General features: G+C 69.2%; 52 protein-coding genes (1 of these 52 only partly in view). 19 read left to right on the forward strand and 33 right to left on the reverse strand.

Annotation, left to right across the window (positions count from 1 at the left end):
• Window positions 1-128: 128 nt before the first annotated feature.
• The gene (locus ACQEVO_RS23435) at window positions 129-788 is read left to right on the forward strand and encodes a GAP family protein (protein ID WP_432916885.1); all 660 of its coding nucleotides are present in this window, start codon (window positions 129-131) and stop codon (window positions 786-788) included.
• A gap of 166 nt (window positions 789-954) precedes the next feature.
• On the opposite strand, the gene ACQEVO_RS23440 is transcribed toward ACQEVO_RS23435, so the two are convergent.
• The 11 genes from ACQEVO_RS23440 to ACQEVO_RS23490 form a co-directional block, all read right to left on the reverse strand.
• On the reverse strand, window positions 955-2,589 hold the full coding sequence (locus ACQEVO_RS23440; RefSeq protein ID WP_432916888.1) for a ComEC/Rec2 family competence protein: 1,635 nt from the start codon (window positions 2,587-2,589) through the stop codon (window positions 955-957).
• Between the two features lie 112 nt (window positions 2,590-2,701).
• Window positions 2,702-3,589, reverse strand: a complete 888-nt coding sequence (locus ACQEVO_RS23445; RefSeq protein WP_432916890.1) for a helix-hairpin-helix domain-containing protein — start codon at window positions 3,587-3,589, stop codon at window positions 2,702-2,704.
• Between the two features lie 185 nt (window positions 3,590-3,774).
• A complete protein-coding gene (locus ACQEVO_RS23450; RefSeq protein WP_432916893.1) occupies window positions 3,775-4,617 on the reverse strand; it encodes a DegV family protein in 843 nt (280 codons plus the stop codon).
• 3 nt (window positions 4,618-4,620) lie between these two features.
• A complete protein-coding gene (gene octT / locus ACQEVO_RS23455) occupies window positions 4,621-5,313 on the reverse strand; it encodes a diglucosylglycerate octanoyltransferase (protein WP_432922953.1) in 693 nt (230 codons plus the stop codon).
• Window positions 5,314-5,494: 181 nt separating this feature from the next.
• Window positions 5,495-5,662 carry a hypothetical protein gene (locus ACQEVO_RS23460; protein ID WP_432916895.1) on the reverse strand — a complete coding sequence of 56 codons (168 nt, stop codon included), beginning with the start codon at window positions 5,660-5,662 and terminating at the stop codon, window positions 5,495-5,497.
• Window positions 5,652-6,311 carry a histidine phosphatase family protein gene (locus ACQEVO_RS23465; RefSeq protein ID WP_432916898.1) on the reverse strand — a complete coding sequence of 220 codons (660 nt, stop codon included), beginning with the start codon at window positions 6,309-6,311 and terminating at the stop codon, window positions 5,652-5,654. Before ACQEVO_RS23465 ends, ACQEVO_RS23460 begins: the two co-directional genes overlap by 11 nt.
• Window positions 6,308-6,712: a ribosome silencing factor gene (rsfS, locus tag ACQEVO_RS23470; RefSeq protein WP_432916901.1), complete on the reverse strand. Its 405-nt coding sequence runs from the start codon at window positions 6,710-6,712 to the stop codon at window positions 6,308-6,310. Before rsfS ends, ACQEVO_RS23465 begins: the two co-directional genes overlap by 4 nt.
• A complete protein-coding gene (gene nadD / locus ACQEVO_RS23475) occupies window positions 6,709-7,383 on the reverse strand; it encodes a nicotinate-nucleotide adenylyltransferase (protein ID WP_432916904.1) in 675 nt (224 codons plus the stop codon). The genes rsfS and nadD overlap by 4 nt, the downstream gene beginning before the upstream one ends.
• A 39-nt stretch (window positions 7,384-7,422) precedes the next feature.
• Window positions 7,423-8,829, reverse strand: coding sequence for a vWA domain-containing protein (locus ACQEVO_RS23480; protein WP_432916907.1), 1,407 nt, complete (start codon window positions 8,827-8,829; stop codon window positions 7,423-7,425).
• A 2-nt stretch (window positions 8,830-8,831) separates the two neighbouring features.
• Window positions 8,832-9,725, reverse strand: coding sequence for an AAA family ATPase (locus ACQEVO_RS23485; RefSeq protein ID WP_432916910.1), 894 nt, complete (start codon window positions 9,723-9,725; stop codon window positions 8,832-8,834).
• Between the two features lie 188 nt (window positions 9,726-9,913).
• Entirely contained in the window at window positions 9,914-11,179 is a 1,266-nt protein-coding gene (locus tag ACQEVO_RS23490) for a glutamate-5-semialdehyde dehydrogenase (RefSeq protein ID WP_432916913.1), read from the reverse strand.
• A gap of 64 nt (window positions 11,180-11,243) precedes the next feature.
• Here ACQEVO_RS23490 and ACQEVO_RS23495 point away from each other — a divergent pair, with 64 nt between their 5' ends.
• The 3 genes from ACQEVO_RS23495 to ACQEVO_RS23505 all read left to right on the forward strand — a co-directional run bounded on the left by ACQEVO_RS23495 (window position 11,244) and on the right by ACQEVO_RS23505 (window position 13,983).
• Entirely contained in the window at window positions 11,244-12,107 is an 864-nt protein-coding gene (locus tag ACQEVO_RS23495; RefSeq protein WP_432916916.1) for a ribokinase, read from the forward strand.
• A gap of 54 nt (window positions 12,108-12,161) precedes the next feature.
• Complete coding sequence (locus tag ACQEVO_RS23500; RefSeq protein WP_432916919.1) at window positions 12,162-12,602, forward strand: DMP19 family protein; 441 nt, start codon at window positions 12,162-12,164, stop codon at window positions 12,600-12,602.
• A 163-nt stretch (window positions 12,603-12,765) separates the two neighbouring features.
• The gene (locus ACQEVO_RS23505) at window positions 12,766-13,983 is read left to right on the forward strand and encodes an RtcB family protein (RefSeq protein ID WP_432916922.1); all 1,218 of its coding nucleotides are present in this window, start codon (window positions 12,766-12,768) and stop codon (window positions 13,981-13,983) included.
• Window positions 13,984-14,023: 40 nt separating this feature from the next.
• Here the strand turns inward: ACQEVO_RS23505 and ACQEVO_RS23510 are convergent, their stop codons facing one another.
• Entirely contained in the window at window positions 14,024-14,857 is an 834-nt protein-coding gene (locus tag ACQEVO_RS23510; protein WP_432916925.1) for a hypothetical protein, read from the reverse strand.
• Window positions 14,858-15,214: 357 nt separating this feature from the next.
• On the opposite strand from ACQEVO_RS23510, the gene ACQEVO_RS23515 reads away from it, so the two are divergent.
• A complete protein-coding gene (locus ACQEVO_RS23515) occupies window positions 15,215-15,733 on the forward strand; it encodes a DUF4189 domain-containing protein (protein ID WP_432916927.1) in 519 nt (172 codons plus the stop codon).
• On the opposite strand, the gene ACQEVO_RS23520 is transcribed toward ACQEVO_RS23515, so the two are convergent.
• Window positions 15,730-16,227, reverse strand: coding sequence for a hypothetical protein (locus ACQEVO_RS23520; protein ID WP_432916929.1), 498 nt, complete (start codon window positions 16,225-16,227; stop codon window positions 15,730-15,732). The two genes, ACQEVO_RS23515 and ACQEVO_RS23520, sit on opposite strands and share 4 nt — an antisense overlap.
• Window positions 16,228-16,583: 356 nt before the next feature.
• Here ACQEVO_RS23520 and ACQEVO_RS23525 point away from each other — a divergent pair, with 356 nt between their 5' ends.
• On the forward strand, window positions 16,584-17,132 hold the full coding sequence (locus ACQEVO_RS23525; RefSeq protein ID WP_432916931.1) for a DoxX family protein: 549 nt from the start codon (window positions 16,584-16,586) through the stop codon (window positions 17,130-17,132).
• A 133-nt stretch (window positions 17,133-17,265) separates the two neighbouring features.
• Here the strand turns inward: ACQEVO_RS23525 and ACQEVO_RS23530 are convergent, their stop codons facing one another.
• A complete protein-coding gene (locus ACQEVO_RS23530; protein ID WP_432916933.1) occupies window positions 17,266-18,021 on the reverse strand; it encodes an SDR family oxidoreductase in 756 nt (251 codons plus the stop codon).
• Window positions 18,022-18,122: 101 nt separating this feature from the next.
• On the opposite strand from ACQEVO_RS23530, the gene ACQEVO_RS23535 reads away from it, so the two are divergent.
• Window positions 18,123-18,992, forward strand: a complete 870-nt coding sequence (locus tag ACQEVO_RS23535; RefSeq protein ID WP_432916936.1) for a helix-turn-helix transcriptional regulator — start codon at window positions 18,123-18,125, stop codon at window positions 18,990-18,992.
• Between the two features lie 162 nt (window positions 18,993-19,154).
• Here ACQEVO_RS23535 and ACQEVO_RS23540 read toward each other — a convergent pair whose 3' ends face one another.
• A complete protein-coding gene (locus tag ACQEVO_RS23540) occupies window positions 19,155-19,595 on the reverse strand; it encodes a YdeI/OmpD-associated family protein (protein WP_432916939.1) in 441 nt (146 codons plus the stop codon).
• Between the two features lie 66 nt (window positions 19,596-19,661).
• Between ACQEVO_RS23540 and ligD the strand changes: the two genes are divergently transcribed.
• Window positions 19,662-20,621 (forward strand): non-homologous end-joining DNA ligase, encoded by a 960-nt coding sequence (ligD, locus tag ACQEVO_RS23545; RefSeq protein WP_432916942.1) that lies wholly within the window; start codon window positions 19,662-19,664, stop codon window positions 20,619-20,621.
• Between the two features lie 154 nt (window positions 20,622-20,775).
• Here the strand turns inward: ligD and ACQEVO_RS23550 are convergent, their stop codons facing one another.
• From ACQEVO_RS23550 to ACQEVO_RS23565, 4 genes are all read right to left on the reverse strand, one after another.
• Window positions 20,776-22,905: a RecQ family ATP-dependent DNA helicase gene (locus ACQEVO_RS23550; RefSeq protein WP_432916945.1), complete on the reverse strand. Its 2,130-nt coding sequence runs from the start codon at window positions 22,903-22,905 to the stop codon at window positions 20,776-20,778.
• A 467-nt stretch (window positions 22,906-23,372) separates the two neighbouring features.
• On the reverse strand, window positions 23,373-25,232 hold the full coding sequence (locus tag ACQEVO_RS23555; protein ID WP_432916948.1) for a Na+/H+ antiporter: 1,860 nt from the start codon (window positions 25,230-25,232) through the stop codon (window positions 23,373-23,375).
• Between the two features lie 155 nt (window positions 25,233-25,387).
• The gene (locus ACQEVO_RS23560) at window positions 25,388-25,759 is read right to left on the reverse strand and encodes a hypothetical protein (RefSeq protein ID WP_432916951.1); all 372 of its coding nucleotides are present in this window, start codon (window positions 25,757-25,759) and stop codon (window positions 25,388-25,390) included.
• Window positions 25,756-28,545, reverse strand: a complete 2,790-nt coding sequence (locus ACQEVO_RS23565; protein WP_432922956.1) for a PEP/pyruvate-binding domain-containing protein — start codon at window positions 28,543-28,545, stop codon at window positions 25,756-25,758. The genes ACQEVO_RS23560 and ACQEVO_RS23565 overlap by 4 nt, the downstream gene beginning before the upstream one ends.
• Before the next feature lie 461 nt (window positions 28,546-29,006).
• On the opposite strand from ACQEVO_RS23565, the gene ACQEVO_RS23570 reads away from it, so the two are divergent.
• From ACQEVO_RS23570 to ACQEVO_RS23580, 3 genes are all read left to right on the forward strand, one after another.
• Entirely contained in the window at window positions 29,007-29,714 is a 708-nt protein-coding gene (locus tag ACQEVO_RS23570) for an ESX secretion-associated protein EspG (protein WP_432916953.1), read from the forward strand.
• 74 nt (window positions 29,715-29,788) lie between these two features.
• Complete coding sequence (locus ACQEVO_RS23575) at window positions 29,789-30,163, forward strand: hypothetical protein (protein WP_432916956.1); 375 nt, start codon at window positions 29,789-29,791, stop codon at window positions 30,161-30,163.
• Between the two features lie 13 nt (window positions 30,164-30,176).
• Window positions 30,177-31,169 carry a hypothetical protein gene (locus ACQEVO_RS23580; protein WP_432916959.1) on the forward strand — a complete coding sequence of 331 codons (993 nt, stop codon included), beginning with the start codon at window positions 30,177-30,179 and terminating at the stop codon, window positions 31,167-31,169.
• Between the two features lie 581 nt (window positions 31,170-31,750).
• Here ACQEVO_RS23580 and ACQEVO_RS23585 read toward each other — a convergent pair.
• Window positions 31,751-31,885 carry a hypothetical protein gene (locus ACQEVO_RS23585; RefSeq protein WP_432916962.1) on the reverse strand — a complete coding sequence of 45 codons (135 nt, stop codon included), beginning with the start codon at window positions 31,883-31,885 and terminating at the stop codon, window positions 31,751-31,753.
• A gap of 22 nt (window positions 31,886-31,907) precedes the next feature.
• On the opposite strand from ACQEVO_RS23585, the gene ACQEVO_RS23590 reads away from it, so the two are divergent.
• Window positions 31,908-32,693, forward strand: a complete 786-nt coding sequence (locus tag ACQEVO_RS23590; RefSeq protein WP_432916964.1) for an aminoglycoside adenylyltransferase family protein — start codon at window positions 31,908-31,910, stop codon at window positions 32,691-32,693.
• 138 nt (window positions 32,694-32,831) lie between these two features.
• Here ACQEVO_RS23590 and ACQEVO_RS23595 read toward each other — a convergent pair whose 3' ends face one another.
• A complete protein-coding gene (locus ACQEVO_RS23595; protein ID WP_432916967.1) occupies window positions 32,832-33,569 on the reverse strand; it encodes an SDR family NAD(P)-dependent oxidoreductase in 738 nt (245 codons plus the stop codon).
• Between the two features lie 383 nt (window positions 33,570-33,952).
• On the opposite strand from ACQEVO_RS23595, the gene ACQEVO_RS23600 reads away from it, so the two are divergent.
• The 3 genes from ACQEVO_RS23600 to ACQEVO_RS23610 all read left to right on the forward strand — a co-directional run bounded on the left by ACQEVO_RS23600 (window position 33,953) and on the right by ACQEVO_RS23610 (window position 36,874).
• Window positions 33,953-34,981 (forward strand): ABC transporter substrate-binding protein, encoded by a 1,029-nt coding sequence (locus ACQEVO_RS23600; protein ID WP_432916970.1) that lies wholly within the window; start codon window positions 33,953-33,955, stop codon window positions 34,979-34,981.
• A gap of 98 nt (window positions 34,982-35,079) precedes the next feature.
• On the forward strand, window positions 35,080-36,036 hold the full coding sequence (locus ACQEVO_RS23605) for a FecCD family ABC transporter permease (RefSeq protein WP_432922959.1): 957 nt from the start codon (window positions 35,080-35,082) through the stop codon (window positions 36,034-36,036).
• Between the two features lie 55 nt (window positions 36,037-36,091).
• Window positions 36,092-36,874, forward strand: a complete 783-nt coding sequence (locus tag ACQEVO_RS23610; protein WP_432916973.1) for an ABC transporter ATP-binding protein — start codon at window positions 36,092-36,094, stop codon at window positions 36,872-36,874.
• A gap of 105 nt (window positions 36,875-36,979) precedes the next feature.
• Here ACQEVO_RS23610 and ACQEVO_RS23615 read toward each other — a convergent pair whose 3' ends face one another.
• Window positions 36,980-37,618 carry a TetR/AcrR family transcriptional regulator gene (locus ACQEVO_RS23615; RefSeq protein WP_432916976.1) on the reverse strand — a complete coding sequence of 213 codons (639 nt, stop codon included), beginning with the start codon at window positions 37,616-37,618 and terminating at the stop codon, window positions 36,980-36,982.
• Between the two features lie 250 nt (window positions 37,619-37,868).
• Here ACQEVO_RS23615 and ACQEVO_RS23620 point away from each other — a divergent pair, with 250 nt between their 5' ends.
• From ACQEVO_RS23620 to nfi, 3 genes are all read left to right on the forward strand, one after another.
• Window positions 37,869-39,965, forward strand: coding sequence for an ABC transporter permease (locus ACQEVO_RS23620; protein WP_432916979.1), 2,097 nt, complete (start codon window positions 37,869-37,871; stop codon window positions 39,963-39,965).
• A gap of 186 nt (window positions 39,966-40,151) precedes the next feature.
• Window positions 40,152-41,033, forward strand: a complete 882-nt coding sequence (locus ACQEVO_RS23625) for a hypothetical protein (RefSeq protein WP_432916982.1) — start codon at window positions 40,152-40,154, stop codon at window positions 41,031-41,033.
• Between the two features lie 156 nt (window positions 41,034-41,189).
• Window positions 41,190-41,849 (forward strand): deoxyribonuclease V, encoded by a 660-nt coding sequence (gene nfi, locus ACQEVO_RS23630; RefSeq protein WP_432916985.1) that lies wholly within the window; start codon window positions 41,190-41,192, stop codon window positions 41,847-41,849.
• Window positions 41,850-41,957: 108 nt separating this feature from the next.
• On the opposite strand, the gene proB is transcribed toward nfi, so the two are convergent.
• The 10 genes from proB to ACQEVO_RS23680 all read right to left on the reverse strand — a co-directional run bounded on the left by proB (window position 41,958) and on the right by ACQEVO_RS23680 (window position 55,718).
• Window positions 41,958-43,079 carry a glutamate 5-kinase gene (gene proB, locus ACQEVO_RS23635; protein WP_432916988.1) on the reverse strand — a complete coding sequence of 374 codons (1,122 nt, stop codon included), beginning with the start codon at window positions 43,077-43,079 and terminating at the stop codon, window positions 41,958-41,960.
• A 39-nt stretch (window positions 43,080-43,118) separates the two neighbouring features.
• Window positions 43,119-44,579 (reverse strand): GTPase ObgE, encoded by a 1,461-nt coding sequence (gene obgE, locus ACQEVO_RS23640; protein ID WP_432916991.1) that lies wholly within the window; start codon window positions 44,577-44,579, stop codon window positions 43,119-43,121.
• Window positions 44,580-44,728: 149 nt separating this feature from the next.
• Complete coding sequence (rpmA, locus tag ACQEVO_RS23645) at window positions 44,729-44,995, reverse strand: 50S ribosomal protein L27 (protein ID WP_432916994.1); 267 nt, start codon at window positions 44,993-44,995, stop codon at window positions 44,729-44,731.
• 43 nt (window positions 44,996-45,038) lie between these two features.
• Window positions 45,039-45,350, reverse strand: coding sequence for a 50S ribosomal protein L21 (gene rplU / locus ACQEVO_RS23650; protein ID WP_432916997.1), 312 nt, complete (start codon window positions 45,348-45,350; stop codon window positions 45,039-45,041).
• A gap of 355 nt (window positions 45,351-45,705) precedes the next feature.
• Window positions 45,706-46,059: a hypothetical protein gene (locus tag ACQEVO_RS23655; protein WP_432917000.1), complete on the reverse strand. Its 354-nt coding sequence runs from the start codon at window positions 46,057-46,059 to the stop codon at window positions 45,706-45,708.
• A 126-nt stretch (window positions 46,060-46,185) separates the two neighbouring features.
• Window positions 46,186-50,208 (reverse strand): translation initiation factor IF-2 N-terminal domain-containing protein, encoded by a 4,023-nt coding sequence (locus ACQEVO_RS23660; RefSeq protein WP_432917003.1) that lies wholly within the window; start codon window positions 50,206-50,208, stop codon window positions 46,186-46,188.
• Window positions 50,209-50,615: 407 nt separating this feature from the next.
• Window positions 50,616-51,032, reverse strand: a complete 417-nt coding sequence (gene ndk / locus ACQEVO_RS23665; RefSeq protein WP_432917005.1) for a nucleoside-diphosphate kinase — start codon at window positions 51,030-51,032, stop codon at window positions 50,616-50,618.
• 121 nt (window positions 51,033-51,153) lie between these two features.
• Window positions 51,154-51,570 (reverse strand): DUF4233 domain-containing protein, encoded by a 417-nt coding sequence (locus ACQEVO_RS23670; protein WP_432922962.1) that lies wholly within the window; start codon window positions 51,568-51,570, stop codon window positions 51,154-51,156.
• Between the two features lie 12 nt (window positions 51,571-51,582).
• A complete protein-coding gene (folC, locus tag ACQEVO_RS23675) occupies window positions 51,583-52,968 on the reverse strand; it encodes a bifunctional tetrahydrofolate synthase/dihydrofolate synthase (RefSeq protein WP_432922965.1) in 1,386 nt (461 codons plus the stop codon).
• Between the two features lie 71 nt (window positions 52,969-53,039).
• Window positions 53,040-55,718, reverse strand: coding sequence for a valine--tRNA ligase (locus tag ACQEVO_RS23680; RefSeq protein ID WP_432917008.1), 2,679 nt, complete (start codon window positions 55,716-55,718; stop codon window positions 53,040-53,042).
• 469 nt (window positions 55,719-56,187) lie between these two features.
• Here ACQEVO_RS23680 and ACQEVO_RS23685 point away from each other — a divergent pair, with 469 nt between their 5' ends.
• Entirely contained in the window at window positions 56,188-56,877 is a 690-nt protein-coding gene (locus ACQEVO_RS23685; protein WP_432917011.1) for an AAA family ATPase, read from the forward strand.
• 45 nt (window positions 56,878-56,922) lie between these two features.
• Here ACQEVO_RS23685 and ACQEVO_RS23690 read toward each other — a convergent pair whose 3' ends face one another.
• Window positions 56,923-57,671, reverse strand: partial view of a diacylglycerol/lipid kinase family protein gene (locus tag ACQEVO_RS23690; protein ID WP_432917014.1) — the 3' portion only. Its footprint extends 187 nt past the window's final position; only the last 749 of its 936 coding nucleotides appear in the window; the start codon falls outside the window, past its right edge; it ends in the stop codon at window positions 56,923-56,925.

Below are 57,671 nucleotides of genomic sequence, written 5' to 3' on the forward strand. Positions count from 1 at the left end.
GGCCTCACCCGGCCCCGGATGTCACACCGGGTCTCTCCAGGCACGGGGCGGTCACAATGGCGCTACGACACAGGGCCGCGGCCGGTGAACAGGGCGGCGGCCGGGGTTTCTGCTCTACGGTCCAGGGCATGGGCGATGTCCTGGGCGATCTGCTTCCGCTCGCGGTGGGTGTGGCGATCTCCCCCATCCCGATCGTGGCGGCGATTCTGATGATCCTGTCGGCCGAGGCGGGCAGCGCAAGTCGCGGGTTCGCGGCCGGGTGGGTGGCCGGAATCGCCGCGGTGACGGTCGTCGTGACACTGCTCGCGGGCCCGCTCGGCGGGTCGGCCGATCGGGAACCGTCCGCGGCGGGGGCATGGCTGAAGATTCTGCTCGGGATACTGCTGCTGGCCTTGGCCGTCGTGCAATGGCGGGAGCGCAACGACAAGGAGATACCGGGGTGGATGCGCGCGGTCGACGAGCTCACTGTCGTCCGGGCCGCCGAGCTGGGCGCGGTGCTGTCGGCGGTGAATCCGAAAAACCTGCTGCTGTGCCTCTCGGCGGGTGTGGTGATCGGTTCCAGTGGCACGGCCCTCGGCGGCCAGTTCGTCGCGATTGTGGTGTTCACCCTGCTCGCCGCGTCCACCGTGCTGGCGGTGATCTTCGGGTACACCCTGCGCGCGGACCGGTTGCGCGGCCCACTCCAGCGGCTGCGCACGATGTTGCAGGACAACAACCACATCGTGCTGGCGATCATCCTGGTGCTCATGGGCACGGTGGTACTCGGGAAGGGCATCGGCGGGCTCTGAGCACGCGAACCCGGCGTTATCGCCTGCCCGGACCGACCTCCGCACTGCCGGGATCGGCAGCCGTTCCGCAGAACCGCCGCTGCGCGGAGCAGAGCCCGATCGCTGCACGACGCCGTCGACCCGACGACCGCACGCCCACCGCTCGCGGTGACCGGTCTGCGCGTACTCACCCCGGGAACCACCGGGTCCGAAGCAGATATGCGGCGAGGACACCCAGAGCCACCGCGAGCACCAGTCGCCGGACTCCTGGCAGCCGGAGCGCGGGAATCCCCGCGGCGACGAGCAGAGCGGCGGACAAGCCTCCGGGCGCACCACCCGGAACAGTGATCACCGCACCCGGTACGGCGGCTGCCTCGGTGGCGACGGTGAGCAGCCACCACAGCGGTGGCCCGGTGGCGCGCAGGATCAGCTCCGCGAGCGGGTACCAGCAGGTGGCCACGACCGCTGCGGTCGCCCCGAGCACGGTGATCGGGGCGATCACCGGAGCCACGAGGATATTCGCGGCGACGGCCACCAGGCTCAGCTGTCCGGACAGTGCGATGGTGATCGGCGTGGTGACGACGAATGCTGCCGCGGCCACCGCGACCAGTTCGGCCGGCAGCCGCCACCAGCCCCGGTCCCGTAGGTAGTCGGCCCAGCTCGGGGCCAAGAGCAACAGCGCGCCGGTGGCCAGCACCGACAGCGCGAAACCTGCCTGGACCGCGAGTTCGGGCCAGATCAGAAGCAGTCCGATCACCGCCGCGCACAACGCCGGCAGCGCCTGCCTTCGGCGGCCGGTGATCAGGGCGAGCAAGGTCACCGACCCCATGGCCGCGGCCCGCAGCACGCTCGGGTCGGGCCGGGCGATGATCACGAAGAACACCAGTGCGGCACCGGTCACCACGAAGGACATCCGGGGACCGCACGTCAGCATGCGCGTCACGGCCAGAGCAACGGTCATCAAGATCGAAAAGTTTGCGCCGCTGACAACACACAGGTGCTGTAATCCGGAAGCCACGAAATCCTCGTGCAGCTGATCGGATAGTCCCGAGGTGTCCCCCACGACCAGTGCGGGTAGCAGGCCGGCCGCCTCGGGTTCGAGCGCGGCCTCCGCCACCGTGGACAGGTCGGAGCGCACGCCCGCCGCCAGTGCCTGCCACCACGGTAGTGGCCCGGCCGGAGCCGGTGCACCGACCGGGCGCAGGGTGACAACGGTCAGATCGTGTTGCCGTGGTGGTGCGGTCCGGGCCCGGAATTCGATCGACTGCCCGGGAATCAGTTCGCCCCAGCGTGGCCCCGCGGCCAGTACGACCACCGCGCCGCCCGCGCGGAGCACGCTGTCGCGGTATCGGAACTCCCGCAGTTCGGCCCGGACCACCCACAGCCGTCCCCGCCCGGAACCGCTGCCGCGCACCGGTTTCGGATCGTCGCCGGGCGTTATCACGACGTGCACGGACGCTTCGTCGGGCACGCCCCGCAGCGGATGGGTACTCACCTGGTATTCGCGCCAGGCCCCGGCGAGCCCGAACCCCGCACCCAGCACGGCCGCACCGAGAACCGTCGTGACCACCACCCGGTACCGCTCGCCGCGTGCCGCGATCCCCATCCACAGCAGCATCCACGAAACGAGCGCCACCACCGCCAGGCCGATCGCCGCTCCAGCCCCGGCGACCCATCCCGAGCCGACCGCCGCAATCGTCACCAGCCAGCAGACGAGAGCCGCCGGGAGCAACCGCGCGTCCAGTACCTGCTGTTTACCACCGGCATCGTCCGCCGGCCGCTCGCTGCCACCCGGCTCCGCCGCCCCACCCGGCCCCCTCACCGGCGAAGACGGACGGTTGCCGTCCGCACGAACCACCATGGGACCCGTCCGGCGACACCGCCGACCGGCGGCGGAAACCCGATGAGGTCGGCTGCCAACGCTGGCGCACCGTTCACACCGTCACCAGCTCTTTCAGCCGGGCGAGCCGCGCGGGCCCGATCCCGTCGACCTCGGCCAGTTGCTCCACATCGCTGAACCGCCCGTTCGTCTCCCGCCAGGCGATGATCGCCTTCGCGGTGACCGGGCCGACGCCCGGCAAGGCGTCGAGATCGGCCTCGGTGGCCGTGTTCAGGTTCACCGGAGTTCCGGCGGCGGGTGCCGCGCCCTCGGCCTCCGAACCCACCGGCCCGGACCCGCTCACCGTCGCACTGCCGGCCGGCGGGACGGCCGTATCGACGGCGCCGACCCGGACCTGGTCGCCGTCGGCCAGGCGCTGAGCCAGGTTGAGCCCGGTGACGTCGGCGCCCGGCAGCACTCCCCCGGCGGCGTCCAGCGCGTCGGCGACCCGGGCACCGGGCGGTAACCGCACGAGACCGGCCTCGTGCACCAAACCGACCACGCTCACCACCAATTCGGCCGGTGGCGGCGGTGCGGGCGCGGTTCCGGGCGCGGCGGGCGGGCTTCCGGATTCGGATTGCCCCGCGGGCAACGGCGCAGGATAAGCGGCGGGTAGCGGGGGAACCGGTTGTGCGACAGGGCGTTCCCAGAACACCACCACCAGCGTCACCAGGAAGGCGACCACCCCGATCCCCGCCATGATCACCACTCCGCGCCGCCCCGGATCCAGGCGCGCACCCTGGAACCGCGGTGGTAGCAGGCGTTCACGCCATGTCAGCGGAGCCGGCTCGTCGAGCCAACGGGGCGTGCGTACCGAATCGTCGTCGTCGGTGAATGCGGTATCCGGCCGCGGTGTGTCGGTATCGAGTTCCTCGCGTGGTCTGCCGTCGAAGAACCCGCCCAGCTGTCTGCGTACCCGTTCCCGCTCGTCTTGTCGTGCCATGCTCGCGACGCTAAGCGCACGCGAACGTCGATTCACTGCCCTCACCAGGCATTTCAGAAACTCTGTGGAAAACGCGGCCCTGTGGACAACCGTCTGGAGCGGAAAAACAGCGGACCGGCCACACCCGGCCCGGCAGGGGCGCGGTCACGAGGCCGCGCCAGATCAACCGACGGCAGAGCTGTGGTTCAGCCGCACCCGCCGGGCAGTACCAGCACACCGACCGCACCGACGCCGAGGTGCACCGCGAGCGCCGGCCCGAACTCCGCGGTGAGTATTTCCCGGACGTGCGGAAGACGTTCGCGCAGCTGGGTTGTCACCGTTTCGGCGGCGTCGGCCGCCTCCAGATGCTGTACCCCCAGCACCGCGTCCCCCGATCCGGCCGCTGCGACGGCCGCCGCCACCAGCTTCGCCACCGCCTTCGACCGCGTGCGCACCTTTTCCCGCAACTCCAGCCGCCCCTGCACCAGCTGCAGAATCGGTTTGCTCACCAGCTCACTGGCGAAAAAACCCGCCGCCGTGCTGAGCCGGCCGCCGCGGCGGAGCTGTTCGGTGCGGTTGACCACGATGAACGTATGCGAATTCTCCGCCGCGGTGACCGCGGCCCGGTGCACCGCGTCCAGCGGCGCGCCGGTGGACGCGCAGCGTGCGGCGGCCAGCACCGGCAACCCCGTGGCCAGACCCGCGCCGAGCGAATCCACCAGTCGCACCGACTCTTCGGCGCCCATATCCTGTACCGCCTGCCGGCCCGACTCCCAGGTGGCCGACAGTTGGCGGGACAGATGCACCGCGACCACCCCGTCACCGCCACTGCGCGCCAGCGCCTCGGCATAGGCGCTGCGCAGTTCCCCCGGGGACGGTGCCGAGGTGCTGACCGAATCCGCGGCATAGTCGATATCGAGGTCGTCGACCCCTTCGCGCAGCGCCGTATCACCCACCAGCACATGCAAGGGCACCACGGCGACACCCAGCTCGCCGATCAGGTCCGCGGGCAGGCTGGCGGACGAATCGGTGACCACCACGACCGCCACGTCTCATCCCACCTCGCGCAGTGTTTTCACCATCGCTTTGGCAACCTCCGTATGCCCGTCCCAGCCCCAGTGGATACCGTCGGGGTTGGCGTCGCCGGAGTAGATGTTGTCGTGCACGGCCGCCTTCAGATCCACCAGCGGGACCCCGGTGCGCGCCGACCATGCCTCGAGCGCCCGCACCGCCGGCTCCCGGCCACGGTGTACCCGGCCGTAGGCCTCGCAATCGTGCACCGACGGAAGTACCGCCACCATCGGCAGTTCCGGCCGCAATTGGCTCAGCGCGGTACGGCACTGCTCCAGATAGTCGACGCTGACCTCGGGCGGCAGCGCCACCCGGCGGCCGAGTTTCGCCGCCCTGGGCTGGAGCCACTGGTAGGCGGTGCGCACCACCCGCCGCAACCCGGCCGGCCGGACATAGCGGATCAGTTCACGCAGCGCGGTGGGTAGCGGTGAGGGCAGGGAATCCATCCCGCCCACCGCGAAGACCACCGCGCCCGCATGCGGTACGGCCGCCCAGATCCGCGGATCGCCGATCAACGCCCAATATGCGTCCCGGCAGGTCCAGCCGATCCGGGCGACGAGTTCGACCTCCCAGTCGAGCTCGGACCCCACCAGATTCGGCCAGATCCGCGGATGATCGGCGGGGAGACCGCCTTTGGGCCCGAAATAGGACAGCGAATCGGCGATCACCAGCAGTACCGGCCGTCGTGCCGCCGGATCGCCGGACCCCGGCCCGTCGAGTGGGAGGGCTGCGGCGGAGCCGCCGGTGGGATCCGCGGCCGCAACACGCTCCGATCCGGCCGGACCGGCTACCGGCCCGGCCGGATCCGGCTCACTACCCACCGGCTCGGCTGTCACTGCGCAACCCTCCTGATGATCAGACTGCCTTCCGCATCTCGTCGCCGTCGGTGTCCTCGGCGTTCTCGTCCTGCCCCGGCGGGGTCGCGGGGCCGAACAGCGCATCGGGTAGCGCGCGTTCCGGTTTCGCGGAAACCCGCTGGAACAGTTCGTCCGGAATCTGCCGGTTCAGGTCTTCAGATGACATCGGGTGCTACTTTCGCCGCTGCGTTCCACACATCGAGACGCCAGCCGGGCTTCTCGATGCTCGGACCGTGACTGCTCAGCTGCACCCAACTGGCGTTGGCCAGGCCACCGAGGGCAGGCCAGTTCCGGGGCGGCAGGTCGAGCAGCGCGGCCGTGAGCGCGGCGATCAGCCCGCCGTGCGCCACGAGAATCATAGTGGCGCCCGGCCAATCCCGCCGCTCGGCGAACAATTCCTGCACCACGGGCAGCGCCCGGGCACCGACCTCGAGCTTGGATTCGCCGCCGGGCGGGGTGTAGGTGGCGTCCATCCGCCATTCCAGGCGCGCGCCCGGATACTGCGAATCGACCTCGACATCACCCATCCCCTGCCAGTCACCGAGGTGGGTTTCCCGCAACCGCGGCTCCCGGATCACCTCCAGGCCGGAATGCTCCGCCAGCGCCTGCGCGGTTTCGTAGGCACGTTTCAGATCGGAGGAGATGAGGCCGATCGCCTTGTGGGACACCAGTTCCCGCGCGGCCTCCTTGGCCTGCCGCCGGCCCAGATCGGTCAGATCGGTATCGATCTGTCCCTGCATCCGGTCGTTGGCGTTCCATTCGGTTTGCCCGTGGCGCAACAGGATCAGGGTGCGCACACCGGTATTTCGTGTCACTCGGTATCTCCAGCACTTTCCTCATCGGCGGCCGGTGGCGCACCGATCCCCTCGACCGGAACGACGGGGCAGTCTTTCCACAGCCGTTCCAGCGCATAGAAATTACGTTCGTCGTTGTGCTGGATATGCACCACCACATCGACATAGTCCAAGAGCGCCCAGCGGCCCTCGCGGGTTCCTTCCCGGCGAACGGGTTTGTGCCCGGCCGCGCGCAGTTTCTCTTCGACATTATCGACGATGGCGTTCACCTGGCGCTCGTTCGGCGCCGAAGCGATCACGAAGCAGTCGGTGATCACCAACTGCTCGGAGACGTCGAGCACCACCACATCGGCGGCCAGTTTCTCGTCCGCGGCCAACGCGGCGACGGTCGCCATCTGCACAGCCTCCGCTGTCGCAGTCATGTGGTACCCCCTGATGCCTGGTTCACGCTTCCATTACCTTCCGCTTGCGCCGGCACGTACAGGTGCCGTTTCGATATGTATTGCACGACCCCGTCCGGCACCAGGTACCACACGGGGCGGCCCTCGGCCGCGCGCCGGCGGCATTCGCTCGACGAGATGGCCAGCGCGGGGACCTCGATCATCGTCACCGCGTCGTCGGGCATCCCCCGCAGATGCTCGGCGAGATGGTCGATGTTCAGCTCGTATCCCGGCCGGCTGACGCCCACGAATTTCGCCAGCTCGAACAGTTCCGCCCAATCCTGCCAGGTGAGGATGCTGGCCAGCGCGTCCGCCCCGGTGATGAAGTAGAGCTCGGCGCCCGGATGCTGGGCGTGCAGGTCGCGCAGGGTGTCGACCGTGTAGGTCATCTTGCTGCGGTCGACGTCGGCCCGGCTCACCGAGAACCGCGGGTTGGAGGCGGTGGCGATCACCGTCATCAGGTAGCGATCCTCGGCCGGGCTGACCTGCCGGCCGGACTTCTGCCAGGGCTGGCCGGTCGGGACGAAAACGACCTCGTCGAGGTCGAACCGGTGCGCGACCTCGCTGGCCGCGACCAGGTGCCCGTGGTGGATGGGATCGAAGGTGCCACCCATCACCCCCAGCTTGGGTCCGGGCCGGCCTGTTCCACGCATGAGTGTCGAGCTTAACGGGGTGGTCGTGGCGGGGTCCGGTCAGACCGGCAGCAACCGCGAGACCACGGCCGTGAGCTGGGACGCGGACCGGCATTCGTGCATTTCGATGACCTGCTGGTAGCGGTCGGCGGCGGAATCACCGGACCCCCAGTTCTGGCGCGGTTCGGGGTTCAGCCAGTGCGCGTGCTTGGCGACGGTGACCAGGTCGGACAGGGTGGCCAGTTCCGGGTCGCGGTAGTTGGTGCGGGCGTCCCCGAGGATCAGCAGTGCGCTGCGGCTGGTGACCGCGTCCGGGAAGTCCTCGGCGAAGCTGGTGAGCGCGCTGCCGTAGTCGGAGTGGCCGTTGAAGCCGACGATATCGGCCTCGGCGAAGATCCGCTGCATGGCTTCGTCGAGCTGGGTGTGCGGGTCGAAGAATCGCGTCACCTCGTCGGTGTGATCGACGAAGGCGAAGATCCGGACCTTCGAGAACTGCTCCCGCAGCGCGCTCACCAGCAGCAACGTGAAATTGCTGAACCCGGCGACCGATCCGGAGACATCGCACAGCAGCACCAGCTCCGGGCGCCCGGGCCGCGGTTTGCGGTTCACCAGGTCGATCGGGACACCGCCGGTCGACATGGATTTGCGCAGCGTTTTCCGCAGGTCGATCTCGCCGCGTTTGGCGTGCCGCCGGCGCACCGCCAGCCGGGAGGCCAGGATCCGCGCGAGCCGCTGGGTACTGCGTTTCAGTTCGGCCAGCTCGGACTGCGAGGCGCGCAGGAAATCCACGTCTTCGGCCTGCCGCGCGACCCCGTACGAAGCCACCCGCTCCCGGCCGATTTTTTCGGCCACCCGCCGCCGGGTCTCGGCCTCCACGGTCCGGCGGAAGTTCTCGATCCGGCCGCGCGCCGTCCGCCGCGCGATCTCGGTATCGAAATCACTCATCCCCGGCGTCGTCATCCCGGCCAGGATCTGCGCGAGCAGCGTCTGCGGCTGGATCTCCTTGAGCGCCTGATACGACGAGAACGACGCGCCGCGCGCGGACTGGTACTGCCCGAGTTGTTCCACCAGCTGAGCGGCCATCAGCGCCTGCGCGGCGCCGGAGTTCTCGTCGGCGAGCATTTCGGCCAGCATGCGGCGCAACTCGGGGACATCCAGCCGGCCGTCGTCCCGGTACGGCAGTTCGATCTCCGCGGCGGCGTCGCGCTGTCCGATCGCGATCGGGAACCAGAGGTCGAACAGGCCGTCGTAGGTGGCGCGATGGGTGGTGCGCCGCAACAGCGCGCAGGCCAGACCCTCCCGGACGGCTTCCCGGTCCATGAGGTCGAGCACGGACAGCACCCGGCCCGCATCCACCGTTTCCGAGGGACCCACCGGGATCCCGCGCGCCCGCAGCGCCTCCACGAACCCCACCAGATGCCCCGGCAGACCGTGCGGGGCCAAGGGCCGGTCCTCGGTGACCGCCATGATCAGGCCGGTTTCAGCTCGGCCAGCGCGCGCTGGTGGTCACTGCGGTGTTTGAGCACGACCCCGAGGGTTTCGCGCACCGTCGAATCGTCGAGTTCGGTATGGCCCAGCGCGAGCAGCGTGCGCGCCCAGTCGATCGATTCGGCCACCGAGGGCAGTTTCTTCAACTGCATTCCGCGCAGGACGTGCACGACCCGCACCAGCTGCGCCGCCACCGCCTGCGGCAGTTCCGGAACCCGGCTGGCCAGGATGCGCCGCTCCAGGTCTTCGTCCGGGAAATCGAGGTGCAGGTACAGGCAGCGCCGTTTCAGCGCCTCCGACAGTTCCCGGGTCGCGTTGGAGGTGAGGACCACGAACGGTTTGCGGTCGGCGGTGATGGTGCCCAGTTCCGGCACGGTGACCGCGAAATCGCTGAGTACCTCGAGCAGCAGCCCCTCGATCTCCACATCGGCTTTATCGGTTTCGTCGATGAGCAGCACGGTCGGATCGGTCCGCCGGATCGCGGTGAGCAGCGGCCGCGACAGCAGGAACTCCTCGGTGAACACATCGGCCTTGGTATCGGCCCAGTCGTTCTCCCCGGCCGCCTGGATACGCAGAATCTGCTTGGCGTGATTCCACTCGTACAGCGCCCGCGCCTCGTCCACACCCTCGTAGCACTGCAGGCGCACCAGTTCCGCCCCCGAGGTCTGCGCGACCGCCCGCGCCAGCTCGGTTTTACCGACGCCCGCGGGCCCCTCGATGAGCAGCGGCTTGCCGAGCCGATCGGCGAGGAAAACCGAGGTAGCGGTCGCCTTGTCGGCCAGATAGCCGGTTTCGGCGAGGCGGGCCTGCACATCATCGACCGACGCGAAGATCGGCTCCTGAACCGGCGGGATGGGGGAACTCGCGGGCTCCATGGGCGTCCTTCCGTCGAACTCTGCCCATCCCACGCTACCGGGCGCCTGCTCAGCGGGCCTCGTCCCCCGCGGCCAAGAGACCCAGCTCACCACCGTGCGCGCCGGTCCAAAGCCGACCGGCCTGGATTACGACGCGGCGAAGAACCGGAGGCGCGACTCGCTCCCTCGTCGGCCTGGACGGCGCAGCGCTACACGGGCCGGATCTGACCCGAACCGCGGACGACCCACTTCGAGGAGGTGAGTTCCGGCAGCCCCATGGGCCCGCGGGCATGCAGCTTCTGCGTCGAGATACCGATTTCGGCGCCGAATCCGAACTGTTCGCCGTCGGTGAAGGCCGTGGAGGCGTTGACCATGACCGCTGCGGCGTCCACCCGGCGGGAGAATTCGTCGGCCGCGGCCAGTTCGCCGGTGACGATGGCCTCGGTGTGGCCGGTGCCCCAGGTGTTGATGTGGTCGACGGCGGCGTCGAGATCGTCGACGATTTTCACCGCGATATCGAGGGACAGGTACTCCTCGGCCCAATCCTTGTCCGTGGCCGGGACCATACCGTCGAGGTCGCCGTGCAGGGTGACACCCTTGTCGGCCAGCGCTTTGCTCAGGCGCGGCAGGGCGGTATCGGCGATGGCGGCGTCGATCAGCACCGTTTCGGCGGTATTGCACACGCTGGGCCGCCGGGTCTTCGCGTTGATCAGGATCTCTTCCGCCATGTCCAGGTCGGCGCCGGAGTGCACGTAGACGTGGCAGTTGCCGGTGCCGGTTTCGATGGTCGGGACCTGGGCATCGCGCACCACCGCGTTGATCAGGCCGGCGCCACCGCGCGGGATCACCACATCGACCAGGCCGCGGGCCTGGATCAGGTGGGTCACGCTGGAACGGTCCTCGCTGGGCAGCAGCTGGACGGCGTCGGCAGGGAGGCCCACCCCGGTGAGCGCCGACCGCAGCACCGCAACCAGCGCCGCGTTCGACCGCGCCGCCGACGACGACCCGCGCAGCAGCGCCGCGTTCCCCGATTTCAGCGCCAGCCCGAAAGCGTCCACGGTGACGTTCGGCCGGGCCTCGTACACCATGCCGACTACCCCGAGCGGCACCCGGACCTGCCGGATCTCGAGCCCGTTGGGCAGCGTCGACCCGCGTTCCACCACGCCCACCGGGTCGGGCAGGGCGGCCACCTGGCGCAGACCCGACGCGATACCGTCCACCCGGTCCTTGGTGAGCCGCAGCCGGTCCAGCAGCGAATCCTCGGTCCCGGCCGATTTCGCGGCCACCAGGTCCTCGCCGTTGGCCTCCAGCACCGTATCCGCGGCGGCCAGCAGGGCGTCGGCCGCGGCGTGCAGGGCCTCGTTCTTCTGGGCCGTGGTGAGCTGGGCGAGCACCCGGGACGCGACCCGGGCCCGGCGCGCGGCCTCGTGCACAGCCTCGCGCATATCGAACTCAGCGGTGGTCTCTGCGGTCATAGGTATATAGCCTACGCACCGGGAAAACCGGATTTCACGGGCGTTCGCGCGTTACGTTCTCTCTGTGACCACGCCACTGATCGCCGTCCTCGGCAGCATCAATATGGACCTGGTGACCACCACCGCGACCCGCCCCGCACCGGGCGAGACGGTGCTCGGCCGCGGCTTCGCGATGGTGCCCGGCGGGAAGGGCGCAAATCAGGCGATCGCGGCGAGCCGGGCCGGCGGGCAGACGATGTTCCTGGGCGCGATCGGCACCGATGTCTTCGCCCCGCGGCTGCGCGCCGTACTCACCGAATCCCTCGTCGACACCACCGGGCTGCGCACGATCGACGGCCCGAGCGGGATCGCGACGATCGTCGTCGACGACACCGGGGAGAACACGATCATCGTGGTCGGCGGTGCCAACACCGCGATGACCGAGCTGACCGACGCCGACCGCACCGCCATCGCCGCAGCCGATATCCTCGTCTGCCAGCTCGAGATACCACTCGAGACCGTGACGGCCGCCGCCCGCCATGCGCGTGCCCACGACACCACCGTGATCCTCAATCCGTCACCGGTCCAGCATCTTTCCGAGGAGCTGTGGGAGCACGTGGACGTCGCCGTGGTGAACACGGGCGAGGCCGGACAGTTGGGCGGACTGCTCGACCGGGTGCCGCACGTGGTAGTCACGCTCGGCGCGCACGGCGCCCGCCACCGCGGACCCGACGGCGCGGAAACCACCGCCACGGGACCTACGGTCGAGGTCGTCGATACAACCGGCGCGGGCGACACGTTCACCGGAGCACTCGCCGTGCATTGGGGGCAGGGGCCGGCCACCGCATTACGCTTCGCCTGCACCGCGGGTTCGCTGGCCACCACCGCGCTCGGCGCCAGTGCCTCGATCCCGTGGCGCACCGAAATCGACGCTGTCCTCCCCGGCTGAATCCGCTCCACGGCCAGGAAGCCACCCGCCTTCCGATCACTTACGCTGGCCGGAATGAGCGTGTACAACGACCGGCTGCAGACGCTGGCCCAACGGGCACAGCAACTCATGGCCGATTCCGACGAACTGGACGAATCGACATGGGATCTCGCCTACCTCACCGTTCTGGCCGCGCTTTTCGATTACGAGGTGAACAACGGCGGCTTCGGACAGCTGATCTTCAATGTGGGCAATCAGGCGGAAGAAGGGCTGCTGGAACAACTGGACGGCATGCTGCGCACGGTGAATGCGCCGGTTGCGTTGTCCTTCTATGTACGGGCCGCGACGCGCTGCGCCGAGAATCTGGATGATTACCACGATTTTCTGACCGACATCACCGCACCGACCGAGCTCGGCCAGGACCTGACAATGGTCAGTATCGAATACCTCCGCGGTGAGACCGGCTTCGCCGACGAGATCGCCGAGTTCCTCGATTACGCGGAAGCCCGGCTCTGACCATGCTCGTTTCGCGCGCTGCGAGGCGGGACGTGACACCGGCCTCGGCCTGCCGATCCGGGCAGCCCGGCGCCTCGAAAATCGGGTGCCCCGCCTACGGCACACGGCCTACCGTGAAGTAAGGCGACGGACAACGGTCCGTCGCATACGGAAGGACCGAGAAATGTTTCCCGTCGAGCTGTCCGGTACCCGGGCACGGACGTTGATGTGGGCCCACGAGAGCGAGATCGATGCGGCGGCGCTGCAACAGCTGCGCAATATCGCCCGGCTGGAATGGGTGCACGGCGTCCGGGTCATGCCGGATGTGCACCTCGGGAAAGGCGCCACGGTCGGTTCGGTGATCGCCATGCGCGATGCGGTCGCCCCCGCGGCGGTCGGGGTCGATATCGGCTGCGGTATGGAGAGCGTACGCACCGATCTCACCGCGGCCGATCTGCCCGACGACCTGCGGGCGCTGCGGTCGGCGATCGAAGCAGCGGTCCCCGTGGGCTTCGGCGCCCACCAGAATCCCGTGCAGGTGAACAAGCTGGCACCAGGGCGGTCCGGCGTCGCCACCCCGACCTTGCGGACCGGCTGGGACCGGTTCTGGTCGGCGTTCAACGACCTCGATCAGACGGTGGCACCGCGGGAATCCAAGGCGCACAAGCAGATGGGTTCGCTGGGTTCAGGGAACCATTTCATCGAGGTCTGCTTGGACCAGGACGACCAGGTGTGGATCCTGCTGCACTCAGGCAGCCGCAATATCGGCAAGGAGATTGCCGAGCGGCATATGGCGGTGGCCCGCAAACTCCCGCACAACCAGAATCTGGTCGATCGCGATCTGGCGGTGTTCCTGGCGAACACCCCGGAAATGGCGGCCTACCGGCACGACCTGACCTGGGCGCAGGAGTACGCGGCCCGCAACCGCGCGGTCATGCTGGCGCTGGTGTGCGAGGCGGTGCGCAAGCAGTTCCCCACCCGGGAGGTCCGGTTCGATACTCCGGTGTCATGCCACCACAATTACGTGTCGGAGGAAACGATCGACGGCGTCCCGATGCTCGTAACCCGCAAAGGTGCCGTACGAGCCGGAGAAGGCGATATGGCGCTCATCCCGGGTTCGATGGGTACCCGCTCGTATGTGGTACGCGGTAAAGGCAACCCCGAATCCTTCCAGTCCGCGTCGCACGGCGCGGGCCGGCGAATGAGCCGCAACGCCGCCAAGCGGCAGTTCAGCGTTGCGGATCTCGTGGCCCAGACGGAGGGTGTGGAGTCACGCAAGGACGCAGGCGTACTGGATGAGATCCCGGCCGCCTACAAAAATATCGACGAGGTCATTGAAGCCCAGCGGGACCTGGTAGATGTGGTAGCAACCCTGCGCCAAGTGCTGTGTGTGAAGGGCTGACCAAGGGTGGAGCCAATTCATTGGCTCCACCCTTTGGCCTTTAGTCAGCCGAACCAACAACACCGGCAGCATCCGACAAAGTTTCCAACTTCCGCAGACGCCACCGGCGCACGGAAACGCTGGAAATCGTGCGCCCTAATATCTGCGCCGCTTCTGACTGTCTGTGAGTCATGACGATCTGGTCGTCCGCCGCAGTCCATGGGGCCCTAGCGGCGCCGTATCGTCCGGCCTTCTCACTCGGCGGCGCCCAGGCCGCGACCTTCCTGGCCGAGACAAGTTTTCTTTCGATACCCAGCACGTCAGGCGAGTACCATGCCCATTGAGCCAACTGGGCTGCAGCCTGATTCAGCAGAACAATATTGAAAGAGCCATCCCTCTGGTTACGCCCCGGGGTCCTCGTTACGCCACAAACCCTCCGGACCATCTGGCAGTAATAATCAGCGGAGGCTTCACTCACTGTAACGAACCCGACGAACGGCTCCCCCTTCCTTGTGAACCCGACAGACCCATCACCATCCAGCAGACCTCGCACATAGTCTGGCTCAGCGAACGGACAATCGGGCGGCCGAATTGTTTCTGACTTCCGGCCGACCGTGACACCAAAGTTCGCGAACTGGCGTCTTATATCACGATCATAGAGACGCAAAACCGCACTGTGATACTCCTCTGCGAAGTTGGTATTCCGCGTTCTGTATCCAATCGACACATAGCAAGGAAGAGTTTTTGACAAACGCAGCAAGATCTTCTGATCGCGAATCGCAAGTTCCAGCGATATACGCCCCTTACCCTCAACGCTCCCTTCATGAGAGCCATCGGCTTGAAAAAGTCCAATCGCATATGCCACGGCAGGTAGCACAGGATCCAGCACGGACATCAGCAGTTCCTTCGATCCCTGATCGGGCGACGGTTTCTATGCCATTCGGCAGGCAATGAGCAGGCACGCGAACAGCCAGTTAGGACGCGCACCTACTCTCTCCAAAATAGATTGACGCTGGCAAGCCACGGGATTCCACGACACATATACGCCAACTGCGCATATTGGTAAGTGCCACGAGCAGGCGGTCGTCGGCCCTCACCCCGGAAGCCTGGAACCATGACCGCCGGCGCCGACGACCTCCCAGGCCGCAATGCCCAGCAGCGGGTCGGCGAGTGAACCCCTTTATCTCCTGGACACTTCGCGCAGCATCGGCAACAATCGGCCGGAGAACTGATTCTGAACCGGGGAGATTCGATGATTTTGCCGCGGCGTTTGTCGCGCGCGCTGGCCGGGGTGGCCGGCGTAACGTGCGCTACCGCAATCACTTTTGTCATGGCCGGTCCGGCCGGTGCCGCGGCGAGCGGGGTCGCGATCACCCAGGCCACCGGGTATCGGGTCGTCTCGATCGACGGCGACTTCTCGGCGGTCGACGGTAATCTCTATGGGGCGCTGGCCATTTCGCAGAGCACCGCAACGGTCGCATCCGCCGTGAACTACGGAAGCTCGGCAGCTGCCGACAACGCTGCCGTCGCCAAATGCGGAGTCACCGACTGCCAGGTGGTGGTCCATTTCGCCAATGCGTGCGGGGCGGTCGCGCAGGGCGCGGATTACCGCTTCGGATGGGCCTGGGATGCCGGTCGTGCGGGTGCCGAGCGCCGGGCGGTCGACGTGCTCGGGATGAGCGCGCCGCCGTTCCCGGATGTGGGCAGCGCGTCACCGCGTCCGGCCCGGGTCATCCTGTCCGCCTGCACCGATACCGCCGCCGCGGATTAGCTTCTTCCGTCCGGGGCGAGCCGGCGGCGGAGCAGCGCGGCGGTGAGCCCGGCGCCGAACAGCAGCACACCGAACAACAGCACCACCCCGCCCGACAGCCAGCTGTGCAAGGCGCGCACCAGGTCGACGGGCAGGCCGGGCACCGCGGAGAGCATCCGGTAGCTGTCGTCCGGGGCCGCGATGTGGACTACGCCGGGCACGATCCCCCACACCGCTCCCGCGATCATCGCCGCCGCCGGCACGTAGACCGCGAGGGACGCAACCACCAACAGCAGCATCGCCCCGAGCACCGACTGGGCCGGGGCGAGCCAGCGGTCGACGCCGTCCCACCACCGTCCGGCCAGGACGGCGCCGTTCGCGGCGATGCCGACCGCCACCGGCGTGAGCACCAGCGCGACGAGCGAGGCGGCGACCGGCGACCACAGCCCGCGGGTGATACGGCGTGCGGCCTCCGGTGGCGGCCCTGCGGTCTGTTGCTCGACGAGATCGGTCATCCACCACTCCCTCCGGGACGTCCGGCGCGCTCTCACGCAGCCCTTGCCGCTGCCGCAGAAACGGCCGCACCGAACCCTTTCATATCGAGACTCGCGGACTTGCCCTGCCGTGACACGAACGCGCCACCGCACGCCGCGGAATTGTCACCCAACTCGCGGTTCCGGCAGCCCCGTGTCCATCCGTGTGGCGGGCCGGGGGTGAACCGTGCGCCCTCGTGCCCGAGCTCCGGCGCAGCACCCGCCGAACCGGCCTCTTGACTAGTTATCATCGAATGCCTACATTTAGTAATCATTCGATAACCACAACTCTCGTCCATGCTCCGCCCTGACGGACCACCTGCCTCCGAGGAACCGCCATGTTCGACACCCTGATGCTTTTCGTCGTCCCCGCACTCGTCCTGCGCCTGCTCGGTGTTTTCGGCGTCCGCCGGTTCGCCACCTGGCGCGTCGCCGCCGCCCACGGCCTGGCGTTCTTGTTCACCATGACCGGGCTGGCGCATTTCATGCCCGATTCGGTGACCGTTATGCCCAGCCACAGCGATCTGGTCGCGATGGTGCCCACCGCCATCCCGTTCCCGGCGTTCGCCGTGTACGCGACAGGGGTGCTGGAATTGGCAGGCGCCGCCGGCCTGCTCTTCGCCGCGACCCGCCGCTGGGCCGGGATCGGACTCGCCGCGCTGCTGGTCGTGATGGTCCCGGCCAATATCTACGCGGCGCTCGAGGACATCCCGCTCAACGGCGAACCGCCCACACCGCTGTGGTTCCGGATCCCGGAACAGATCGTGTACTTCGCTGTCGCACTGTGGATTGCGCAAGCGCTGCCCGCGATACGCCCCGGCCGCGAAGAGTCCGGCGCGCCCGCAGTCGCCGGCCTGGGCAGCACCGCGCAACCGGGCGGACGCTGAATTCCGCCGCCGCCACGGTGCGGGCGGTCCTGCCTCGGCGCGGCTCGGGCCGGGGCAGGACCGCCCGGCGTCCTCGCCGGCCATGGGTGCGGGCCGGCGCCGGATCGCGGAAAGGCCCGCACCACAACGACTATCAGCCCTGCGGAGTCGGCACGAGAATCAGTTCGGCGATATTGAGCCGCGCCGGCACCGAGGTCGCGAAGGCGATGGCGTCGGCGATATCCCCGGGTTCCAGGATCGTCATCGACTCACGCCACTCGTCCAACTGGGCGCGTTGCGCCGCCCAGCTCATCCCGGCACCGAGTTCGGTTCCCACGAAACCGGGTTCGATATTCTTCACCCGCACGCCCCGCGGCCCGTATTCCGCCCGCATGTTCCGGGTCAGATGCGCGACCGCGGCCTTGGTGGCGCAGTAGACGGCGTATTCGGGGAACACCGTATGCCCGCCGATCGACCCCACCAGCACCAGATCCGCCCGGCGGCCGTCGCTCGCCGCGGCCAGCAGGTCGTCGATGAATGCCCGTGCCGTGTACAGCAGGCCGGTGACATTGGTCCCGACCATCTGCTCCCATTCCCCCACCTCCGCCGATTCGAACGGCGCCCCGAGCATCACGCCCGCATTCGCCACCACCAGGTCCACCGGCCCGAGTGCCGCCCGGATGGTGGCAGCCGCGTCGCGGACGGAATCCCGATCGGCCACATCGGCGACCACCGCGACCGCGTCACCGCCGATCTCGGCCGCCAGTTCTTCGATCCGCTCTTTCCGCCGGCCCAGCAGCGCCACCTTCGCGCCGTCCGCGGCCAAGCGCCGCGCGGTGGCGGCGCCGATCCCGCTGGAAGCTCCGGTGACCACCGCGACCCGGCCGTTCAGATTTTCGTTGTTCGTCATGTCCACAACAGTCGGCTCCGGAACCGGCCGCTACCAGGTCGCGGATTTCCTGGTAGTCACGGGGCCACCCAGGCCTTCCGGCCCGCACCTACGCTGAAAGCATGACTTCGGACAACCGTCTGGGCGCATTCCTCCGGGCCCGCCGCGAACTAGTCCGCCCCGAAGAATTCGGACTGCCGGGCGGCGGCCGGCGCCGGGTCGCCGGTTTACGCCGCGAGGAGATCGCCATGCTCGCGGGCGTGAGCGCCGACTACTACGTGCGGCTCGAACAGGGGCGCGACAAACATCCGTCCGAGCAGGTCGTCACGGCGCTGGCGCGGGTCTTCTCGCTGGACGACGAAGGCACCGCGCACCTGCGGGAACTGGCACGGCCCACAGCGGCGCGCCCGCGCACCCCGCGCCGCCCGGAACGGGTGACGCCCGGCCTGCTGCGGCTGATGGACGCGTGGTCCCATACGCCGGCGCTGGTACTCGGCCGGTATCTGGACGTGCTGGCCGCGAACCCGCTGGCCGCTGCGGTGAACACGTGCTCGGTTCCGGGGGTGAACCAGGTGCGGATGGTTTTCCTCGATCCCCGCGCTCGCGACGTGTACCCGAACTGGTCCGGGATCGCGGCGGATACGGTGGCGAGCCTGCGGGCCACCGCGGGTACCGACCTCGACGACCCCCGGCTGACCGAACTCGTCGGCGAACTCTCCCTCAAGAGCGACGAATTCCGCCGGCTGTGGGCGCGCCACGACGTCCGGGCGAAAACCTCGGGTGTCAAGCAGTTCCACAACGAGCTGGTGGGCGAGCTGACGCTGTCGTACGAGAGTTTCGCGGTGAGCGGGGCGCCGGGGCAGCTGCTCATCGCCTATCACGCCGAACCCGGGTCGTCCTCGGAACGGTCGCTCGCCCTGCTCGGCAGTCTGATCACCGACAACTCCCCGGTGATCGAATCCCGCCCGGCCCGCACCGTCGCCGATCAGTAGAAACGTCCACGTCCGGGCGCCGTACCGGCGGCCGATCACCGGACCTGTCCACACGGCGCCGACCGGTTCGAGCCGTCCCTCGCCGGGACGGGAATGCGGGTAGGAGTGGTCCGCGCAGAATGGCGGCGAGCACACGCATCGCTGCGGCAGCGCCGGGCCCGATCAAACCGAAAGCTCACCGACGACTTTCTCCACCCGGCCGGCCCGGGTTTCCGCGCGTTTGGCGGATTCGACCGCGAGCACATGCGCACGGCGTTTGCTGTAGGACAACGCGTCGAACGCTTCCCGCGCCCCCGGGACAGCGGCCAGCGCGGTGGCGAGATCGCCGGGCACAGTGACAGTGCGTTCCGCCGTATCGAGTTCGACGCCCACCGTCACGGTCTCACCCGCCGACACTCCGGCCGCGTTCCGGTTCTCCGCGTTCAGCGGGATCATGTACTCCCCGCCGTAGACCGCGACCGTACTGCGATAGGTGTGGCCACCGATCTCGACCACCACCTTGGGTTTCTTCCCACTGCCCAGCTCGTCGACCACCCGGGCGGGCACCCGGAAATCGGTGGCGGTCTTACCACCGAGTTCGATCACGGTGTCGAAGGTGAACATCTCCGCCCTCCGTGGCTCGTCGCGTCCCGGCCAGCTTAAACGGGTCGCGGCCGTTAGGGTCGGGGTATGGGCAGCGGCACGGGTGCGGCGGTGGAGCTGACGGTGGGCGACCGCGAGGTACGCATCACCAACCCCGACCGGGTGTACTTCCCCGAAACCGGCGCCACCAAGCTGGATCTGGTGCAGTACTACCTGAGCGTCGGCGACGGGATCGTCAACGCGCTGCGCGACCGGCCGTGCATGTTGCACCGCTTCCCGAAGGGCCTCGCGGGCGACAAAGTGCACCAGAAGCGGCTACCGGCGGGAGCGCCCGAGTGGGTGCCCACGGTGCGGGTGTTCTTTCCGCGCTACAACCGGCACGCCGACGAACTCTGTGTCCGGGAACTCGCCGATGTGGTGTGGGCGGTGCAGATGTCCACGGTGGAATTCCATCCCTGGAATTCGCGCCGGGCCGATACCGAGAGCCCGGACGAATGGCGGATAGACCTGGACCCGATGCCGGACTGCCCGTGGTCGCGGGTGCAGCGGGTGGCCGGGGTCGTGCACGAAGTGCTCGACGAGATCGGCGCGGTGGGGTGGCCGAAAACGTCCGGTGGCAAAGGGTTGCACGTGTATGTCCGGATCGCCCCGGAGCACGGGTTCCAGCAGGTGCGCCGGGCGGCGCTGGCATTCGCGAAGGAAGTGGAACGCCGGGTGCCCGACGAGGTGACCACCACCTGGTGGCGCCGCGACCGTGACCCCGGACTGCTGTTCATCGACTACAACCAGAACGCCCGCGACCACACCATCGCCGCCGCCTATTCGGTGCGCGGTGTTCCCGCCGCCACCGTATCCACACCCGTGACCTGGGACGAGATACCGGATATCCATCCCCGCGATTTCACCATCGCCACCGTCCCCGCCCGCTACCGCGAACTGGGCGATCTGCACGCCGGTATCGACGATGCGGTATTCGACCTCGCGCAGCTGATCGACCGGGCCGACCGCGACGAGGTCGACCTGGACGAGGACAACGAGAACAGCTGACCGCCCGGTGTTCCGGCTCGCCCGGCGCACGCCGTGGGAAGCGGATCGCCTCCCGGACCGGATGCCGAGGACGAACGGGACGACCGTGGTGCGCCACCCCGCCCATCAGGGCGGCGTGGCGGGAGCCGACCGGACGACCGCCGGGCCTCACCCATCAGGTCGGGGTGGCGAGGGCGAACGGTAGGACCGCCGGGGCACCCGCGCGGCGCAGGGTCCACGCTGCGACGGTGAAGGTCCAGCCGGAATCGGTGAGGGTGTCGACGAGCAGGATCGGGCCGTCGGCGGCGGACAGATCGGGGACCTCCCACGAGTCGTACAGGGCGGCGACCCGATGCGCGGAATTCACCGCCGAGACCGGCGGGTGGTCGGGGCGCAGGTGCAGGGTTCCCAGGTTGCGGAGGCGGCCGATGGTGGCGAGGCGGTCGGCCAGGGAGGTGGTGAGTACGGGGTGGTCCGGTGATTCCAGGGCGAGAACGGCGGTGGGCCGGACGGCCCAGTCCCATTCGCGGAGCACCGGGATACAGGCCTGGACCACTTCGTCGGGGACCGGCCCGTCGGGTCCGTCGAGAAGGGGACGCAGCCGCCGGCCCCAGCCGAGGGAGTTGAGCCGGCCCAGGACGCGTCCGGTTTCGGCGCCCTCGGTGATTTTCCCGGCGAGCGAGATGCCGAGTTTGGCCATCCCGGTCGGCCACTGTTTGCGGGGCGCGAGGTCGAATCCGGGGCGGTCCAGCCGAGCCCGGGTCGCGGCGACCGCGCCGGTGTCGACGGTGGTGTCGCGAGGGTTGCCGGTGCAGTTGTCGCAGCGGCCGCAGGCGCCGGTGCCGGGGGCGGCGGCGGTGAGAGCCGGATCGTCGAGCTGACGGCGCAGGAACTCCATCCGGCAGCCGGCCGTGCTCTGGTAGTCGAGCATCGCCTGCTGTTCGGCGGTGCGGGCCGCGTCGAGACGCTCGTAACGATCGGCATCGTAGGTCCAGGGCTGCCCGGTGGACAGCCAGCCGCCGCGCACCCGGCGCACCGCGCCGTCGACATCGAGCACCTTCAGCACCATCTCCAGCCGCGACCGGTTCAGCTCCACCAGGGGTTCGAGGGCGGCAGTGGATTGCGGGCGATCGTGGTCGAGAGCTTCGAGAACCGAGCGGACCACGTGCTCGCGCGGGAACGCGACGGAGGCGAAATAGCTCCAGATCCGGGTGTCCTCGGGACCGGGCAGCAACACCACCTCGGCGCGTTCGGTGGCGCGGCCCGCGCGACCGACCTGCTGGTAGTACGAGATGGGCGAGGAAGGTGCCCCCACGTGCACCACGAACCCGAGATCGGGTTTGTCGAAGCCCATACCCAGAGCCGAGGTGGCGATGAGGGCTTTGACCTCGTTGTCCAGCAGCGCGGTCTCGAGGGCTTCGCGTTCGGCCGGATCGGTCTGGCCGGTGTAGGCCGCGACCTTGTGACCGTGCGAGGTGAGCACATCGGCGAGGTCGTGCGCACCGGCGACGGTGAGGGTGTAGACGATGCCGGAACCGGGCAGCTCGTCGAGCTGCTCGCCGAGCCAGGTGGTGCGTTCCACCGCGTCATCGAACCGGACCACCGACAGATGCAGTGATTCGCGGTCCAGGCTGCCACGCAGCACCAGGGTGTCGGTACCGATCTGGCCGGCGACATCGGTGACCACGCGGTCGTTGGCGGTGGCGGTGGTGGCCAGTACCGGCACCTCGCTGCCCAGATCGGCGATCAGGGTGCGGATCCGCCGGTAATCGGGCCGGAAATCGTGTCCCCAGTCGGAGACGCAATGCGCCTCGTCGATGACGACGAGACCGGCGTCGGCCGCCAGCCGCGGCAGCACCTGATCGCGGAAGTCCGGGTTGTTGAGCCGTTCGGGACTCACCAGCAGCACATCGACCGCCCCGGCCGCCACCTGCTCGTGGATCTCGTCCCATTCGGTGACATTGCCGGAGTTGATGGTGGCCGCCACCACCCCGGCCCGCTGCGCGGCCGCCACCTGGTTACGCATCAACGCCAGCAGCGGCGACACGATCACCGTCGGCCCGCGGCCCTGCGCACGCAGCAGTTTCGCGGAGATGAAATACACCGCCGATTTCCCCCACCCGGTGCGCTGCACCACCAGCGCCCGGCGTTTGTCCACCACCAGCGCCTCGATCGCGACCCACTGGTCCTCCCGCAACCGCGCCCCCGGCCCCGCCAGCTCCCGCAGCAGCGCCTCCGCCCGCTGCCGTAGCCCACCGGCGACTTCGCCGGCCTCGCCCACTGTGCTGCCCGCTGCGGTCGTCATAGGCCCCATCCTGCACCAGCCCACCGACACCGCTACCCCGGCGGGCCCGCGGCCGCTGCCGCGTCACGGACCCACAGGTGCGCAGAGCCGCTACCGGTGGCACCCGCGACCGTCGGACCGGCGCACCACAGTGCCGCCGCCGCGATTCATCGGCCGCCGGTGCACAGCGCCCGGTCTGCCCCCGCCGCCGCACGGTCGGCAGCTTTCACAGGCGGCCCCTGCTACGACCCCGGATCACGAACCGCACCGGCGGATATCTCCCGGCCCGCACGTTCGCAACTGCACCGCAGCTACCCATGGTGAACCGGGAACTGTGCTCGGAGTACGGCCGGACCGGGATCCGGTGAACGACCGAGCCGGGCCGGGCACAACGGCGACGGACCGCCGAGCGGACGCACCGCCGACTTCGGCGGCGGGATCGCTCCGAGCCGAGCATCCTGCGTCCGCTGCGCTGATTGCGCCGCCGGTTATCCGAGCAGATCGTCCACGTAGCACCAGCGCCACGCCTCACCCGGTTCGACGCTGCGGATCACCGGGTGACCGGTCGCCGCGAAATGCCCGGCCGCGTGGTTGCCGGGTGAGGAATCGCAACAGCCGATATGCCCGCAGTCCAGGCACATTCGCAGATGCACCCAGGTCATTCCCGTGGCCACGCATTCGGCGCAGACGTCGGGTCCGGCCGGGTCGCACACCAGGGGGGCGGCGCGCAGATGGGCGCAATCGGCGCCCGTATCGGTGGGTCCGAGCAGCGGTTCGGGTTGCTGTTCGTCCTCGGTCTCGTCGAATCGGTCGATCATCGATTCCTCGAGGTCGAGCCGGGCCAGCACATGCTGCAGGATCTCGTAGTCGGCGTCGCCGGTGTCCCGGACCATCAGCACGGTCTCCCGTTCGGCGCGCAGCATCAGCAGGCGCAGCCGGCGGTACTCCGCGGTCGGGGTCGCCTGTTCGGCCTCGGGGCGGCCCAGCCGTTCCCAGGCGGCGTTGGTCCGCCACGCCACCCGGTCGCGGAGTGACTGCACGACCTCCGGGGGTGTGTCCGGGCCGATCGCGGCGTCGAGGGCGGCCAGGCCCGCCGTGGACGCCCGGCTCAGCAGGGTCGCCTTCTGCAACGCGTCCTCCGCCCGGCTCGGTGCGCGCAACCGCAGCCGCCGCACCAGCCACGGCAGCGATGTGCCCTGCAGCAGCAGCGTGCCCGCCACCACCACGAGGGCCAGCAGTTTCAGTACCGGAAGCTGCGGTGTATCGGCCGGTAGCAGCAGGACAGCGGCCAGGGTCACCACACCGCGCATACCCGCCCAGGAGACCACCGCGGGGTGGGTGAACGGTACCGCCGACCGGCCGGTCACCCGCTCGAGCAGCGCCCACGCGAAAATCCACAGCGGCCGCGACAACATGACCGCCAGCAGCACCGCGACCGCCGCGACCACGACGGTGACATGGTCCAGCCCGCTCTCCCACGCGCCCTCCACGATCCCGCGTACCTGCAGGCCGATCACCAGGAACACCGTGCTCTCCAGGAGGAACTGGACCGTCCGCCAGTTCAGGCGTTCGGCGGTCCGGGAGGCCGCGCTCTGCCAGATCTGGGCATTGTGGCCGAGGATCATTCCGCAGGTCACCACCGCGATCACACCGGAGGCGTGGATCTCCTCTGCGGGCAGGTATGCGAGGAAGGGCGCGAGGAACGACAACGACGTATCGAGGACCGGATCGGTGATACGACGACGCAGCAGGGCCAGCAGATACGCGACGGCGATCCCGACCAGCGCGCCGCCGCCCGCGGCGAGCAGGAAATCGCCGCCCGCTTTCCACAGCGAGACGGTGCCCGCCGACGCGGCGATCGCCGTGCGCAGGGCCACCAGCGCGGTCGCGTCGTTGAACAGCGACTCGTCCTCCAGGATGGTGACGATGCGCCGCGGCATACCGATCCGCCGCGCCACCGCCGTGGCGGCCACCGCGTCCGGCGGCGCGACCACCGCTCCCAGGGCCACGGCCACGGCGAACGGCACCGGTAGCAACCACCACACCACCGCCGCCACCGCGAACGTGCTGAACAGCACCAGCCCCACCGACAGCAGGGCGATGGTGCCGAGATTGGCCCGGAAATCCACCAGCGAGGTGCGGATCGCCGCCGTGTACAGCAGCGGCGGCAGCAACCCGAGCAGCACGATCTCCGGTTCCAGGTGCACCTCCGGAACGAACGGCAGGTACGAAGCGGCCACGCCGGCCAGCGTCAGCGCCAGCGGTTCGGACACCCCGGACCGCCGGGCCAGCGCCGCCACCAGCGCCGCCGACGCCACCAGAACCACAAGGCCGATCGCTACATGCACTCCGGCATTCTCGCAGGACGACCGGCCCGGGCTCGGCGCCGCCGGTCCGAGAGCGGGCGGACCGGAGGAAGGGCACGGCGGCTCGGGCGATCAGGCGGGGCAGTCATCCGTCGGTACCGCACGCTCCGCTACCGACGCCTCCGGACCCCACTCGCTCATGGGCGCGCCTGCCGCCGGTCCGCGGCGGTCACCGGCGGTAATGTCTGCGACCCGGTCCCGGCCCGCATGGGCAGCACCTGGGACCCCAGGACGACCGCCGGCCACGGGTCGATCTCCCGGCCCGCGACCAGCGCCCGGGTGAGCACGGCGGCGCAGGCGGCATCGTCGCCGGGATCGAAATCGGGCGGGACCGGGGCGCCCGCGCCCGAGATCGCGCAGTACCCGATCGGCCGCTGCCACCGACCGGCTCGGCGCCGCCGGGTCGGCGTGGCTGCGGTGATCCCAGCCGCTGTCCTCGTCGGCGAAGTACACGCCGGTATCCGTCGCGGGGCCGGCGAGCCGATCCCGCACCACGGCCACATTCTCATCCGGTTCCATCGCCGTGACCTCCTCCGGGCAGCACCGTCACCGTGCCCGCCGCGCCGTCGACCCGGATCCGCATTCCGGTCCGCAATTTCCTGCTGCTGCCCGGCACCTGCACCACCGTCGGCACGCCGAGTTCGCGGGCGACGATCGCGACATGGGCGAGCAGGCTCCCGCGTTCGATCACCAGTGCCGACGCCGACGACAGCGCCACCACCCAGCCCGGGTCGGTGCGGTAGGCGACGAGGATCCCACCGGCCACATCGCGCGGCTCGTCCACCAGCACCGCCGTCCCCTCGGCCACCCCCGCGGCCGACGGTGTCCCGGCCAGCACATCGCCGGGCACCGCGGCCGGCGTATCGGTCAGCGCAATCCAACCCTGTTCCGCCAGTTCGGCATCCGTGAAACCGGGACCCACCGTGGTGAAACGCGCGGGCGCGACCAGTTCGGCATCGGCGGTCCGCGCGACCTTGCGCGCCGTGATCCGATCCGCCAGATCCGGCATCGGCACCCGGTCGTAGCAGTTCCGCAGTTCGTCGACGGTCAGATAGAAGACGTCGGTGAATTCGCCGATCACCCCGCGCGCCGCGAGATCGCGGCCCATCACCCGGATCATCCGTTTGACCATGCCGAACGCACGGGCCCGGCAGAACCGCAACCGTTCGCGGTGCGCGGCGCAGCGCGCGGTTTTCGCGCGCACCCGGTCGTAGAGCCACCGGCGGATACCGCGGAGGTGTTCGTCGAGGTAGGCCTCGGGGTCGAGCGGCGCCGCGGCGCCCACGGGTTCCGGGGCGGCGACCCGGCCCAGCGCACTGCGCAGCAGCACGAACAGCCCCGCCGGTTCCTCCCGCAGATCCGGGGCCTCCAATTTCAGTTCGTCCACGCTGCGGTAACCGTAGCGGTCGAGGTAGGAGTCGATTTCGGCGCGGAACTCGTGGTAGCCGCCGGCACGCAGGGCCGCGTAGGTGCGTTCCGGGGCGGTCGAGAGCAGCAGGGCGGTCAGTTCCGGGTCGGTGTGCGCGCGGCGGGCAAGCTCGGTCATCGCGCGAGCGGGTTCCGCGGATTCGCTATCGGCGCCCGGACCCACCAGCGCGTACAGCAACGATTCCGGCGCCTGGGGCAGGAACGCCTTCGTCAGCCGGAACATGGCGCCGGTGAGGGTCAGCAGGGCAGCGTCGAGCACCGTCATCGGCCCCCAGCGCAGTACCAGGTCGCGGTCCACCCGCCGGTAGACGGCGTAGGCGTGCTCACCGTGCACGTATTCCATGGCGTCGTAGCGGTCGTACACGCGGTGGAACTCGGCGCAGAACTCACGCATCATCGCATCGATACCGAAGATCCGGCGGAGATAGATGGCAGTGGTCCGGGTCCGCGACCACACCCGCTGCGGCCACGAGTCGAAGGTGAAGGGCCGCAGGGTTTCCGCGATCTCGTCGGATAGCGGTTCGGCCACCCCGAGCGCCGCCTCCAGAACTTTGCGGTTCAGCGGGTAACCGGGCGCGATGCCCGCCGTCCGGTACCAGTGCAGCAGGTTGTAGTACACCCGGCCGTGGAAGATTCCCAGCAGATACGGACTCCACGTATCCGTTTGCCGCACTTGCTTTTCCGGCACACCCAGCGATTTCGCGTAGCCCCGGTACACGCGGCCGTAGATACCGGCGGCCACGGTGAAGGTGAGCGGGGAGGTCGGCCCCGGGAAACTTTCGATGATGTCGGAGTTGTCCCAGATCCGCAGGTCACCGGGCGCCAGCGGCTCCCCGGCGCCGCGCAGCACCGCCGCGCCGGCCACCGGATCGACCCCCGGGAGGAGGCGCAGCCCCCGGTAGCCGTCCGCCGCCGGCCGGTCGGCGCCGGGCAGGGCGTCGCCCGGGCCGGTGATCGGCCGGGCCTGCAGGAACCACAAACCCTCGCCGTCGATCGCCCATTCGAAGTCCTGGGGACCGCCCAGCGCCTCGGCCAGCCCGCGGCCACGGTCGGCGAGCAGGATTACCTCCTCGTCCCCGAGCACGGCCGCGCTGCGACGCTGCCCGTACACCTCCACCACCGCCGGGCCGGTCCCGTCCGCGGGTACATATTCGACATCCTTGTCACCCACCGTGCGCTCGACGACGGTCCCCGATTCGTCCACCACCACCGTATCGGCGTCCACCGCCCCCGAGACCAGCCCTTCCCCCAGCCCGTACACGGCACTCACCACCACCTGCTCGGCCGAACCGGTCGCCGGGTTGCGGATGGACAGCACACCACTGGCGCGCGCCGGGACGAACCTTTGCAGCAGAACAGCGATCTCGGTGACCGGCGGCCTGCCCCGCGCGAACGTGTACCGGACCACCCGGTCGGAGAAGCCGGACAGCCAGCAGTCCCGCACCCGCGCACCCAGTTCGGCCGCACCGATGTTCAAAGACGAATCCAACAGTCCGGCAAAGGAATCCGATCCACCACCCTCGCCCGCCACCGACGACCGCACAGCGAGCGGCGCGGCGCCGAGCCGGTAGTGCGCGGCGGATAGGAGCTCCTGGACCCCACAATCGTCGAACGCGGCCTCCGCGGCCGCGATATCCGCTCGTATCCGGCGCGCCAGATCCAGTGCCGTATCGAGATCGGCGGCGACGGCCAGCTCGCCGATCGGTTCCCGTAGTCCGGCGGCGGCCGCGAATTCCGCGAAGACATCGGTGCCCAGTACCAGCCAGTCCGGGACACGCGCACCCGCGACACCCAGCGCATACAGTCCTCGCGCCTTGTCGCCGCCGAAGGCCGCGATATCCGCTTCGCCGTCGTCCGCTCCGAGCACCCGCAAGAACCGACCTCCAACCCGGTCTGCCGCGGCAGAACATCGCCGCCCGTTCCGCATGAGTAAACCCGAGGAATACCGGGTTTATCGCCCATTCGAAGCTTGTGTTGACCCACAAGCTCTTCCCTCGCGACAGCGCGGTGCGCCGGGCGGCCCGATCCCGCCCACCGCGCGGCGACCCACCGCCCCACCGTGCATACCTCCGGCGCACGCCTCGGCGGTGCACGGCATCTGTCCCGCCGTTCCGTATTGCTTCCGGCGCGGCCGCGCACGGGGTACCCGGTCCGGTCACCGAATCGGCCGATGCCGGGAGCGCGGACCCGCGACGTGGCCGCCGAGCTGAGCGATCGTGCCGCGGCGCCGGCTCGGCTCCCGCCGCGCGGAGTGCGGATGAGCTCCACCCGGCGGCACCCATTAGGCTGTTGTGGCCCGCGCAGGTTTCGGTGAGGATGTGATTCCGCGTGAGTTGGAGCCTGACCCCCGACGAGTTCGCACATGTATGGCGCCAAGCCGACCTGGACCGGCTCCCCTATCCCCTTCGCGTCCTCGAAACGCCGCGCACCGAACGCGACGCCCGTTTCCTGCACGCCGAACTCGCCCAGCGCCTCCCCCCGGACCCCGACCTGGAAGCCTGTCTGCGCATCCTCGCCGCCCCGCATACCCGGGTGATCGCCATCGGCGGCGCCGCCGAACCGGGCCGCGAACTGCGCGCCCTCGGTTGTGTCGTCCACGACCGCGCCGTCCTCGCCGTTCAGGAACCCGGACGTACCGCGGAATTCGGCGGCACCGTATCGCTGTCCATCGGTCACCGCGCCAAACTCGGCGCCCGCTTGGCCGCACTGCTCCCGGACGCCCCCGCCGGCCGCCGGCCCGCGCGAACCGCCTCCACCGCCGCGGTCCGCGACACCGAAACCGTGGTCCAGGCCGAACGCGCCGCCACCCCGATCCGCAAACTGCTGTGCGCCCCGCACACCGCCCAGGGGCATATCCGGATCGAGGCGCATCTCGACCGGCCGAAACCACCCCCCGCGCTGCACTACACCTGGCTCGACGTCGAGAACGACGGCCGCTACCTGCTGAAGGCCGACGAAACCGTACATATCGTGCCCGCCTCCACCGAACAGCTCGCCACCCATCTGCAGAAGCGGATCCCCGCCGGAGCCCGGTGATCGCCACCGACCCGCTGCCCACGAACGCCGCTTGCGGTTAGGCTGAGCGGGACCGACGGAGGGGTACGCGTGTCATGCAGATCGAAGACAGTCGAGCCGAGATCGTCCGGTTCCGCCAGGCAGCCCATGCGGGAACCGTCAAGTTCGATCCGGCGGCGGCCCGCCGCTGCGCGGACTACTACGATCGGCAGGCCGATCAGCTGATCCAGTTACGGCAGCGCCTGGAGGACGCGGCCGACCCGCGCGGTTTCGGCGGCTTGATCTCCGCCGAGCAACTCCAGGCCGGTTTCGGCCACAAGGCCCGCGACGCCGCGGCCCTGCTCGACCACTACATCGAAGCCGCCTATCGCATGAAAGAGGCCTTCCTGATCAGTGGCGGCCTGTACGAGGAAGCCGACGCCGCGAACGCCGCGGCGCTGCGCGCCGTCGAGGCGAGGGTCGCCCGGTGATGAGGAGGTTTCTGTGAGCGGCACCGATCCCGATTACATCAGCGCGATGGAGCATTTCGAATCCATGCGCCACGAGGAGATCTACCGCGCCACCCAGCAGATCGACGCCGGCGAGATCTTGCGTCTCTCCGGCACCTGGATGCACGCCGCCGCCGCTTTGCAGAGCTCCTTCCCGCTCACCCGCGCCAGCGCGAACCTGGTGATGAACGAGGCGGAATGGGAAGGCGAAGCCGCCGACGCCGCGGCCGCCTGCACCCGCAGCTTCGCCGAATCGATCGAGGAACTGGCCGGTGTGATCGGCCAGGTGGGGCTGCGCCTGGGCGCGGTGGCCGCCGCCGCGGAAGCGGTGAAGATCGCGGTGGTCGCGCCCGGCGATTCCGGCCCCGTCGGCGCCCTGGCCCGCCTGCTGGAAGCCGCGAAGGTGATCGACGCGCATCTGGTGCAGGAGGTCCTGCGCCAGGAAGCGATCCTCACCATGAACATGGTCTACAAACCCGCCTACACCGCCGCCGGCAGCGGCGTCCCCGCCCTCCCGGAACCCCCGGCACCCCCCGGCACCCTCCCACCGCTGTCGCCGCCCCTCGCCGCCTCACAGGTTGCCCCCGCCCCCGCGCCGGAACCCTCGTCCACCGGCACGCCCCCGGAACCCGAGAGTGCCGACCTGCCCGACCAGCCCGGCACCATCCCGGCACCCCAGCCACCCGCCACACCGGCGCCGGAAACGGTTCCGCCGCAAGACCAACCGGACACAGCCCCGGCGCCCCCGGCGCCTGCCCCCGAGCAGGACGGGGAACGACCGAGCCCGACCGAGCAACCGACTCCCCCCGCACCGCCTCGGGAAACCCCCGAACCACCGGCACCAGAACAGCCACCGGCCGCCGCCGCACCACCCCAGAGCCCGACCGGCGTCCCCCTCTCCGACCCCGCCGGCCAGCCCGGAATCACCGGACCCGTACCGGGCCGGCGCGCCCCCGACCAGCCCGGCGTCATACCACCACAGGCCTAGCCGGGTAATCCGCTGCGGCTGTCGGCCACCGGAAGCAACGAAGCCGGACAGGTCTGACAGTTCTCGGACCGCAGCGGAGAAACGTCAGCCGAAACCGGGGATTGCGGAACCGGTGGGGACCTGGGAACGGGGGTAGGCACCGGCGACGGTCCAGTTCATGGGTACGCCACCCATACACCCCGGGTTGATATCCCGGGCGGTGTGTGGTTCGAAATGCTCCGACCAAGGATCCAAGCGAGTGGTCAGCACAGGTGCCGCCGCCGGCGGATGCGGGCCCGTCGGCGGCGGAGGCGGGACAAGGACAGAACAGGTCACGAACCCGTGGATGATGTAGGCCTCGGCGGTGTCATTGGTACAGCGCGCACCATCGCAGTAGACCCCCGGTGCGAGATCGACCGCGGAAGCGCCGGGAACAGCAACACCTGATCCGGCAAAGCTCGCCGTAGCGATGACAAGCACCCGGAACGCGTTTCGAATCTTCATGGTCCCCCTCGGACATCTATTGCGACCGACATTACTTGTTGACCAATTGCACGACAATGCTTTACGGCCCCGGTATCGCCCGGGCCTCCAGGAGTTGTTCATCCAACGTCCGGGAAGTCCTGCACCCGCGAGAACCGGTCGTGGTTCAAGGGGAAGGGGTCGGCCGTGCTCAGTTCGATCCGGGTCGGCCGTCCGTCGAGTTCCCCTTCCAGAGCACACGACGGCAGATTCACCCGGCCGTCCTATGGTGAGGAGATGGAGGCCGGATCGGAACCCGACGCAATAGTCGCCCCGATCGCCCGGGCAGTCACGGAAGTGCTGGGCGGCAATACGACCGGGCTGTACCTGTACGGTTCGGCGGTGACCGGCGGGTGGCGGCACGACAGCGATATCGACCTACTCGCAGTGGTCGACGAGAGTCTCGGCGACGAGGTACGAGACGCCCTGGCCGACATGCTGTTACGTGCTTCCGGTCGCTGGCCCCGGTCGGGTCCGGCGCGGCCGGTGGAGCTGACCGTGGTCGTCCGCGACGATCTGGTGCCGTGGCGCTACCCGCCACGGTCGGATTTCGTGTACGGCGAATGGCTGCGCGCGGAGTTCGAGCGCGGTGACCTCCCCACGCCCACCGAAGATACCGATCTCGCATTCCTGGTCACCATGGCGCGAGATTCCGGGGTGGCGCTGGCGGGTCCGCCCGCCGCTCACCTCCTGGATCCGGTCCCGGCGGGCGACCTGGTCCGCGCGATCACCGCCGGATTGCCGGAACTGATCGCCGGTGTGGACGGTGACGAACGCAATGTCGTCTTGACGCTGGCCCGGATGTGGGTGACCGCCGAGACGGGCGCCGTGGTGTCCAAAGCCGATGCCGCCGCGGCGCTCCTGCCCCGGCTGCCCGCCGAGCACGCCGCGGTGCTGCGGCTGGCCCGAGCCGGCTACCTCGGGGAAGCCGCCGACTCGTGGACCGATCGCCGGACCGAACTGCTTTCCTTCCTGGGGTATGCCGGGGAACGGATAGCGGCCGCCTGCGCCGCCCAGGGATGATTCACGGCGCGGCAACCGGCGGACGAGCCGGCCGCGCAGGACGTGCGGCCGGCTCACCGCTGATCGCGGGCATCGCGTTCGGCCGGGAAGCAGTGCGGCACCCACGGCGGTGACCGATCACGACGCCCGCTGAACCCGCTACCAGGCGATCGGCCCGGATGCGCCGACGAACGCACCATCCGTACACGGGTCGGCGGATTCCGCGGCGGACAGGATGATCCGTGCGGCGTCGTCCGGTGTGGTCGGCGCGTCCGCGGAAGCCGGTGCCAGCTCGGTGGCGACGAAACCCGGGCAGACCGAGGTCACCCGCGCCGGGGTGCCGGCGAGCATTTTCGCCAACCCCACGGTGAGACTGTTCAGCGCCGCCTTCGACGCCTGATATCCCGGCACCACCATCGAGTAGTAGGCCGACTCCGGGTTCCGCTGTTCGGTGAGCGAACCCATTTCGGTGGACACATTGACGATATGCCCGGCGGGCGCTCGCCGGACCAGCGGTAGCAGGGCTTCGATCACGTTGGCGGGGCCGAAGGTGTTGGTCATCAGCGTCTCGGTGAACGCACCCGGATGGGCGAAGTTCACCGCCCCGGAAACCGTTGCCTCCGGGAGGATCCCGGCATTATTCACCAGCACGTCTATGTGATCGTGCCGTTCGCCCAGCGATTCGGCGAGGCAGCGGGCACTGTCCACCGAACACACATCGAGCACTTCGCCCTCCGCGAGGAGGCCCTCGGCGCGCAGATCCCGCACCACACCCTCCACCGCCTCCGGTCGCCGGCCGGTCACCACCACTCGATACCCCTTGCGGGCGAACGCGGTTGCGGTCGCCCGCCCGATTCCGCGCGTCGCCCCGGTGACCACGACGATGTTCTCCGCCATCTCGAATCCTTTCGCGTTTGCTCGTACTCTTCGAGCAAACGCGATCGGGCGCCTGCACGCTGGCAGGAAACGGCCATCACGTTCGCCTCCCACCACAGCGGCGGAACGCGACTCAGTAGTGATAACGGGCCTGTGCGATGAGGATGTTGTCGCCGGAGACGCTCACCCGCGCCGATCCACTTCTCGACCTGGTCGTACGTCCAGGAAGGCGTCGGATAGCATTGCCCCGGCCGCGATGCGGCCCGCGGCGTGGTGAGGGAACCCGGTGGGAGTCCGGGACTGGCGCGCAACGGTGACACCCGTGCAGGTGGAGTCCGATCGCTCACGCGCCGCACCGACGCCGGCCTCGCGCACAGGCCCAGATGCAAGGAGTCACCGTCCTGATGCGGTCTTTCCCGCTGATCATCGCCACCGTACTGGCCGCCGCGGCGCTCGCGGGGTGCTCGGCCACCGAAGCCGTAACCGGCGGCGATACCGCCGCCGCCGGTTACCCGCTGAAGATCGTCAACTGCGGGGTGGAGGTCACGGTGGACGCACCGCCGCAGCGGGCGGTCGCGCTGAACCAGGGTGCCGCGGAGATCATGCTGTCGCTCGGCCTGGCCGACCGGATGGTGGGTACCGCGAGCTGGACCGACCCGGTGCGCGAGAACCTCGCCGCCGATAACGCGCGGGTCCCGCGGCTGGCCGACAACAAGCCGTCGCTCGAGGTGGTGCTGGATACCGAACCCGATTTCGTTGCCGCGTCCTTCGGCGGCACGCTCGGCCCGGGTGGTGTCGCGGAGCGCGAACAGTTCGCCCGGCTCGGCGTGCCGTCTTACCTGTCACCCACCGACTGCGACGGCAAAACCGAGGCCAGTGTCAACGCCGACGGCGCCCGCACCGAACCGCTGACCATGGATTCGGTGTACCGGGAGGTGCGCGAGCTGGCGGCGATCTTCGATGTCCGGGAGCGCGGTGAGCAGCTCGTCACCGACCTGCGGACCCGGTATGACGCCGCGGTCGGCCGGATCGCGGCCCGCGACGTATCGCTCGCCTACTGGTTCGCCGACACCTCCACCCCTTACGTGGCCGGCTGCTGCGGATCGTCGGGGATCATCACCGACGCGGTCGGCGCGACGAACGTTTTCGACGACACCACCAACGAGTGGCCGCAGGTGAGCTGGGAGACCGTCCTCGACCGCGATCCGACCGCCCTGGTCCTGGCCGACCTGAGCCGGCGCAGCCTGGCCGGTGACGCGCTCGACAGCAAGATCTCGTTCCTCGAATCGAACCCGGTCACCGCGCGGCTGAGCGCGGTCCGGAACAAACGCTACATCGTCGTGAACGGCGCGGATCTGAACCCGTCGATCCGGACGATCGACGGTATCGAGAAGGTCGCCGGCGCCCTGGAGCGGTGGGGTTACGGTTCGTGAGTCCGCAGCCGGCGCCCGCACCCGCGGCGGCCCCGATCACGCGCACGCCCGCGACGGCGGCGCTGGTGCTGTGCGGACTGGCCGTACTCGCCGGTTCGATGGCGTTCACGATCACGATCGGTCCCGCGGACCTGTCCATCGGCGATGTCTACGGTGTGGTCTTCGAAAAACTCGGCATCGGCGACTCCGCGGTGTCGGCGATCCGGGAAGGCATCGTGTGGGAACTGCGGCTGCCGCGGACACTGCTCGCCGCGATCTGTGGTGCCGGGCTGGCCGTCTGCGGGGTGATCATGCAGTCGCTGCTGCGCAACCCGCTCGCGGACCCGTTCGTGCTCGGCATCTCCTCGGGCGCCTCGACCGGCGCGGTGGTCGTGGCGGTACTCGGCGTGGGCGGCGGGCTGGTGTCGCTGTCCACCGGTGCGCTGATCGGCGCACTGGTCTCGTTCGGACTGGTGCTGTTGCTGGCGGCGGGGGCGGGCGGCGGCGCCGCCAAAGTAGTACTCGCCGGAGTCGCGGGCACCCAGCTGTTCTCCGCGCTCACCTCGTTCATCGTGCTGTCCTCGGCGGACGCCGAACGCACCCGCGGCATCCTGTTCTGGCTGCTCGGCTCGCTGGCGGGCGCGACCTGGACCGATGTCTCGGTCACGGCGCCGGTCTGTGCCGCCGGGTTCGTGCTGTGCTGGTGGCGGCATTCCGCACTCGATGCGTTCACCTTCGGATCGTCGGCGGCGGCGACCCTGGGGATCGCGGTCGGGCGCACCCGGCTGCTGCTGCTCGTGGTCACCGCGCTGATGACGGCGGTGCTGGTCAGCGCGGCGGGGGCGATCGGTTTCGTCGGCTTGGTGCTTCCGCATGCCGCCCGGTTCCTGGTGGGACCCCGGCACAGCCGGCTGCTTCCGGTCAGCGCCGTCCTGGGCGCGATTCTGCTCGTCTGGGTCGATGCGCTCGCGCGAACCGTCTTCGCGCCGCAGGAGGTGCCGGTCGGTGTGGTCACGGCGTTGATCGGGGTGCCCGCGTTCGCGCTGCTGCTGTTCCGCACGCGGAGTACCGCATGACCCGGCGGGCCGACCCGGCGTCTCGGCCGGCCGACTCTACGACAGAGGTCGCGGTATGACACTGAGCGGCACTCACCTGTCCTGGACCCGCGGCGGCAACCTCGTCGTCGACGACGTCGATATCCGGCCGGCCCCGGGCCAGACGGTCGGACTGCTCGGACCCAACGGGTCCGGAAAATCCTCACTGCTGCGGCTGCTCGCCGGAATCTCGCGACCCGACCGCGGCACCGTCACCCTCGACGGCACTCCCCTGCACCGCCTCGGCCGGCGACCGCTGGCCCGCCGGGTCGCGATGGTCGGCCAGCACGCGCATACCGAGGTCGATATCACGGTCCGCGATATCGTCCGCCTCGGCCGGATCCCGCACCGCGATATCTTCGGCACCGATTCACAGGAGGACCGAGCCCTCGAACGAGCCCTGGCGGCCACCGGACTCTCCGGGCACGCGCACCGCACCTGGCACACCCTCTCCGGCGGCGAACGGCAGCGCGCCCAAATCGCCCGCGCCCTCGCCCAAGAGCCCACCGAACTGCTGCTCGACGAACCCACCAACCACCTCGATATCGCCCACCAGCTCGAGATCCTGGACCTGATCACCCGGCTCCCGATCACCACGGTGATCGCCCTGCACGACCTCAACCTGGCCGCCATGTTCTGCGACTACGTCCTGGTTCTCGACCGCGGCCGGGTCGCCGCCCACGGCACCCCGGCCGCCACCCTGACCGCCGAACTGGTCCACACCGTCTACGGTGTCCACGCCGATATCACCGTCGAGGACGGCATCCCCGCCATCCGCTACCGCCGCCCGGCGCCCGACTCACTCCCCATCGGGAACTGACGACACTTCGGTACACCTCGGCAACACGACCGCTCCGGGCGGGCGAGCACCGGCACGTCCCCGGGCGGGCTACGCCGGCGCAATCCGTCGATGCGCTCGGTCCGGCTACAGCCCGGCGAAATCGGGGTGACTCACCGGAGCACTGAGCAGTCCGGCGCACGCGTCGGTGAGGAAGTAACCGAGGGCTGTCCACTGCGGGGTCTGCGAACCTTCGTCGATCCGAGCTTCGTATTCGGCACAGATATCGATGATCATGCGACCCATCACCCGCTCTCGTCCGGCCTTCACCGTCGCGGGGACAGCCGACAGCAATTCGTCGATACCGGCGATGAGCCGTTTCGAGCTCTCGTCGGAGCGAGCGGTTTCGGCGAGCATGGCCGCGGTCGACGGCGTGGTGGCGAGAAGACGCTGGAACCGCGCCCGCCGGGTCGGCGCCGGCAGGGAGCCGATATGACCGGTCACCGGCAGGATCAGGCATTGCAGGTATTCGGTGAGAGTCGGCTCGGCAGGGAGCCGGGCGAACAGTTCGGCACGGAGCCGGCTCACCGGTTCCCGGTACCGGTCGATCAGGGCGCGCAGGAGTTCGTCGCGGCCGCCGAAGTGATAGGTCACGGCCGAATGGTTGGACTGTCCCGCGTATTCGGCGATACGCCGGTTGGATACCGAATCGATCCCGTGGACTGCGAAGAGTTCCTCGGCGGCGTCGAGAAGCGCCTGTCTGGCCAGATCCCCACGCCGTCCCACCGTTGCCTCCTCGCTGCCGTCGCGCCCCGGGCCTCGCCGGCTCCCCATCCTGCCGCCGGATCACGCACCTGTGCTTGCGATCAGTATCACAGGCCGCCGGATTCACCATTTTAAGTCAGCTGGCGTAAATTATGTTCTGTACCGGGTGAGTGGTTCCAGGGAATCGATGATGCTGCCCCACCACCGGAGATCCCGACGATCCTGTGCCGAACCAGCGGGTTCGCGTCTGCCCACAGCAAGGAGAACTGCGGTGACCGTCGCACCGGCCGAAAACGAGAGCCCACCCCAGGGCGCGGAACCCGAGACCACCGATCAGGCCGAACTCGCGCGGGCGAAGAAGGAGAAGATCGGCCGCATCGTCGGCATGTTCCTCTTCCCGTTCCTGCTGGTCGCCATGATGATCACCGGTTATCTCGCCGCCATGCACGCACCCGCGCCGAACAATATGCCGGTCGCGGTCGCCGGGCCGGGTGCGGCCGAATTCGCGACCGCGCTGGAAGCCGATCAGGGCGCGGCCGTGGAGGTACGCGTCGTCGGCAGCGATGACGAAGCCCGCGAGCTGGTGTTCGAGCGCGAGGTCACGGGCGCGGTCTCGCTACCGGCCGGCGGCGACGGCACCGCCGCGGTGTACACGGCGGGAGCCGCGGGAGCCTCCCAGGCCTCGAATATCGGCCAGGTGCTGTCGGCCCAGGTGATCGCCGACGACCTACAGCCGCGCACCGAAGATCTCGCGCCCCTCCCGGCGCACGACACCGCCGGGCTGGCCGCCATGTTCATGACCACCGCACTCATGCTCGCCGGATACATGCCGCTGAGCCTGATGCTCTCCTCGGCGCCGGAACTGCTGCGGTTCCGGCGCTTCCTGCCGCTGCTCGCGGGGTGGGCGGCGCTCATCGCCGGGCTGGTGTGGACGGTCGCCGGCCCGGTCCTCGGCGCGATCGAGGGGCATACCGCCGAGGTACTGGGAATCAGCTGGCTCGCGGTGTTCGCGGTGGGGTCGGTGCAGTTGTTCCTCACCCGGATCTTCGGGCCGATGGCCGTGCTGGTGGGAATGCTTTTCCTGATGGTGCTGGGTGTCCCGGCCTCGAACCTCGGGATGTCGGTGTACACGCTGCCCTCGCTCTACCCGGTCCTGCACGGATTCCTGCCGGCGGCGGCCACGGGCGAGGCACTGCGTTCGGTCCTCTTCTTCGGCGGCCACGGGCTGGCCGGGCATCTGACCGTTCTCGCCGTCGGCGCCGTGATCGCGCTGCTCGCCACACTCGCCGTCGACGCAATCAAGCGGCGCCGCAACCCCGACGCCGCACCGCCCGCGCGTACGGTCGAATCCCTGCTGCCCGGCCCGCGGCCGCGTACCCGGGTGCACTACGCCCTGCTGGCGTTCTTCCCGCTGGCCATGGTGGGCATGATGATGACGACCATGCTCGGGGCGATGTACCAGCCGGCGCCCGAGGAAATGCCGGTGGCGGTCGTCGCGGCCACCCCGGAAATGGCGGACCAGGTGGTACAGGGCCTCGACCGGAACATGGCCGGCCTGTTCGATCTGCGCGCTCTCACCGATCCCGGCGAGGCCCGCGAACTCGTCCGCGACCGCACGGTATCGGCCGCCTACGTCCTGCCGTCGGCGCAGTCGCCGCACGCCACACTGATCACCAACGAGGCCGCCGGGATGAGCCAGCAGCAGGTGGTGCAGACGGTGTTCGGTCAGGTCGCGGCCGGTCAGCAGCTGCCGCTGGAAACCGAGAACATCGCGGCGCTGCCGGATACCGACACCATGGGTTCGGTGAGCATGTACCTGGCCATGGGCTGGATCATGGCCGGTTTCATGATCATCATCGTCGGGGCGACCGCGGCACCGATGGTGATGGGCCTGCGTACGCTGCTACCGATTCTGGCCGGGTGGGCAGTCGCGATGTCGGCGGTGGTCTGGGTGATCGCGGGCCCGATCGTCGGTGCGGTACACGGGCATTTCCTGCCGCTGCTCGGCGTCGGCGCGGTCGCGATATTCAGTACGGCCCTGTTCACCACGATTTTCGTGCGGGTACTCGGCATGCTGGCCGTACTCCCGGTGATCGCGGTACTGATGTTCCTCGGTGTGCCCGCGTCGAACGGCGCCCTGTCGATCTATATGGAACCGGAGATCTTCCGGGCGCTGCACGATGTGCTGCCGATGCCGGCGGCGGTGGAATCGGCGCGTTCGATCCTGTACTTCGACGCCGATATCGTCGGGACACACCTCACGACATTCGCGGTGTGGGGCGTGATTTCGCTGCTGATCGTCGTGGTGATCGACCGGTTCCGGCCGCAGCGGGCTACCGCGGCGGTTCCGGCGGGCGCCGAGAGCTGAACGGGCAGAACATATCCGAGGACCGCCGGCCGCGGCATTTCCCGCGCCGCGACCGGCCTCCCCGGCCGGGGCCGCCCTCCCCGGTGGCGCACTGACGCCACCCACGGCGCGCAACGCGAAGTTGCCGGGCGATTGCCGATATCATCACAGGCGCCCGTTGCAAACCCTGAGGTACAGGTAGTCCCGATGACATCCCAGCCGAGCACCCTCTCCGCCGAACCGCCTGAGGCCGAGGCGAGCCCGGTCGCGCCGGTGGCTCCGCGATGGGTACCGCCGCGCGGCTATTTCCCGCCGCCCCGGGAACTGCGCGGCAACCTCAACGGATGGACCTACCCGGCGGTTTTCCTGGTGGCCATCGTGGCCACATTCCTGGCGGCCCAGGCGGCGCTGTCCCTGGATTCCGGTGCACCGCTGCTGACGGCGCTGCACGTCGCGGCCACGATTTGGATCGCCTCCTTCCTGCCGATGATCTCCGCCACCTCGCGCGGCCGGTCGCGGATCAGGATCGACGGGGCACGATTCGCCGGCGACCGCGGCGCACTGGTGGTTCGCCGGTCGCTCGGTTACGAGATCGCCCTGGTGGTGTGTTTCCTCAGCGCGGCGGCGTTGTGCGCGATCTACGGGATCGGTACGTGGACCGGCACCCTCACCCTGGAAACGCCGGTCCCGGCCTGGCCGGCGATCGCGGTGGCGGTCCTGCTGCTCGGATATCTCGCCGTCTACGCGCGGCGCCCGGAGATCCGCCGCCTGGTGCTGACGCCGATGCATATCGTGGTGCCCACCAAGACCTCCATCGGGAACCGGGTGAGCTGGACGGCCGTGGAGCGGGTCGCGGTGGAATCGCGCAACAACGCCAAGGGCACCATCCGGATCGAATACCGCGGCCGCCGCCGGGGACGCCACAGCACCAAACGGATACACGCGGAGAAGCTCTCGATCGGCTCGGCGGGGACGTACTGGCTGATCCGCTTCTACCACGAGAACCCCGATGCGCGCGCCGAACTGTCCGATGAACGCGCTGTCGAGCGGCTGCGCGAATACGAGGTGGTGGACCCTTTCTCCGGGTAACCGGACGAGGTCACGACCGGCGGCGTACGGCGACGGGCATTCGTAGCGGCGGATCGGACTCGGCCCGATCATCCCTCCCGCGCTGCTCGCGGTGTAGCGGACGCACAGCCACCGGCGCCGCCGCGTACCGCCGGGCGAGCCGATTAAGCTCCGTGGATGGTTCGGGTGCGGCAGATGCACGAATGGGCGGTATCGGCGGACGAGGCCGTCGCGATACAGCAGCGGCTCCGGGAACAGGTCGTGGTGCGTGACGACCACGGGCCGGTGCGGCGGGTCGCCGGACTGGATGTGGCCTACCGGGACCCCGATATCGCGGTCGGAGTGGTGACGGTGCTGGATACCGAATCGCTGGCCGTGCTCGATCAGGCCGTGGTTCGCGAGCACGTCGAATTCCCTTATATATCAGGCCTTTTCGCGTTCCGCGAGGTGCCGGCCCTGACCCGGGCGCTGGAGCGGCTCACCGTCGAACCGGATGCGCTGGTCTGCGACGGTCACGGCCTGGCGCACCCACGCCGTTTCGGCTTGGCCGCGCACCTCGGCGTGCTCACCGACCTGCCGAGTATCGGCGTCGCGAAGAATTCCTTCGGCGAATTCACCGAACCCGGGCACGCCCGCGGCGACTGGTCCGCCGCCACCGCCGACGGCGAGACCGTCGGGCGCGTCCTGCGCACCCAACCGGGAGTCAAACCGGTCTACGTATCGGTGGGCCATCGCTTCACCCTCGACTCCGCCTGCGATCTGGTACTACGCCTGACGCCTCGATACCGGCTACCGGAAACCACCCGCACCGCCGACCATCTCGGGCGGATTTCCTGACCTTTCCGGTCCGCGACGAGGCCGGGCCGAGGGCTGTCCGCTGCGCGGACCAGACCGGGCCGTGGTGCGAGCCCGGTCCAGGGATGACTTCGCGCCGGCGCCCGGAAATCAGACCTTGACGAGATCGTCGGCGTGGATGACCGGGCGCTGCATACTGTCGGGCAGTTCCCGGGTGGACCGGCCGAGCATGGTGGCGAGTTCGGCCGCGTCGTATTCCACCACGCCCCGCGCCACGATCGCCCGATCCGGGCCGATCAGATCCACCACATCACCACCGTGGAAGCGGCCCTTGACCCCGACGATTCCGGCCGCGAGCAGCGACCGCCGGGCTTCCGCCACGGCGCTGACCGCACCGGCATCGATGAGGATGGCGCCCCGGCTGTCGGCGGCATGCCGGACCCAGAACCGGCGGGCCGACAGTCGCACCGGCCGCGCGGCGAAAGCCGTTCCGACAGTCCCGGTCCCGAGCGCGCTCGCCGCCTCGGCCGCCGCCGCCAGCAGCACCGGCACGCCCGCGTCGGCGGCCAGCCGCGCCGCGGACAGTTTCGAGGCCATCCCCCCGGTCCCCAGCACACCGCCACTGCCGGCGATCACACCGTCGAGGTCGGCGCTGGTGCGCACCTCGGAAATGAAATTCGCGTCGCCCTTGCGAGGGTCGCCGTCGTAGAGACCGGCCACATCGGAGAGCAGGAAGAGGGCGTCCGCACCCACCAGATGGGCGACCAGCGCGGCGAGCCGATCGTTGTCACCGAAGCGGATCTCCTCGGTGGCGACCGTATCGTTCTCGTTCACCACCGCCACCGCGCCGAGCGACCGCAACCGGTCCAGCGTGCGCTGGGCATTCCGGTGATGCTCACGCCGGGCGAAATCGTCGGCGCTGAGCAACACCTGGCCGACCGTCCGGTCGTAACGCGCGAACGAGGTCCCCCACGCGTGGGCGAGCGCGAGCTGACCGACACTGGCCGCGGCCTGTTTGGTGGCGAGATCCCGGGGTCGCCGGGTGAGCCCCAGCGGCGCCAGCCCGGCGCCGATGGCCCCGGACGAAACCACCACCACATCCGACCCGGCCCGCATCCGCGCCTCGATGGCATCCGCGAGCCGGTCCAGCCGGTCGGTGTCCAAACCCCCGTGCAGGCTGGTGAGCGCGGACGAACCGATCTTCACCACCACCCGCCGGGCCCCGGCGATCGACCGCCGGGCTTCACTGAGCTCTAACGGAAGCTGGGTCACGGCCGTGCCCCAACTCCGCGGTTGACCGTGTTCACCTGCCTACTCCCTGTCTTCTTCGTCATCGACCAGTCCGCGCCGCACCCGCGAGGCGTGTTTCCGTTCGGCCGCGCTCACCCGGTCGGTCTGTTCGAGCCGCACATCGGTACCGCGGCCGGTGGGCACGATATCGGTTCCGGCGGTGATCTGCGGTTCCCATTCGAACGTCATATCGCCGATGGTCACCGGCGCCCCCGGTTCGGCACCGAGTCGCACCAGCTCGTCCTCGACACCGAGCCGGGCCAGCCGGTCGGCCAGGTAGCCGACGGCTTCGTCGTTGTCGAATTGGGTCTGGCGGACCCAGCGTTCGGGCCGGGTGCCACGGACGAGGAAACCGCCCGGTTCCTCCGGGTCCGGCACCACGGTGAAGCCCGAATCGTCCACCGCGATCGGGCGGATCACCGGGCGCTTGGGTGCCGCCTTCGGATGCGCCTCGCGATACTGCTGCACCATTTCGGCCAGCGCGAAGGTCAGCGGACGCAGACCGGCGTGGGTGACCGCGGAGATGCGGAACACGGGCCAGCCGCGCTCCCGCAGTTCCGGGGTCACCAGATCGGCGAGGTCCTCGGCTTCGGGTACATCGGCCTTGTTCAGGATCACCACGCGCGGCCGGTCGGCCAGATCACCCAGGCTCGCGTCACCGCGCAGCGCGGGTTTGTAGGCGGCGAGTTCGGCTTCGAGCGCGTCGATATCGGAAAGGGGGTCGCGCCCGGGTTCCAGGGTCGCCAGGTCCACCACATGGGCCAGGACCGCGCACCGCTCCAGGTGGCGCAGGAAATCCAGGCCGAGCCCGCGGCCGTCGCTCGCTCCGGGAATCAACCCGGGAACGTCGGCGATGGTGAAGGTGGTGTCACCGGTCTGCACCACGCCCAGATTCGGGACGAGTGTGGTGAACGGGTAGTCGGCGATCTTCGGTTTCGCGGCGGACAGCACCGAGACCAATGACGACTTCCCCGCCGACGGGAACCCGACCAGCCCTACATCCGCGACGGATTTGAGTTCGAGCACCACATCGCGGGTCTCGCCCTCCTCACCGAGCAGCGCGAACCCGGGTGCCTTCCGTGCCCGCGACACCAGCGCCGCGTTACCCAGCCCGCCGCGGCCGCCCTTGGCCACGACGAATTGGTTACCGGGCCCGACCAGATCCATCAGGACCTCACCGTCGGAATCCAGCACCACGGTCCCGTCCGGAACCAACAGCCGCAGTTCCGACCCCTTCTTCCCATCCCGGTTCCCGCCCTCGCCGGGTTTGCCGTTCCCGGCCTTGGCGTGCGGGTGGAAATGGAAATCGAGCAGGGTGTGCACGTTGGCGTCGACCTCGAGCACCACATCCCCGCCGTTGCCGCCGTTACCGCCGTCGGGCCCGCCGAGCGGTTTGAACTTCTCCCGGTGCACCGACGCACAACCGTGCCCGCCGTTTCCGGCGCGGACATGAAGAACGACGCGGTCGATGAACTTGGCCATGGCCGGATCATCCTCCTCGGGATTGTCGAAGGCCGGGTAGGCGCGGCGAAAACGCGCCCCGGGCGGTTACGGGTGGACCGTGGAAACGCGAAAAGCGGGTCGAGGGTGAATCACCCTGACCCGCTCGCTGTGGTGGAGTCGTCAGCCGGTCAGGCTTCGACCGGCTCCGGGACCACGATGTTGACGGTCTTGCGACCACGCTTGGTGCCGAACGCGACAGCACCGGCTTCCAGCGCGAACAGGGTGTCGTCCCCGCCGCGGCCGACGTTCACGCCGGGATGGAAGTGAGTGCCACGCTGACGCACCAGGATCTCGCCGGCCTTGACGGACTGCCCGCCGAAACGCTTCACGCCCAGCCGCTTGGCATTGGAATCGCGGCCGTTCCGGGAGCTGGATGCACCCTTCTTATGTGCCATTGCTGATACTCCTTCAGCGCGGGCCGTACAGCCCTGCGGGTGGTTACTTGATGCCGGTGACCTTCAGGACCGTCAGCGGCTGACGGTGACCCTGGCGCTTGTGGTAGCCGGTCTTGTTCTTGAACTTGTGGATGCGGATCTTCGGGCCCTTGGTCTGCTCGACCACCTCGGCCGAGACCGAAACCTTCGCCAGCTTGTCGGCCTCGGTGGTCAGCTCGGCGCCGTCGACGACGAGCACCGGCGACAGTGCCACGGAGGTGCCCGGCGCACCCTCGATCTTCTCGACCTTCACCAGGTCACCGACCGCGACCTTGTACTGCTTTCCGCCGGTCTTGACGATCGCGTACGTTGCCATCGGTCGGCTGCCCTTCTTCCTCTAGTGCTCGGCACTCGTTCATACGGTTGCATCCTCGGTTTGCACCGGATCAACCGCACGACTGGTCTGGTATTCACCGCCGCCTCGGCATCTGGTGGCTCTCGGTATCGGGAACCGGCCACGGAACAGCAAGGTGCTGTTACCGGGCAGCGACTGGCCAAGATTACAGGACACGCCCCGGCCCCTCCAAACCCGGCCCCCTCCCCTGCCCTGTTCCGATCTCCGGGGTGAGGAAAACCGCACCCACCGGCCACCACCCGAGCAGGAGCCGAACGCGGCGCACCGTTCGGCCCGATCAGACGTACGGGCAGCGGCCGGATCCCGGTGCCGGCCGTCAGCACCGTACGCCGCTACCCGCGTGGAAAACCATCAGATACCCGGCCATCATCACGAGGATCCCGGCGGTGGTCAGGATCAGCGACAGCGAGCCGAGCCGAAGACGCTTCGTCCACAGCAGGATCAGCAGCACGACGCCGACCGCGAGCATGATCAGCGAGCCCGTGTTCTGGATACCCTCCACCAGCGCGTAGTCCCGGTCTCGCTGCTCGGCGCTGCCGTGCGGTTCCGCATTGCAGCGGTCACCATCGGCCGGGGTGATCACGTATCCGGCCAGGAAGATCGCCGGTCCGAGGAAGATCGCGCCGACGATGTAGATCACCGCGGGCACCCATGGTCGCTTCTCGAGCATGATCCCGGACCCTATCCGCCCGCTGTGGCGGTCCTGCGGTTGTCGTGTGGAGATCCTGTGTCCGGAGCGGGGCCGGAAACCCCGAGAGGCCCCCGCTGGCGAGGGCCTCTCGGTATCCGGCTCGGTTCAGTTGTCTTCGTCGACCGGTGGTCCGGCCGGGCGTCCGGCGGCACGGCGGCGAACCCGGCGGACCGGTACCTCGACATCCGCGGGTTCGGCCGCGAGATCGGCGACCGGCGCCGACGGCTGCTCATCGGCCGCCAGCACGAACACCGCACCGGCGCTGTCGGCCGCCGGAGCGGACGTCGACCGGGCGACACGACGGCGGCGGGGACGGGACTCGGAAGCGCCGGCCTCATCACTTGCCGCCGACTGTTCCGCACCGGCCGTGACGGGCGGCGCGGCGGTGCCGTTCGACTCGGTCGCGGGTACCGCGGTCCCGTTCGAGGCAGGTGCGAATTCCGGCTCGACCGGCATTGCGGATTCGGCGGGCGCGGCGGCGGGTGCCCCGCCCTGCTCCGTGCCCACGCCGGCGGGCACAGCCGGCGTCGCCGCTTCGGCGTCGGCGAGGTCACCCGTGTCCACAGCCGTGACACCCTCGGCGTCGGCCGGTTCGCCGGCATCCGGCGCTGTTTGCGCGGCGGCCTCCCCGGCGACGACCGCCTCGGGCACGACCCGCGCCGTCTCGCCGGCAACGACCTCGGGGGATTCCGCGGCAGTCACCCCGGGAGAGTCCGCGGCGACAACATCGGCTGCGTCTCCAGCAGCGGCCTCGGGAGCATCCGCAGCGGCGGCCGCACCGACGTCGGCAGCAGCGGGCTCGGGGGCGTTCGCGGCAGCTGAGGCAGCCGCCTCGGGCGCCGCGTGCGCACCACTGCCGTTCGATTCGGCGGCGCGACGATCACCGGACGAAGCGGCTCCGGCGGACCGCCGGACCCGGGTACGGCGACGCCGGGGTTCCGCGGTGGTGTCGCTGTCCGCGGTACCGGCCTCGGCAGTTTTCGCCTTACGGTCCTCGTCGCCGGTGGCGATATCGTCCGCGGCGGTCGCCGCTTCGTCCGCCGCGTCCTCCGACTGGTGCGCGGCCATGGCCAGTGCTACCGGGTGGGCACGTTTGGCTGCCGCCTCTTCCTCCGAGATCTCGGCCACCGGAGCCGGTGCGGCCGCTGCTGCGGGCGCGGCCTTGTCGCGATTGCGGCGCCGTTTCGAACCCGATTCGCGGCCCCGGCCCGAGTTCTCCTCGGCACCGCCGGTTTCCACCGGGTAGCTGTGCACGACGAGACCGCGGCCGTGGCAGTGCTCGCAGGTGGTGGAGAACGCCTCCACCAAGCCCGTCCCGAGCTTCTTGCGGGTCATCTGCACCAGGCCCAGTGAGGTCACCTCGGAGACCTGATGCCGGGTGCGGTCGCGGCCCAGCGCCTCGGTGAGCCGGCGCAACACCAGATCACGGTTCGATTCGAGCACCATATCGATGAAATCGACCACGATCATGCCGCCGATATCGCGCAGCCGCATCTGCCGCACGATCTCCTCGGCGGCCTCGAGGTTGTTGCGGGTGACGGTCTCTTCCAGGTTCCCGCCGCCGGATCCGGTGAACTTACCGGTGTTCACGTCGACCACGGTCATGGCCTCGGTCCGGTCGATCACCAGGGTGCCGCCCGAGGGCAGCCACACCTTCCGGTCCAGCGCCTTGGCCAGCTGTTCGTCGATCCGGTAGGTCTCGAACACATCGACGCCGTTGTTCTCGTGCCGCGATACCCGCGCGAGCAGGTCCGGGGCGACGGTTCCGATGTACTTCTCGACGGTGTTCCAGGAGCGTTCGCCCTCGATCACGAGTTTCGAGAAATCCTCGTTGAACAGATCGCGGACCACCTTCACCAGCAGGTCCGGCTCTTCGTAGAGGGTCTTCGGGGCGTTGGATTCGCCCTCCGCGGCCGCGGCGATCTTGCGCCAGGCGGCCTGCAACCGCTCCACATCGCGGGTGAGTTCCGCCTCGCTGACACCTTCGGACGCGGTCCGGATGATCACCCCGGCATCGGCGGGCACGATCTCGCGCAGGATCTCCTTGAGCCGTTTGCGCTCGGTATCGGGCAGTTTCCGGCTGATCCCGGTGGAGGTGCCGCCCGGCACGTACACCAGGAAGCGCCCGGCCAGGCTGATCTGGGTGGTCAACCGGGCACCCTTGTGCCCGACCGGATCCTTGCTGACCTGGACCAGCACCTGATCGCCCGGTTTGAGCGCCTGTTCGATCTTGCGTTCCTTACCGCCGAGCCCGGCGGCCTCCCAGTTCACCTCACCGGCGTAGAGCACACCGTTGCGGCCCCGGCCGATATCGACGAACGCGGCTTCCATACTCGGCAGCACGTTCTGCACCTTGCCGAGGTAGACATTGCCCACCATGGACGCCGACCCGGTGCTGGTGACGAAATGCTCGACCAGGATGTTGTCCTCGAGCACCGCGACCTGGGTCGCCGACGGATGGCCGGGGAACTCCTTCTCCCGGACCACCATCACCCGGTCGACCGATTCGCGGCGGGCCAGGAATTCCGATTCGGTGAGGATCGGCGGGCGGCGCCGGCCGGCCTCACGACCGTCGCGGCGGCGCTGACGTTTGGCTTCGAGCCGGGTGGAACCGGTGATGCCCTGGACTTCGTCCACGGTGGCGCGGGCCCGGGTCTTGTTCCGCGGCTCGCGTTCGTGGACGACCGTATTGGGCGGATCGTCCTCGGCTGATTCGGCCGCGTCGCCGGATTCCCCGGCCACCTTTCGGCGGCGGCGACGGCGGCGGCGACGGCTCGAACCGCCCTCGGATTCCTCACCGCTATCGGTGCTGTCCTCGGTGTCCTCGGCCTCGGCACTCGACGTGTCGTCGTCCTCGGCGGAGGTTTCCGCCGAATCGGCGGGAGCGTCCTCGGTATCGGTATCGCCGTCGTTCTCCGACTGCTGCTCCCCGCGGCCCCGGCCGCGACCCCGGCGGCCCCGGCGCCGACGCCGCGGCTGATCGTCGGAATCGCCCTGATCGGACTGGTCGTCCCCGGTGTCGGTATCGGCTTCGCTGTCGATATCGGGTTCGGGCTCCGGCTGCTGCTCGGCCTGCTGTTCGGCTTTCTGCTGCTCGGCCTGCTGCTGCTCGGCCTTGCGACGCCGGCGCAGATCCTCGGCCGCGGCCGCGTCCGGGGAGAGGAACAGCGGGGCCGCGACGACCGCGCTTTCGAAAACGATCGGTTCGGCCGCAGCCGGTTCCTCGGGCACCGGGCTCGCGAACAGGTTCGCCGCGGCGGTGAACGCCGGCGGCGGCGTCGAGGGTGCGGTGGGCGCGCTCGGGGTCACCGTGGCCGAGACCGATACCGAGGTATCGGCAGCCGAACCGGCTCCCGCCTCGCGGATATCGCGGCCGGATTCATCGGCCGCGGCGCCTGCGGCGGTATTACCGCTCGCCACGGTTCCGGCGGGCGCTTGTCCGGCGGCGGAGCCGGCATCGGCGGGCGCACCGGTTACGGCGGTATCCGCGGATTCGTCCGGGCCAGGGGCCGTGGCCGCGCTCCCGGGTGCCACGAACTCGCCCGCGTCCGCGGTGCCGACCGCGCTCGATTCGATACTGCCGGACGCTGCGGTCGCGGCCTCGTCGGTGCCGGAAGTATCCGCTTCGGGCGCCGGAGCGAGGCCGGTGCCTGCCGCGACCACTTCGGGTGCGGCCGGCTCCGCGGGTTCCCATACGGCCGCGCCGGCGGCCACGGTCTCGGTACCGATGCCAGGAATTTGCCCGGACCCGCCCCCGGGCGCCGGCGCGGGGCTCGCCGGCTGTTCCGTGCCGGTGACCGCGGTACCGGCGTCCGTAGCGGAGGCCGCCACGTCACCCGTCCCGGATGTCCCGGCCGCACCGGTGTCCGGCGTGGCGCCGGCCGGTTCGAACAGGCCCGGTTCGGGCGGGTTCAGATTGGGGGTGGTCAGCGATTCGCGGACCGATTCCGCGACGGCCCGGTCCACGCTCGACTGCGGGCTGCGGGCCTCGGTCCCCAGTTCGCTGAGTTTGGCCAGGATGCGCTTACTGGTCACACCCAGCCGTTTGGCGAGGGCATGTACTCGGATTCGCTCCGGCAAGTGATCGTCGTCCTGTGATGTTGTGTGCAGCGGCTCTTGATCGGCCACGAAGTCTCCTCGGGCCCCCGGGCGCGTTCCTCTACGAGTGACGCGGCCGTCGCGGGGACGCTTTCCGTCCGCCTCGCGCGGTTGGCACGAGGTCAATGGTCTCGCCCCGCGTGCCCGGTTATCTCCACTATCGAACGTCGGTCGGGCTAACTGGCCACGCGGCGCCTGGCATATGGCTGAACTCCGCGGTGCGAGCACTCGTCCAGCGCGCCGGGCAGACGCAGCCGAGATCTTTCGGCTCTCACGTCCGCGGCAGCGAAGGCGGCATCGTTCCGCAGTGTGTCATCCGGTCGCTCCCTGTGTCGGGCGCAACCATGTACCAGTATCCCACACCATGCGCCAGGCGTTCGCCACGGCGCTGCGCAAGGCACTCGCACGGGTCCGGAAAGCCCGTCGCCGGGCAGTGTTCAGAGCGGGAATTCGGGGAACCAGAGGGAGATTTCACGCTTGGCGGAGTCGGGCGAGTCCGATCCGTGCACCAGGTTCGACTGGGTCTCCAGCGCGAGGTCGCCGCGGATGCTGCCGGGGGCGGCTTTTTCCACCGGATCGGTGCCGCCGGCCAGTTGCCGGAAGGCGGCGATGGCGCGCGGGCCCTCGAGCACGGCCGCGACCACCGGGCCGGAGGTGATGAATTCGATCAGTGAGCCGTAGAACGGTTTGTCGGCGTGCTCGGCGTAGTGGGCACCGGCCAGTTCCTCGTTCACCTGCTCGAGCTTCAGGGCCGCGATCTTCAGGCCCTTGCGCTCGACCCGGCTCAGCACCTCGCCGACACAGCCGCGCGCGACGCCGTCCGGTTTGATCAGAATCAATGTCTGCTCTGTCACGCGGCCAGCCTAATGGGCGCGTCGCGGCCTTGCCCAATCGCCGTCCGCCGATCGACGGCCGCATCGACGCAGGTACGTACGACAGCCCGGCCGGCGGCCACGGCTGCCGGACCCGGCCGGGCTAGGAGCCGCCGCGCGGTCGCTGGCTCGGCAGCGTCCCCGCCGCCATCCGGCGTTTGACATCGGAGCGCAGCACCAGGATGAAAGCCCATACGGCGAGGAACACGACACCGATCACCGCGATCGAGATATGGAAGATCCCGCCGGCCAGCACCAGCACCTGCAAACCCAGGTTGAAAGGGATGGCCCACGACCGGCGCTGCAAACCGGCACCGGCGATCATGAGCAGAGCCAGCACCACCAGATAGGTTCCCGACGCCCACGTGATCCCCCCGGCGATATCGGCGACCACCGGCAGCGCGAGCAGCACGGTGATCGCCTCGAGCACCAGCGCCCCGGCCATCACACCGCGCAGACCCTTCCACGGATCGGGCGCGGACGATGCCGGATCGGGGCCAGTGGATTCGCTCTCACTCATCATGGGTCCTCATCATGCGGGGTCCTTGCCGAAGAGGGCGCGGGCAGCTCCGGCAGTGACGACCGAACCGGTCACGACCACGCCCGCGCCGGACACCATCTCGCCGGAGTCGCCGACCTCCTCGGCGAGGGCGACGGCGGTTTCCAGGGCATCGGGCAGGCTCGCCGCGGTGACCACGCGTTCGTCACCGAACCGCTGGACCGCCAGATCGGCCAGGCGGTCGGCCGGCAGGGCCCGCGGCGAACCGTTGGTGGTGACGACTATCTCGTCGAACACCGGTTCGAGGGCGGCCAGGATTCCCGCGGCATCCTTGTCACCGAGGACCGCGACCACGCCGACCAGTTTGCGGAAATCGAATTCCGCGGTGAGCGTGGCCGCCAGCGCGGACGCACCGGCCGGATTGTGCGCGGCGTCGATGAACAGGGTGGGCGCGTTGCGCATCCGTTCGAGCCGGCCGGGGCTGGTGACCTCGGCGAAGCCCGCACGGATCGCGTCGATATCGAGTTGGCGCTGCGCACCCGCCCCGAAGAACGCCTCCACGGCCGCGAGCGCCAGGGCGGCGTTGCGGGCCTGGTGTTCGCCGTGCAGCGGCAGGAAGATCTCGTCGTACACACCGCCGAGCCCCTGTAGTTCCAACTGCTGCCCGCCGACGGCGATCCGCCGGCTCAGCACCCGGAACTCGGCGCCCGCCCGGGCGACCGCAGCGTCGACCTCCACGGCCCGGCGCAGCAGCACCTCCATGGCTTCCGGTTCCTGTTCGGCGATGACCACGACGTTGTCGACGGGCACCAAGGATTCGGGCGCGGGTTTGATGATCCCGGCCTTCTCCTTGGCGATGGAGGTCAGATCCGGACCCAGATAGTCGGTATGGTCCAGGCCGATGGGCGTGATCACCGCGACCTGACCGTCGATCACATTGGTGGCGTCCCAGCTGCCACCCATCCCGGTTTCCACCACCGCCACATCGACCGGGGCCTCGGCGAACGCCGCGTAGGCCATGGCGGTGAGCACCTCGAATTTGCTCATCGGCGGGCCGCCCGCGGTGGCCGACTGGGCGTCGATCATCTCGATATAGGGCTGCAGTTCGCGATACAGCTCCACATAGTGCGCGGGGGAGATCGGCCGATTGTCGATTCCGATCCGCTCGGTGGCCAGCTGCAGATGCGGGCTGGTGAGCCGCCCGGTGCGCCGGTGCAGCGCGGTGAGCAGCGAATCGATCATCCGGGTCACCGAGGTCTTGCCGTTGGTGCCGGCGATATGGATGGCCGGGTAGCCGCGCTGCGGCGAACCCAGCACATCCATCAGGGTGGCGATCCGGGCGAGTGACGGTTCGATCTTGGTTTCCGGCCAGCGCCGGTCGAGTTCGGCTTCGACCAGCGCCATCTCCGCCAGCTCCACCGGCGACGGCCCGGTGCCGAGCCGGGCGCCGCCGTGCTGCGGTTCCGGTTCCGGATTCGGCTCGTGGTCGTTCACTTGCCGCTCAGCTCGGCCAGCCGGGCCCCGATACGTTCGACCTCGGCGGCGGCGATATCGCGCCGGGACCGGATCTTGTCCACCACCTGCTCCGGCGCCTTGGCCAGGAAGGATTCGTTGCCGAGTTTGCCCTCCGTACCGGCGAGTTCCTTCTGCGCGGCGGCCAGGTCCTTCTCCAGGCGGCGGCGCTCGGCCACCAGGTCCACACTGCCGGAGGTATCGACCTCGACGGTGACCGTGGTGGCGCTCAGCCGCACCTCCACCGACGCGGTGGCGGCGAAGCTCTCGCCCGGTTCGGTGAGCCGGCCCAGATTCGCGACCTCGGGATGCAGCCGGGTCAGCCCGGCGGTGTCCAGGCCGAGCACCCGCGCCGCGACCTTCTGCTTGTCGTTGAGACCCTGATCACTGCGGAACCGGCGGATCTCGGTGACCAGCCGTTGCAGATCGGCGATCCGCTGCGCGGACCCGGTATCGGCCGGGACCCCGGTCGGCCGCGGCCACTGCGCGATCACCACCGATTCCCCGCCGGTCAGCGCCTGCCACAGCGATTCGGTGACGAACGGGATCACCGGGTGCAGCAACCGCAGCACCGAATCCAGCACGGTGCCGAGCACCACGCGGGTGGATTCGGCGCGTGCCTCGCTCTCGGTGAACTGGACCTTGGACAGTTCCAGATACCAGTCGCAGAGTTCGTCCCAAGCGAAGTGGTAGAGCGCCTCGCAGGCCTTGCCGAACTCGTAGGCGTCGAACGCGGTATCGACCTCGGCCAGCACCTCGTCGAGCCGGTCGATGATCCAGCGGTCGGCGTCGGTGAGGGTGTCGCGGGCCGGTAGGTCGCCGGTGCGGGCGCCGTTCATCAAGGCGAACTTGGTGGCGTTGAAGAGTTTGGTGACGAAACTGCGCGAGGCCAGCGCATGCGGTTCGCCGACCGAGAGGTCGCCGCCCGGCTGTGCGCCACGGGCCAGGGTGAACCGCAGCGCGTCGGCGCCGTAGTCACGGATCCAGTCCAGCGGGTCGATCCCGTTACCGCGCGATTTCGACATCTTCTTGCCGTACTGGTCGCGGATCAGGCCGTGCAGGAACACATCCTTGAACGGCACCTGGAATTCCGCGCCCTTACCGGCGGTGATCGCGGCGTCGTCGGCGACGAAGGTTCCGAACATCATCATCCGGGCGACCCAGAAGAACAGGATGTCGTAACCGGTGACCAGCACACTGGTCGGATAGAACTTGGCCAACTCCGGGGTGGCGTCCGGCCAGCCCATGGTGGAGAAGGGCCACAGCCCGGAGGAGAACCAGGTGTCGAGGACATCGGGGTCCTGCACCCAGCCCTCGGGCGCCTCTTCATCCGGGCCGACACAGACGACTTCGCCTTCCGGCCCGTACCAGATGGGGATGCGGTGGCCCCACCACAGCTGCCGCGAGATGCACCAGTCGTGCATATCGTCGACCCAGTCGAACCAGCGCGGTTCCTGACTCGCCGGATGGATCACGGTATCCCCGTTGCGCACGGCATCGCCGGCCGCCTTGGCCAGCGCCTCGACCTTCACCCACCACTGCATGGACAGCCGCGGTTCGATCGGTTCACCGCTGCGCTCGGAATGCCCGACACTGTGCAGGTAGGGGCGTTTCTCCGCGACGACCCGGCCCTCGGAGGCAAGCCGTTCGCGCACCTTCACCCGGGCCTCGAAGCGGTCCATACCGTCGAATTCGGTTCCGGTACCGGCGATCCGGCCGCGTTCGTCCATGATCGTGGGCATGGGCAGGTTGTGCCGCAGGCCCATCTCGAAGTCGTTCGGATCGTGCGCGGGGGTGATCTTCACCGCGCCGGAGCCGAACTCGGGATCGACGTAGGAGTCGGCGATGATGGGGATCTGCCGCCCGGTGATCGGATGTTCGAGGGTGGTGCCGATCAGGGCCTGGTAGCGCGGGTCGTCGGGGTGCACCGCGACCGCGGTATCACCGAGCATCGTCTCGACCCGGGTGGTGGCGACGATGACATGCGGTTCGGCATCGTCGAGCGACCCGTAGCGCAACGACACCAGTTCGCCGGCGACCTCGTCGTATTTGACCTCGATATCGGAGATGGCGGTCCGCAGTTCCGGCGACCAGTTCACCAGGCGCTCGGCCCGGTAGATCAGGCCGGCGTCGTAGAGCCGTTTGAAGATGGTCTGCACGGCCCGCGACAGGCCCTCGTCCATGGTGAACCGGTCACGCGACCAGTCGACACCGTCACCGAGAGCCCGCATCTGCCCCTGGATCGCGCCACCGGATTCGCGCTTCCAGTCCCAGACCTTCTGCACGAACAATTCGCGCCCGAAATCCTCTTTGGTCTTACCGTCGGCCGCGAGTTGTTTCTCGACCACCGACTGGGTGGCGATACCCGCGTGATCCATACCCGGCAGCCACAACACCTCGTACCCCTGCATCCGCTTGCGGCGGGCGAGGGTGTCCATCAGCGTGTGGTCCAGGGCATGACCCATGTGCAGGGTGCCGGTGACATTCGGCGGCGGCAGCACGATCGAGTAGCCGGGCGCGGAACTCTGCGGGTCGGCGGTGAAGTAACCGGCGGCTACCCAGCGCTCGTACAGGTCGGCCTCCACCTCGCCGGGATTCCAGCTCTTGGGGAGGGCATCGGCACGATTACGCGTGTTGTCAGGGGCTGCGCTGGTCACGCGCCGATTCTAGTGTTATCAGCGACCCCGCCGGCACCGCGGGTCTGCCCATCTCTATCCGTGCTCGCCGACATCCCATTCGGTCCACATCCGTAGTCGGGGCCCGCCCCTGGTCTGGAGCGACGGAGCGGGGGAGCGAAGCGGAGGAGCGGAGGAGTGAAGACCAGGGGTTAATAGGGCCCCGACCTCTCGAGGCGCGGAGCGCCTCCAAAGACACAGCCCGGAAAAGCCGAAGGCGGAGCCTTCGGTGGATGAGGGACACCGAAGACTCCGCCTACATGAGACAGCCTACCGCCGATCGATGGCCCCGCCCCGAATCCATAACAGATTCTCAGCTTGAACACCCGAATTCTCAGATCTGTCACAAAGAGCAGCTGAGGCGTTATGTCCGGTTCGTGACCTGTGAGGTTATACGGGGGCCGGGGTCCCCGCCTTGCCGAAATCGGTTGTACTGGGGACCCTGGACAGCGTGAACCCCCCGCTCGACTCGGTCCCGTTGTATCCGCCCGAATCCATCGTCCCCGAAACGGATTCGCTTGTCCTGAACCCACGAGGAGTTGTGGATCTACGGGGCCGCCGCACCGGGGAGTTGCGGTATCCGCCTACGGCCACAGTGATTTTCGCCGGTATCCCGGGTGCGGGTAAGAGCACCGCGCTGCGCAAACTGTTCGGCGCAGACCCCGAAGACCACACTCCGCCCGCGGGTCCCGATGGTGCGCTGGTGCTCGATTCGATCCAGGCGCGCAACTCCTGGCGGCGCCGGCTGGCCTGGTTGCCGTACCCGCTGTGGCGGCCGGTGGTGCATCTGGTGCATTTCCGCCGTATCTGGATCGCCCTGCGCGATCACACCGGCCCGGTGGTGATCCACGACTGCGGCACCGTCGGGTTCACCCGCCGCATGCTGACCAGGTGGGCCGCCCGGCGCGGCCGCGAACTGCATATGGTGCTGCTCGATGTCCCCGCCACGGTCGCCCGGGCCGGGCAGTACGCCCGCGGGCGGCGGGTCGGCCGGGCCTCGTTCAACTGGCACGTCCGCCGCTGGAGACATCTGCTGGACCAGCTGGAACGCGGAGCGGGCCCGCACCCGCGCCCGGAATCGGTCGTCGTGCTGGACCGCACCACCGTCGACCATCTGCACGAAATCCGCTTCGCCGCCTGATCCCCGGCCCGGCGCATCCGCGGGCCGTCGGACACAACGCCGCCGTCAATACAGCAAGGTGAGCGCGCGCGGCTCGATACGCGCGGTCACCGGCAGGCGGCCGGCGGGTTCTCCGTCGGCGGTGGCGGGCGCGTCCGGTGCGGTCAAGCGCACCGATTCGACCCGGTACTGGCTCACCGCCGGGTGTTCGATTCGTTTACCGGCCGACAGCGAGGGCAGGATACGCAGCATCTCGAGGTGGGAAACCTTGCCGACCACCGTCACATCGAGCAGTCCGTCGTCGCAGACCGCGTCGGGGCAGATCCGCATCCCGCCGCCGTAGGTCGTGGTGTTGCCCACCGCGACCAGCAGCGCCTCGGTGTCGATCACCGGATCCGGCCGGCCGCCGGTCAACTCGATCCGGTACGGGACGGTGGTGCCGTGGGCGATTTCGGCGACCGCGGCGAAGGTGTAGCGCAGCCGGCCGCGGGGCCGGCGCATCCGGTTGGCGCGCAGGGTGACCCGGGCATCGAAACCGGTACAGGCGACCGTCGCGAACCACATGGGTTCGTGCCCGCTGGGTTCCAACCGGCCCAGGTCGATCGTGCGCACCCGCCCGCTGCGCACCAGTTCGGCGGCGCGGCGCGGATCGTCGCCGATCCCGAATTCGCGGGCCAGATCGTTGCCCGTGCCCGCCGGTACCAGGGCCAGCGGGATCGATGTATGCGCGAGCGGATCAAGGATGGTGGAGACCAGCCCGTCCCCGCCGACGCAGACGACCGTGTCCAGGGATCCGCCGGTCAGGGCTGCCCGCA

This window comes from Nocardia sp. CA-290969 (genome assembly GCF_050936135.1).
Taxonomy (GTDB): Bacteria; Actinomycetota; Actinomycetes; order Mycobacteriales; family Mycobacteriaceae; genus Nocardia.

Coding starts and splice junctions, on each gene's coding strand:
- ACQEVO_RS23435 (WP_432916885.1), top strand. CDS start 129: ATGGGCGATGTCCTGGGCGATCTGCTTCCGCTCGCGGTGGGTGTGGCG.
- ACQEVO_RS23445 (WP_432916890.1), bottom strand. CDS start 3,589: ATGGCACGACAAGACGAGCGGGAACGGGTACGCAGACAGCTGGGCGGG.
- ACQEVO_RS23460 (WP_432916895.1), bottom strand. CDS start 5,662: ATGTCATCTGAAGACCTGAACCGGCAGATTCCGGACGAACTGTTCCAG.
- rsfS (WP_432916901.1), bottom strand. CDS start 6,712: ATGACTGCGACAGCGGAGGCTGTGCAGATGGCGACCGTCGCCGCGTTG.
- nadD (WP_432916904.1), bottom strand. CDS start 7,383: ATGCGTGGAACAGGCCGGCCCGGACCCAAGCTGGGGGTGATGGGTGGC.
- ACQEVO_RS23480 (WP_432916907.1), bottom strand. CDS start 8,829: ATGGCGGTCACCGAGGACCGGCCCTTGGCCCCGCACGGTCTGCCGGGG.
- ACQEVO_RS23485 (WP_432916910.1), bottom strand. CDS start 9,725: ATGGAGCCCGCGAGTTCCCCCATCCCGCCGGTTCAGGAGCCGATCTTC.
- ACQEVO_RS23490 (WP_432916913.1), bottom strand. CDS start 11,179: ATGACCGCAGAGACCACCGCTGAGTTCGATATGCGCGAGGCTGTGCAC.
- ACQEVO_RS23500 (WP_432916919.1), top strand. CDS start 12,162: ATGAGCGTGTACAACGACCGGCTGCAGACGCTGGCCCAACGGGCACAG.
- ACQEVO_RS23505 (WP_432916922.1), top strand. CDS start 12,766: ATGTTTCCCGTCGAGCTGTCCGGTACCCGGGCACGGACGTTGATGTGG.
- ACQEVO_RS23510 (WP_432916925.1), bottom strand. CDS start 14,857: ATGTCCGTGCTGGATCCTGTGCTACCTGCCGTGGCATATGCGATTGGA.
- ACQEVO_RS23515 (WP_432916927.1), top strand. CDS start 15,215: ATGATTTTGCCGCGGCGTTTGTCGCGCGCGCTGGCCGGGGTGGCCGGC.
- ACQEVO_RS23520 (WP_432916929.1), bottom strand. CDS start 16,227: ATGACCGATCTCGTCGAGCAACAGACCGCAGGGCCGCCACCGGAGGCC.
- ACQEVO_RS23525 (WP_432916931.1), top strand. CDS start 16,584: ATGTTCGACACCCTGATGCTTTTCGTCGTCCCCGCACTCGTCCTGCGC.
- ACQEVO_RS23530 (WP_432916933.1), bottom strand. CDS start 18,021: ATGACGAACAACGAAAATCTGAACGGCCGGGTCGCGGTGGTCACCGGA.
- ACQEVO_RS23535 (WP_432916936.1), top strand. CDS start 18,123: ATGACTTCGGACAACCGTCTGGGCGCATTCCTCCGGGCCCGCCGCGAA.
- ACQEVO_RS23540 (WP_432916939.1), bottom strand. CDS start 19,595: ATGTTCACCTTCGACACCGTGATCGAACTCGGTGGTAAGACCGCCACC.
- ligD (WP_432916942.1), top strand. CDS start 19,662: ATGGGCAGCGGCACGGGTGCGGCGGTGGAGCTGACGGTGGGCGACCGC.
- ACQEVO_RS23550 (WP_432916945.1), bottom strand. CDS start 22,905: ATGACGACCGCAGCGGGCAGCACAGTGGGCGAGGCCGGCGAAGTCGCC.
- ACQEVO_RS23560 (WP_432916951.1), bottom strand. CDS start 25,759: ATGAGAATGTGGCCGTGGTGCGGGATCGGCTCGCCGGCCCCGCGACGG.
- ACQEVO_RS23575 (WP_432916956.1), top strand. CDS start 29,789: ATGCAGATCGAAGACAGTCGAGCCGAGATCGTCCGGTTCCGCCAGGCA.
- ACQEVO_RS23590 (WP_432916964.1), top strand. CDS start 31,908: ATGGAGGCCGGATCGGAACCCGACGCAATAGTCGCCCCGATCGCCCGG.
- ACQEVO_RS23595 (WP_432916967.1), bottom strand. CDS start 33,569: ATGGCGGAGAACATCGTCGTGGTCACCGGGGCGACGCGCGGAATCGGG.
- ACQEVO_RS23600 (WP_432916970.1), top strand. CDS start 33,953: ATGCGGTCTTTCCCGCTGATCATCGCCACCGTACTGGCCGCCGCGGCG.
- ACQEVO_RS23605 (WP_432922959.1), top strand. CDS start 35,080: ATGGCGTTCACGATCACGATCGGTCCCGCGGACCTGTCCATCGGCGAT.
- ACQEVO_RS23610 (WP_432916973.1), top strand. CDS start 36,092: ATGACACTGAGCGGCACTCACCTGTCCTGGACCCGCGGCGGCAACCTC.
- ACQEVO_RS23625 (WP_432916982.1), top strand. CDS start 40,152: ATGACATCCCAGCCGAGCACCCTCTCCGCCGAACCGCCTGAGGCCGAG.
- nfi (WP_432916985.1), top strand. CDS start 41,190: ATGGTTCGGGTGCGGCAGATGCACGAATGGGCGGTATCGGCGGACGAG.
- obgE (WP_432916991.1), bottom strand. CDS start 44,579: ATGGCCAAGTTCATCGACCGCGTCGTTCTTCATGTCCGCGCCGGAAAC.
- rpmA (WP_432916994.1), bottom strand. CDS start 44,995: ATGGCACATAAGAAGGGTGCATCCAGCTCCCGGAACGGCCGCGATTCC.
- rplU (WP_432916997.1), bottom strand. CDS start 45,350: ATGGCAACGTACGCGATCGTCAAGACCGGCGGAAAGCAGTACAAGGTC.
- ACQEVO_RS23655 (WP_432917000.1), bottom strand. CDS start 46,059: ATGCTCGAGAAGCGACCATGGGTGCCCGCGGTGATCTACATCGTCGGC.
- ACQEVO_RS23670 (WP_432922962.1), bottom strand. CDS start 51,570: ATGAGTGAGAGCGAATCCACTGGCCCCGATCCGGCATCGTCCGCGCCC.